This is a genomic window from Glycocaulis albus (assembly GCF_014639075.1).
GTDB classification, from domain to species: domain Bacteria; phylum Pseudomonadota; class Alphaproteobacteria; order Caulobacterales; family Maricaulaceae; genus Glycocaulis; species Glycocaulis albus.
Genome location: NZ_BMFS01000004.1, coordinates 1 through 55,151 on the forward strand (window position 1 = coordinate 1; position 55,151 = coordinate 55,151).

The following is a 55,151-nucleotide window of genomic DNA, read 5'->3' on the forward strand; positions in this document are numbered from 1 at the left end:
GGCCGGCGGCGCCTGTTCAGCCGCGCCCGCGTCCGGCTGCGCCCGCGCCCCAGCCACGGGCAAGCGCGGCGCCCAAGCCCGCAGCAAAGCCCGCGCCGCGTCCGTCAGTACAGGTCGGGCAGGAGCGCTCGGCCGAGTACTATGCGATCAAGACAACAATCTTCAACGCGCTGATCGACACCATCGATCTGAGCCAGCTGGCCCGGCTCGATAACGCCACGGCAGCGGAGGAAATCCGCGACATCGTGACCGAGATCATCTCGATCAAGAACGTCGCGATGTCGATCGCCGAGCAGGAAAGCCTCCTGCAGGATATCTGCAACGACGTGCTCGGCTATGGCCCGCTGGAGCCGCTTCTGGCGCGAGACGATATCGCCGACATCATGGTCAATGGTGCGGGCGATGTGTTCATTGAGGTCAATGGCCGCGTCCAGAAGACCAATATCCGCTTTCGCGATAACGGCCAGCTGATGAATATCTGCCAGCGCATCGTGTCCCAGGTGGGCCGCCGCGTGGATGAAAGCTCGCCGATCTGCGATGCGCGCCTTGCCGATGGTTCGCGCGTCAACGTCATCGCGCCGCCTCTGGCGCTCGACGGCCCGACGCTGACGATCCGGAAGTTCAAGAAAGACAAGCTGACCATGCAGCACCTGGTCGATTTCGGATCGATCACGCCGGAAGGCGCCAAGGTGTTGCAGATTATCGGCGCGTCCCGCTGCAACGTGCTCATTTCCGGGGGTACGGGCTCGGGCAAGACAACGCTGCTGAACTGCCTGACCGGTTTTATCGGCGAAGATGAGCGCGTCATCACCTGCGAGGACGCCGCCGAGCTGCAGCTCCAGCAGCCGCACGTAGTGCGTCTGGAAACCCGCCCGCCCAATCTGGAAGGCACAGGCCAGGTCACCATGCGTGATCTGGTCAAGAACTGCCTTCGCATGCGCCCTGAACGCATCATCGTGGGCGAGGTGCGCGGCCCTGAAGCCTTCGACTTGCTGCAGGCGATGAACACCGGCCATGACGGCTCCATGGGCACGCTGCACGCGAACTCCCCGCGCGAGGGGCTGTCGCGGATCGAGTCCATGATCACGATGGGGGGGTACAACCTGCCCACAAAGACCATCCGCGAAATGATTTCCGGCTCGATTGACGTTGTGGTGCAGGCTGCCCGTCTGCGCGACGGCACCCGCAAGATCACTCACATCACCGAAGTGCTGGGCATGGAAGGCGATGTCATCGTCACGCAGGATCTCTTTGTCTACGAGATCACTGGAGAGGACGAGCACGGCAATATCACCGGCCGGCACGTATCGACCGGCATTGCCCGGCCGAAATTCTGGGACCGTGCCCGCTACTTTGGTCTCGAACGCGAACTGGCCGCCGCTCTCGACGCTTCGGAGGCCTGATGCGCCATGGGTGACCTGTCCTTCATCATTGCTGCAATTGCCGCCTTCGTGGCCGTGGCGGGTGTAGGCCTTGCGTTCACCGGTGGTGGCAACAAGCGCCAGGCCCAGCGTGTGCAGGTCGCCGTTGGCGCACCTCTGCACGCCGGCAAGCGTCAGACCAGCGCTCTGGACCAGACCGCACAGAAAAAACGTCAGGTCCAGGAAACACTCAAGGAGCTGGAAGAGCGCCAGAAGGCGGCCCGCAAGCGCGCCTTCACATTGCGCGCGAAGCTGGAGCAGGCAGGCGTAAGCTGGACCCCGCAGCATTTCTGGATCGCGTCGGCCGTTATTGGCGTTGTGGCGGCCTTCGCCGTGTTTGCGGCCGGCATGAATGTGCTTATCACCCTGTCGGCGGGGTTTGTTGCCGGGCTGGGGTTGCCGCGCTGGGTCGTCGGCTTTCTGGTGGCTCGCCGTCAGAAGCAGTTCGTGAACAATTTTGCCGACGCTATCGACATTGTCGTACGCGGCGTGAAGTCGGGCCTGCCGCTGAACGAGTGCCTGAAGATCATCGCGCGTGAAAGCCCGGAGCCGGTCCGCACCGAGTTTGCCAAGCTCAATGAAAACATCGCCGTAGGCGTTGATCTCGATGAAGGCATGCGGCGCATGACCCAGCGCATGCCGGTTTCTGAACTGAACTTCTTCGCCATTGTGCTGGTCATTCAGGCAAAAACCGGCGGCAACCTGGCCGAGGCGCTCGGCAATCTTTCAGCCGTGCTGCGCGCCCGCAAGCTGATGGGCGAGAAGATCCAGGCCCTGTCCTCCGAAGCCAAGGCCTCGGCCATGATCATCGGCGCGTTGCCCCCGCTTGTGCTGTGCATCGTGATGGTTGTTGCCCCGGACTATATGGGCCTCATGTTCACCCATCCGCTGGGGCAGCTCATGCTGCTCGGCGGGTTGATGTGGATGGGCATCGGCATCCTTGTCATGCGCGGCATGATCAACTTCAAGCACTAGGGCCTCTACGCGATGGTCACCCAGTTCGCCCAGTGGATCACGACCCCGGCCAATCTGTTCGGCCTGCTCGCCTTCTTTCTGGTGTTTGCCACGGTCATTACCGTGTCCGGTCCGGCCATGGGCGGCAACAAGCTGGACAAGCGGATAAAGTCGGTGGCCAACCGGCGCGAGGAGCTGCGCCGCAAATCACGCGAAGCGCTGGAGCTTGAGGCGCGTGGCGGAACCTTGCGCGGCAAGGACACGCGCTCCTTGTTCCGCAAAGTCGTGGAGAGCCTCAACCTTCAGACCCTGCTGGAAGACCCCAATCTGAAGAGCAAGCTGATACAGGCGGGCATGCGCGGGCAGGGGCCGGTCTTTGTCTTCTACTTTGCCCGCCTGATCGCGCCGATTGCGCTCTTTGGCCTGTCGCTGGCCTATCTGTTCCTGCTCAACGATTTCGGCCTGCCGACCATCCAGCGCCTCGCCATCGTCATGGGTATGACCCTGCTGGGCTATTATGCGCCGGGCATCTACCTCTCCAATGCTGCCCAGAAGCGGCGTGACTCCATCATGCGGGCGTTCCCGGATGCCCTCGACCTTCTGCTCATCTGTGTGGAAGCGGGCATGTCCATCGAGGCTGCGTTCCAGAAGGTGGCCGCAGAAGTGGGCACCAGCTCCATCGAACTGGCCGAGGAATTGTCGCTGACAACAGCCGAGCTTGCTTACCTGCAGGACCGGCGTCAGGCGTACGAAAACCTCGCAATGCGCACCAACCATCCTGGTGTGAAGGGCGTGGCAACGGCGCTGGTGCAGGCCGAACGCTACGGCACGCCGCTGGGTCAGGCGCTACGTGTGATGGCCAAGGAAAACCGCGATATGCGCATGGCGTCAGCCGAGAAAAAGGCCGCCGCCCTGCCTGCCAAGCTGACCGTACCGATGATCGTGTTCTTCCTTCCGGTCCTGTTCGTCGTCATTCTCGGCCCGGCCATCATCTCCTTCCAGGAGATGTGAGTGCGCTTGACGCATCAGCAACATTGCGGCTAACCCTGTTGCCGGTGGTGCTCCCGCGAGGGAGCTAAGAGGGAACACCGGTCAGGGGTTTTTCCCCAAGTCCGGGACTGTGCCCGCAACTGTAGGCGGCGAGCCTTGATGCCAGAAGCCACTGGGAGCGATCCCGGGAAGGCGGCATCGAACAAGGCGTTGACCCGCAAGTCAGGAGACCTGCCACCGCAGTCGCTTGTGCAGGACCGGGTCCAGTCCTTCGGCACACGGATTTACTCCGTCATGGCGGCAAACATCCGGGCCATACGGCCTGCGCTTTGCGTTTCGCGTGTCTTCGCGAGGCGTGTGGCGCAGCAACCGTAAGCCCGAAACGTTTGTAGCGGGCCGGCTTGCCGTCCCGCAGGCGAGGCGGGGCGTTGGCCATGCGCGTGCGTATATTGCTGATTGCGATCGTCGGTCTGCTGCTCACAAGTGCGGCTCAGGCCCAGCCGCAGCGCATCGTGTCGCTGGACTATTGCGCCGACCAGTATGTCCTGGGGCTGGCTGACCGCAGCCAGATCGCTGCGCTTTCACCGGATGCAGACGCAGATTACTCGTCCCATGCCGCACTGGCAGAAGACCTCCCGCAGGCGCGTCCGCTTGCCGGGGAGATACTCGCGCACCGGCCCGATCTCGTTGTGCGCAGCTGGGGTGGGGACACGCGTATTCTGGCCCTGTTCGAGCGGCTCGGTATCCCGGTCCACCAGATCGGGTACATCTCCGACTTTGACGACATACGCCGCGAGACCCGCGCCGCCGCTGCCGCCTTCGCCCGCGAGGACCGGGCAGAAACGCTGCTGGCAGAGATGGACCGGGCATTGGACCGCGTAACGCCTCTGGCGGGCGTGGATGCGCTCTACGTGACGCCCGGCGGCGTAACGGCCGGGCAGGGCACCTTTGTCGATGCGCTCTTGCGGGCAGCAGGCCTGCGTAACACCGCCGGCGGGCTTTCCGGCTGGTCCAGCCTGCCACTGGAAGCCGTTGCCCTCCGCAGGCCCGATATCTTCGTCACCGGCTTTTCAAACAGTGCGACGGACCGGGTGGACCGCTGGAGCGCCAGCCGTCACCCGGTCATGCGCCGCGCCCTGAGCAGCCGTCCGGCCTTCACTCTCGATACCGGCGTGATCGCCTGCACCACATGGCTTGCCGGCCAGGAAGCCGCACGTCTCGGCGGCTTCGTGCACCAGCAGTCCTTCAACATTACGGGAAACCAGCCATGACGGCCCTCAAGCCCAATCTTGCGATGGCGGCGTGCGCCGCCCTTTCGCTGCTGGCTGCACTGGCTCCGGCCAATGGCTGGGCCGATCTGGTGTCGCTCTGGCAGCCTGGCGCAGACGGCGAACTGGCCCGGATACTGGTTCTGGAAATCCGCCTCCCGCGCATTCTCGCAGCCTTTGGTGTCGGCGCGGCGCTCGGCCTTGCCGGGGCGGCCCTTCAAGGGCTCTTGCGCAACCCGCTGGCCGATCCCGGCGTGCTGGGCGTCTCCGGGGCCTCCGCGCTGGGCGCCGTGATCGCGGTCTATTTCAATCTGGCGGCATTCAGCATCTGGGCCATGCCGGGTCTTGCGATCGCGATGGCGCTGGGCACAACCGTTTTGCTCTACACGCTGGGTGCCAGCTCGGTTTCCACCACGCGGCTGATCCTTGTCGGTGTAGGCCTGTCCAGCCTCGCAGGCGCGCTGATGGCGCTCCTGATGAACCTTGCGCCCAACCCGTTCTCGCTCTCCGACCTCGTCAACTGGCTTCTGGGTTCGGTTTCCAACCGGTCCTGGGCCGATATCGGCTTTGCCGCGCCATTCTGGCTGGCCGGTCTGGTGCTGGTGCTCCTGGCAGCGCCGGGATTGCGGGCGCTCAGCCTCGGTGAGGAGGCCGCGCTAGGGCTCGGGGCAGATGTTTCGCGTACCCGGTTGCTGGTCATCATCGGCAGCGCGCTTCTGACCGGAGCCAGCGTGGCAGTTGCCGGCATTATCGGATTTGTCGGCATTGTCGCGCCGCACGTGGTGCGGCCCTTCGTGCGCCATGACCCCGGCGATCTCCTGCTGCCTTCGGCCCTTCTGGCCGGAACGGTCCTGGTTCTGGCTGATACGGCGGTGCGTGTGCTGCCCTTCGCAATGGAGATGAAACTCGGTGTGACAGCGGCACTGATAGGTGCGCCCGCCTTCGTCTGGATTGCGGCGCGGGCGCGGGGGATGGGCCAATGAGCGCGCGCCTCGACATCATCGCCGCCAGCGCGGGCCATGCGGACCATACCGTCCTGCATGATATCAATATTGCGGTTCAGCCCGGCGAGTTCGTCTGCCTTGTGGGACCCAATGGCGCGGGGAAGTCGACCCTCCTCAAACTTGCCGCCGGTATCCTGCCCGCCCGTGAGGGTGACGTGCATCTTGGCGGGCAGGATGTGTCTGCGATGTCCGCGCGCGAGCGTGCCCGGCATATGGCCTGGCTCGCGCAGGAGCGCAGCGCTGCCTGGGCAATGCGCGGCGTGGATATCGTCGCGTTGGGGCGGTTCGCCCATGAGGGGCGGCCCTATGAACGCCTGCCGCAAGCCGCGCGCGAACGCGTCAATGAAGCGATCACCCGATGCGGAGCTTCCACCTTCGCTCACCGGCCTGTCGACACGCTGTCGGGCGGCGAGAAGGCACGCATTCACCTCGCCCGAACGCTGGCGTCCGGCGCGCCGCTCCTCCTGCTGGACGAGCCGCTCAATGCCCTCGATCCGCGCCACCAGCTCGACGTGATGGCATTGCTGCAGGCCGAGGCCGGCAGAGGAACGGCTATCGTCCTTGCCCTGCACGATCTGGCCATGGCGCGCCGTCATGCAGCGCGTGTCATCGTTCTCGATCAGGGCCGGGTCGTGGCCGATGGCCCGCCGGCAACCGCCCTCAATCCGATCATTCTTGCCGATGTGTTTGCCGTGCAGGCCGCCGCTGACGGCGGCTATGCACCGGCCTGATTCCAATAAGGAGAAACGCTCATGTTTTCAGTCAGTATTATTGCGCTTGGTGCTGCGCTTGCCGGCGAGACAGCCGAGATTTCAGACCTCGTGACTGTTACCGGCACGCGCGCGCCCGTCGCGGCGGAGCGCCTGCCGGTTCGCATCGACACGCTTTCCCGCGAGACCATCGAGGTCGAAGGATTGACCGACCTTGTCAGCGCGTTGTCGCGCTATCCCGGCATTTCGGCCGTGCAGTCCGGCGGCATCGGCGCGACCACCTCGGTCTTCACGCGGGGCACGAATGCCAAACACACGCTAGTGCTTTTTGATGGTATCCGGGTGAACGACGCCTCCACCCCCGCAGGCCAGTTCGATGCCGGGCAGGACGCGCTGGGCGATCTGGACCGCGTGGAGATCGCGCGCGGGCCGCTCTCCTCGCTCTACGGGTCGGATGCCATTGGCGGGGTCATCAACCTCATCCCGCGCAGGGGGGGAGACAGCGAGTTTGCACCGTATGTCGACCTGTCTGCGGGCTCTTTCAACTCTATCCGTCTGCTGGCGGGGGCATCAGGCACAACAGGAGCACTCGAATACGGGTTCAGCGCGGAGCGCTATCAGAGCGATGGCTTTAACGCGACGCCCGCCCGCATGGCGCTGTCCGGAAATGAGCGTGATGGCGGGGAAATCACCACGGTAACTGCCACGGTGAGCTACGCCCTCGGCAACGGTTTCACCCTGTCGGGCCTGGCGCGTCATCGGGAGTCGGCTAGCGATTTTGATACCTTTTCCGGCGGGCCGGGCTTCTCACAGCGCGCTGATGATCGCGGTCTTGAAATTTCCCGCAACGACCAGACGCTGTGGCGTGCCGGTCTTGGCTGGGAAAGCGCGGACGAACGCCTGAAAAGCACGCTGCGCCTGGGCGACGTGCGCAATGACCGCGAAAGCCGCGATGGCGGGGCGGTTACCGATGTCAATGCGGCGCGACGCAGCTTTGCCGAATGGCTCAATACCTGGCAGCCGCAAGGGTTTGACACATTACAGCCGGTTATAGCCTTCGGCCTCCATGCCGAACGCGACTCCATTGTCACCGACACGGCGTTCAATAACCCACTCTCGCGCGCAGAGAATAACACAGGAGCGTATCTGAACCTTCAGCTCCTCGCCGCGGATGCGCTCGACCTCTCCGCGTCCTTGCGCGTCGACGATTTTGATGGCTTCGGGACGCAGACGAACTGGGCGCTTGGGGCGGTGTGGAGCATACCGCAGACGCCGTTTCAGCTCGTCGCGCGCTACGCGACCGCCTTCAAGGCGCCAACCCTGTCAGAGCGCTTCGCCAGCTCTGCCTTCACCACGCCAAACCCTGGCCTCGAGCCCGAGGAAGCCAAAACCTGGGAGGTTGGCGCCCGTGCCAGCTTTGAACTGGAGGATGGACGCAGTGCCAGCGTTTCGCTGAGCTATTTCGATACCGATATCGAGAACCTGATCGAGAACGTATTCGATTTCACCACCTTCACGGGCACTAACGAGAATGTTGGCCGGGCCCGGATTTCCGGCGTCGAGCTGGCCGGACGTCTGGATATCTCGTCAACACTTCAGCTGGATGCCGGCTATGCCTATGTCGAGGCCACCAACGCCGTGACGGATGCGCCGCTCCTGCGCCGTCCGCGGCATGCCTGGTCGGCAGGCCTGGTCTGGCAGCCGGTGGAGGCGCTATCGCTCAGCGCGCGCTATCACAACACGGGTGCGCGCCGCGATGTCACCTATGACGATGATGGCTTCTTTGTCAGCGGAAATGCGCCGGTGGCTGGCTATGAGCTGGTCAATATCTCAGGCCAGTGGCGGTTCAGTGAACAGCTCAGCGCCTACGTCACCGTGACGAACGCATTTGATACGGTCTACGAACAGCCAGCCGCTTTCGCGGGTGCGCCGCGCATGGTCATGGCCGGGCTGAGAGTCAGTTACTAGGACAGCCCCTAGCCGTCATAGGGACGCACGGAGCGTACCGCCATCGCATAGGCCGCGTCGGCCAGATCCGTTTCAACGCGCTGGATCTCCATGCGTCCCTCCACCCATACCGGCTCCCAGAGCTGGCTGAAGCTGACCGGCTCTGCCGAGCGCAGATAAACGATCTGGTTTGGCGGCGGCGGCGGGTAGTGAATGCAGGCGCCGTGATACGGCAGGAACAGAAATTCGCGTGCCTGTCCGCGTTCGGCATAGTCCAGCGGCAGGATGTAGCCAGGCATGCGCACGACCAGCCCGTCGAGCTCCTCAACGACATTGAACGTGCCCATTTGTTCGTCGCGGCGGGTCTGGAACTGGCTCATGAGCGTGGGCGGCGCGGTGCCTTCTTCCAGCGCGAGCAGCATTTCCAGCTCGCCCTCGGGCAACAGGTCGCGCCAGTTGAGAAGCTCCGCTTCGGCAGCGGGATCGACAAGCAGATCGCCTTCAACATCTGCGACCGGTTGCTCGCTTGCGCTGTCTCCGGCAGGCGAGCAGGCGGTGAGGGCCAGTAAGGCCATCAGGGTCAGCGGTATGATCTTGCGCATAGGGTAATGCTCCGGAAGGAAGTCTCGCTGCGAGGTTAACAGGCCGCACACCCCGTTTTAACGGCCTTTGGCGCATAGTCGCTCCAGAACCGCAGAAAAAAGCGGCTGGAGGGTGTGATATGGGGTTTGCCGAGACGCGCGCAATTGCGCGCGAGCAAGAGACTGCGCAGCGCGTTCGCGAGGCAGCGCGTCTACTGATTACCAGCAGTGCCAAGCAGGCTGTGCCGATGAACGTCATCGGCGCTGTCGGCGTTGGCGCGATGCTTTACACATCGGTGCCTTTGCCTGTGCTTGGCGCGTGGATCGGCGCGATGGTTGTCGCCTCGGTGCTCCGCCTGCTCTCGATAAACCGGGCGCGCAAGTCCGGCGCTGTGCCGACGCCTGGTCAGATGACCAGCTACATGATCTGCACCGGCTTTGTAGGCGCACTGTGGGGTGCTTCGGGCTTCCTTTTGCCCGCTGGTGCGTCCATGGGCGCTGTTCTGGCAGTCGCGGTGATGATTTCGGGCATGTCGGCGGGGGCCGCCATGACATCGGCGGCAGAGCCGCGTGTTGTGCTGGCCTATAATGTGCCCTGCCTGTCGCTGGCTGCGCTCTGGTACAGCTCTTTCGGCACCGTTACCGGTTTTGTACTCGCCGGCATGGCCTTGCTGTTCTTTGCGGTTACCACGCGGCTGGCGGCAACCTACCGCAAGAGCCTCGTGGAGACCGTGGAGGCTAACGCTGCCCTCGAGGAGGCGCGCAACGAAGCCGAGGCACAGCGTGAAGCGCTCGCGCGCCTGGCTGAACGTCATGAAGCTGCTGCTGGCGCGGCCGAGTGCGCGGCGCGCCACAAGGCCGCCATGCTGGCCAATATGAGCCATGAGCTCGGCGCGCCGCTCAACTCCATTCTGGCCCAGACACAGATGCTGCAGGACGTGGCCCTGACCGGTGATGCACGCCGCATGGTGGCGCGCATCGCAGAGTCCGGCGACACCCTTGCCGAGCTGGTATCAGAAATCCTGGACGTATCGCGCATCGAGGCTGGCAGTTTCGAGCTGCGGCTTGATGACTTCCCCGCCGAGCGCCTGCGCGAGCGCCTCGAGCGCTTTGGCACGCAGCGCGCAGCGGCCAAGGGGCTGGATTTCACCGTCGAGATGAATATCGACGAGAAGCTGCATCTGCGCGGTGACCAGGACCGTCTGGTCCAGATGGCCGAGATATTTGTGGTCAACGCTGTACGCTTTACCGAGGCAGGCGAGGTGCGCGTCACCTGCAGCGCCTCTGAACCGGGCAATGACGGCACAAGCTGCTTGCGCATTGCCGTCAGCGATACAGGGCGCGGCGTGCCCGAGGCGCATCGCGCCGGTCTGTTCGATGTGTTCGCTCAGGAGGCGGCAAAGCCGGGCGCTGGCGGTGGAACGGGGTTGTCCCTGCACCTTGCCAAACGCATCGCCGCGATGATGGGCGGCGAGGTGGGCTACAGGCCGGGTGATCCCGGTTCGGTATTCTGGTTTGAGGTGCCCGTGCGCACCGCCAGCCGTCCGGGCCGCAAGGGCGATGAGCGCCTGGCCTTCGCTAATCGCCGCCTGCGCATGCTGGTGTGCGAGGCTGATCCGGCCCGGCGCGCCGTCCTGTTGGGTTACCTCAAGTCGTTCAACTGCGTGGTCAGCTGTGCCACCAGCGTCAGTGACATGACCGAAGGCCTGGGCGCATCGGCCTATGATGCGATTATCCTCGGGCTGAACCTTGGCAATATCGAGCCGGAAGATGCGGTGCAGGATATCCGCATGCTGGCCTCGACGGCCTCGCTCACGCCGATTGTCCGGCTGGCGCCGGGCCTGCAGTCGCCGGTCCAGCGTGCAGGCGGCGAGGTGCTGGTGCGTGCGCCGGTTACTTCCGAGCCGCTTTTGCAGGCGCTGGAAGAGGCACTGGTCGAAGACCCGTCTGCCATCGCCTATCTGCGCCGGACCGCCTAGGCCGTCTCGCGGGCCACCCAGGCCAGAAAGCCTGCCGCGCTGGCCGCGGTATCAACGGGCAGGGCGAGCACGCAGGGCTCGTCATAAGGGTGAAGATCAACCAGGCGCGTGCGGGCATCACCTGCGCGCGCCCTTGTCGTCTTGAAGAGGGCAACAGTTTCCGCCTCGGCCGTCACCTTGCCTTCCCAGCGGAACACCGAGCGTCCGGCCGGCATGATGTTGGCGCAGGCAATCAGCCTCTCCTCCAGCAGCGCCCGCGCGGCGGCTTCGGCTGCCGCTCCGTCCGGCCAGGTCGAATATAGAAGAATGAGCCCTTCGGGCGCCTCGTCCATCTGCATGTTCATGGCAGCCTCTCTTGCGGTTCGTGCGCTCTGCCCGGATATAGCGGGTAGCATAGAGGTTAGATCATGGCTGTTCAGGCAAGCAAACCGGCTGCACAAAACGCGAAAGGCGCCCTCGTCCTGTTTTCGGGCGGGCAGGATTCGGCTGTCTGTCTCGCCCATGCGCTGACGCATTACACCCGTGTGGAAACCATCGGCTTCGATTACGGCCAGCGCCACCGGGTGGAACTCGAAGCGCGTGTGCGCGTGCGCGAAGCGATGGCAGCGTTGAGCCCTGCCTGGGCCGAAAAGCTGGGCGGGGACGTGCTGGTGGACATTTCCGGCTATGGCCAGCTTGCTGAAAGCGCACTCACTTATGAACGCGTGATCGAGATGGGTGAAAGCGGCTTGCCGACCAGCTTTGTGCCGGGGCGCAATCTGGTGTTCCTCGTCATGGCTGCTGCCCATGCCTGGCGGCGCGGCCTCGACGTGCTCGTCGGCGGCATGTGCCAGACCGACTATTCCGGATACCCAGACTGCCGGGAGGACACGCTTCAGGCACAGGAGCGCGCCCTCTCGCTGGGGCTCGACATGCCGGTCACCATCGACACCCCTCTCATGTTCCTCACCAAGGCGCAGACTTGGGAACTGGCTGACGGTCTCGGAGGAAAACCGCTTGTCGACCTGATCGTGGAGCATTCTCACACCTGCTATATGGGCGACCGCGAGCACCGCCACGATTGGGGCTATGGCTGCGGCGCATGCCCGGCGTGCGAGCTGCGCGAGGCAGGCTGGAAGGCATGGGCAGGCGCATGACGTACTCGGTGAAGGAAACTTTCCTGACAGTGCAGGGCGAGGGCGGCCAGGCCGGCCGTGTCGCCGTATTCCTGCGCTTTGCCGGCTGCAATCTGTGGAGCGGGCTGGAGCGTGATCGCGCGAAGGCCGTCTGCCAGTTCTGTGATACCGATTTTGTCGGAACCGACGGGCAGGGCGGCGGCAAGTTCGCCAGCGCCGCAGCGCTTGCGGCACACGTCAGAAGCTTCTGGCCCGGCGGCGGCAGGCCGCTGGTGGTCTGCACGGGCGGTGAACCGCTATTGCAGCTTGATGAGGCGGCGATCGCGGCCCTCAAAGCTGAAGGCTTCGAGATCGCGGTTGAAACCAATGGCACGATCGAAGCGCCAGGCGGGCTGGACTGGATCTGCGTCAGCCCCAAATCCACCGCGCCCTTGAAGCAGCGCTCCGGCGATGAGCTGAAACTGGTCTACCCGCAGGCTGATGCCATGCCGGAATTATTCGAGGGGCTGGAGTTCAAGGCTTTCCGGCTGCAGCCCATGGACGGGCCGCAGCAGATGGAAAACGCCAGGGCCGCGTTTGAATACTGCCTGACCCACCCGCAATGGAGCCTGTCGCTCCAGACGCATAAATGGATCGGGGTGGATTAGGAGCAGCATTGAAACCCCGGACGCGAAGCGATCCGGGGCCTCTCTCCGCTTTTCCTACATGAAGTTCCGGCTCTGCGCTGCGCTTGGCCGGGAGTTCAGGCTGAATCGGTCTAGTCGCGCCCGCGCCGCCGCCGGTTGCGCTCTTCTTCCTCATCGCTGGTCGTTACGGCGTCCACTGCGCCGCCTGCTACGCTACCTGCAGCGCCTATGGTGGCGCCTGCGGCGCCGGCCACCGCGCCAGTTGCCGCCGCCGCGAGGCACCCCGGCAGCATGAGACAGCTGGAGGCTGCAATGAGAGCCATCAGACGGTGCGTGCAATTTGTGGCGCGGGGCATGGAGCATCCTTTGAGCTGGCCAACCCTGACCCTGCCCGGAAATAGTTAGCGAAGTATGGTGTATTACACAGTCGCTTGTTCCGCAGCCCATCCGGGCTGCGGTGTTCCGCGAAAAGTCGCGGGCGGCCATTCGGCCTTGCGGCGCTACGCGCCGGGGAGCTAGTCCGGTCCCGACAGGGCGAAGAATAACTCTCTTCAGATCATCCCCTTTCGTCATCCCCGCGCAGGCGGGGATCCAGAGATTGTAGAGCGAAAGCCTCGCCAATGGCTCTGGGTTCCCGCCTGCGCGGGGATGACGTTTGGGTATGCGAACTACAAACTATCCACCATCACGATTTCGGATTCCTCCAACGCGGTGATGGTTATGACCGGCTCGTCCTTGATGGCGGCGCCATCGCGGGCATCGAGCGCCACGCCATTGACCTCCACCTTGCCTTTGGCAGGCACCATATAGGCGTGCCGGCCTTCGCCAAGCCTGTACTCGACACTCTCGCCTGCCTTCACCGTGGCACCCAGAACGCGGGCCTGTGCGCGGATGGGCAGGGCATCGTCATCGCCTTCCACGCCGGAGGCCAGCACAATCAGCTCACCTGCGCGGTCGCCTTTGGGAAATTCGCGCGCATTCCAGTAGGGTTCCCCGCCGCGCTCATCGGGCAGGATCCATATCTGGAAGATACGGGTAGTGTCGATTTCGCGATTGTATTCGGCGTGGCGGATGCCAGAGCCTGCACTCATCACCTGTACATCACCGGCCACGGTGCGGCCCTGATTGCCAAGACTGTCCATGTGGGTGATGGCGCCGTCGCGCACATAAGTAATGATTTCCATCTCCGAATGGGGATGGGGATCGAAGCCGGAGTCCGCCTTGATGGCATCATCATTCCATACCCGCAGATTGCCCCACCCCATGCGGGACGGGTCGTGGTAGTGGCCAAAGCTGAAATGATGGCGGGCAACGAGCCAGTCATTGGAAAAGCCGCCAAGGCTTGAAAATTCCCGTTTCACGATCATGGCAAGACCTCCTTGTTGAGCCCTTGAACGTTGACCGCAAATGTAGGGGCGCGGCGCTTGTGCGTAATCGTGCCGGATGGCTGCTCAGTGTTGCCGGAATGGAAATAGCGGGCGCTAGATACGCTCGGTTACCCTGATGGCGATGCGGCATCCGGTCTTGATGAGCGCGGACAGCAGGGGATAGCCGGGCGCGTCGTGTGCGCCCTCGTCCACGGCCAGGTCCTTGTGGGCCACTTCCTCTGCCTGATAGCGGGCAAAGTCGGCGGCCAGCTCTGTTTCGCCCATGGCTTCGAGCTCTTTGACCTGCTCGCCGTAATGGCCCTCGATCACGCTTTCCACCGCCTCGGTACAGGCATGGGCGGCCTTTTCGCCCATCAGCGCGGTGGCCACGCCCAGGCCGAAACCCGCCATGCGCCAGACCGGGCTGAGCGCGGTGGGCCGTACGCCCCGCTCGGCGATATAGCGGTCGAAGGCATCCAGATGGGATTGCTCGTCGGCTTCCATGTGTTCCAGCTGGCGGGCAATACGCGTCTTGGAGGGCAGGCGGCCAAACACCGCGCGCTGGCCGCGATAAATCTGCACCGCCCCATATTCCCCGGCATGATCGATACGGATCATCCGGGCGATGGCGTCGGTATTGCGGGCGGGACCAGGACGGCGGATGGCCATTAGCCGGGCCTCCTCATGGCATTGATCAGAACAAGCAATGAAATTGCGGCGAGGGCGAGCGATATCAAGGCATTCCAGCCCGCCATCGATACACCGAACAGCGACCATGCCACCTCATTGCATTGCGGAATGGTCCGCGCGCTGTCGAACAGGGCCTCCATCTGCGCAAGGCTGACGGGGCCGCTGGAGACACCGGCACACGAGGGCGGCAGGTCAAGGATTTCATATTCCACCAGAACATGGTGGCCTGCCTGCCAGAAGCTGACGAGGCTGAGTACGCCGACAAGGCCAACGCCGAGACGTGCCGACAGGTCCGGCAGGGGCAAGGCTCGCAAGGCCAGAAACACGGTGATGCCCGCCCCGGCAATGGCCGCATGCGCCCAGCGCTGGGTCACGCACATCGGGCAGGGCAGCAGCCCGCCAATATGCTCGAAGGCGAACGCGCCCGCGAGCAGGGCAAGCGAAACACCTGCCGCGATGAGCGGCCAGTTTCGCGGCTCAAGCGCGATACGAAGCGGAGCGGGCAAGGGCGCAAACAGGCTCATGGCGTTACCTTATGCGCTTTGGCGGGGCTGGGCGAGAGGCAGAACTGCCGCAGGGCCGGTCAGGGCCTGGTGCGCCGCTGCCTGCGTCGCCAGATGACAATTCCGGCCAGGGCGGCAAGGCCCGCAACGGCCAGCAGGACGAGGGCCCACATGCCTTCATCCAGCGCCCGGCGCAGAACATTGATCATCAGCTCGATAAAGGCCGGCCCCAGAATGATCAGCCCGCCATAGAGGATGATGATCCAGCCCGTGCCCAGAATGACCCCGGCCAGTACCAGCAGCCCATCGCGGTTGATAAGGCCCAGCGCGGCGAGCGCCAGCGCGATGCCGGGCGTGGTGTTGGTAAGCGGCAGGGGCACCAGGATGGACAGGCAGAACAGGCAGAACAGCGCGCCGGCTATGCGGTGTGCGGCCGGTCCCGACAGGAAGGCCAGGCGGGGCGCGGCGAAGCTCTCGATCCAGCCGAACCATGTCTTTGCGCCCTGTGCGGTCTTCACCAGATCCGCCTTCGACAGACGCCGCACGGCAAACCGCGCCGGCAGCCACAGCGCCTCGCGTCCAAACGCCAGCTGCGCACAGATGGCCAGCATGGGCAGGGCAACGATCTGGGGAATGCCGTAGAGAAACGGCATGCATACCGGCACGGCGAGCACGAACAGCACGACGCCAAAAGCCTGCTCGCCGAGGCGTTCGGTCAGTTCACCCAGGGTCAGCCCGTCCGCAGGGGCGTCGGCTGCGATGGCTTCCAGACGGGAAACCATCCCGGTGGCGCTGGCGGCGTTGTCCATCAGTAAGGGCCTTCGAAAAGGTGGATGCGCAAATGATCGAAGCGTTGTGTGGCACGGTGCGCGCGGTGCGTCCAGCACAGGGCGGGCCTGCCCATTCCCTCTCGACGCATGGGGCTGCCTCGCCTATTAGAAGCCCCACTACCAGTCAGGCTGCGGGCGTGGCGGAATTGGTAGACGCAGCGGACTCAAAATCCGCCGGCCGCAAGGCCTTGCCGGTTCGATTCCGGCCGCCCGTACCAGTTTGCCTGTCCTCCCTCACATCCGTTCGGTCGGTTCGGGCAATAGTGCCCGGCGCGCGTTGGCGCTTTTCAGGCCGCTTTGCGGCCTGCAAGGCCAAAGGCCGCCCGCGACTGCCTGTGCCCGCGCAGGCGGGTATTCGCGGAACACCACAACGCGGATGCGTTACGAAACTAAAAAACCCCGTGCGGTCGCCCTTTTCGGACGGCGGAACGCCGTTCGCAAGCCCAAACGGGCGTCCGGGCTCATGCGAGGCGCGACGCACGGATGTGCGGAGCATCAGGAAGGAGCGGGGCCCCATCAAGCCGGATGCCCCGGATGCCAGCCCGCTTCCACCATTTCGCCCGTTTCAGCGCTTACCTCTCCACCGGGGTCCCGGCCCCGGATCCATTTTGTGATCCTCCAGCTATCCGATGGATCCCGGGTCAAGCCCGGGAACCCGGATGAGAAGTCATCGCCAAATTTTCCGCGATCCGGTTTTCGAGTGTCCGTGCCGCCGGTCTGCCTTGCCCATGGCGGGCGCAGCCCTGTATGGGTGAGCATCACCGCCGCCGGAGCAGCATTTCCTCATGGTCGAACTGGTTGCAGAAGCCCTTGGCGGCGTGAAGCTGGTGCGCCCACGCCGGTTTGAAGATGAGCGGGGCTTTTTCACCGAGACGTGGAATGCGCGTGCCTTCGCCGCTATCGGCATCAATACAGCTTTTGTGCAGGACAATCATTCGCGCTCGGTGAGAGCCGGGACGGTGAGGGGGCTGCACTATCAGGCCCCGCCCTTTGCGCAGGCCAAGCTGGTGCGAGTCAGCCAGGGCCGGGTGATGGATGTGGCGGTGGACGCCCGCGTCGGCTCGCCCAGCTACGGCCAGCACTTCAAGGCGGAGCTCAGCGCGGACAATGGTTTGCAGCTCTTTGTGCCCGCAGGCTTCCTGCACGGCTTTATGACGCTGGAAGATGACTGCCACGTCCAGTACAAGGTCGATGCGCATTACGACAGAGCGAGCGACGGCGCGGTGCGCTTTGATGACCCTGATCTCGCCATAGACTGGGGCCTGCCGACGGGCCGTGCCATCCTGTCGCAGAAGGACGCCGCCGCCCCGCTCTGGCGTGACTTCACCTCGCCCTTCGTCTGGCAGGGTGATTAGCCGCCATGCCCCGCCTGATTATCCTCGGCCGCACCGGTCAGCTTGCTACCGAACTCATCCGGCAAGCCCCGCAGGCAGGCTGGGATGTGCTGGCACTGGGCCGCGAGGCGGCAGACTTTTCTGATCCTCTGGCCTGTGCGGCAGCGCTGGGCGAGCATCTGCCCGCAGATGCCGTCATCAATGCGGCGGCCTACACGGCCGTGGACCGGGCTGAGAGCGAGGAGGCGCTGGCCCATACCATCAACGCCGAAACACCGGGCCGGCTGGCGGCTTTGTGCGCCGGGCGGGGCGTGCCGTTCGTGCATGTGTCCACCGACTATGTGTTCGATGGCACGAAGTCCGGCGCCTATGTCGAAGCCGATCACCCTAACCCCCAAAGTGCCTATGGCCGCTCCAAGCTGGCAGGCGAAAACGCCGTTCTGGCCGCCGGTGGACGCAGCCTGATTGCGCGCACCGCATGGGTTTATTCGGCGCACGGCCAGAACTTCGTCAAAACCATGCTGCGCCTGGGCGCGGAGCGCGATGAGTTGCGCGTGGTGGATGACCAGCACGGATGCCCGACCGCCGCATCTGAGCTGGCGCGCTGCCTCCTGGTGGCGGCCAGAGCGATGGCCGAGGGGCGCAGCGCTGGCGGGTTATATCATCTGGCCGGAGCGGGAGAGACGAGCTGGGCCGGCTTTGCCGGTGCGATCTTTGAGCATGCCGCGCCGCACTGGGCGCGCAGGCCTTCAGTGACCCCTATCACGACCGCCGACTATCCAACGCCTGCCCGCCGCCCGGCGAATTCGAGGCTGGATTCCAGCCGGTTCGCAGCGGATTTCGGGACGCGTCCTGATGTCTGGCAGGTATCACTGGCCGAACTAGTGCAAAAAATTCTCATATCAGAGAATTAGCGTTCAACGCGGGAATTGCTTGGCGGCAGCTCTATATTTCGCGCTTGCAGCATGCCCTTCGCACCTGCGCTGCATGTAGACAAACCGCCCGCGTGCCGCTAACCCGCCCACCGGCGCATGCAAATGCGCGAAAACCCTTATGGTACAAGGCGAAAAGGTACGGACAAAGTTCATGTCAAACGGCCAGTCACGCTTCCATGTGCCCGCCCCGCCCTTCCGGCCTGGCGACGCGCCCGACTTCTCCCATCTCGACCTGCAAAAGGCGGGCGAGGCCAAACGCCCTGATCCGCTGACCGCTCCGGCCAAGATGACCGATCTGGCTATGGGCCTCATCGGCGTGCTGGATCATAACCACCAGGCGGTGGGCGAGTGGGATCCGCGCCTCTCGCCGGAAGTGCTGCGTGAAGGCCTGTCGCACATGGTGCTGACACGCATTTATGACGCGCGCATGCTCAAGCTGCAGCGCCAGGGCAAGATGAGCTTCTACATGAAGTCGCTCGGCGAGGAGGCTGTGGCAGTCGCGGCCGCCATGGCACTGGAGAAGTCCGACATGGTCTTCCCGTCCTATCGCCAGCAGGGGATATTGTTCGCGCGCGGCCGTAATATCGTGGACATGATGTGCCACTGCATCTCGAACAGCCGCGACAATCTCAAAGGCCGCCAGCTGCCCGTTCACTACACCTGGGCGGAGGGCAATTTCTTCTCCATCTCGGGCAATCTCGGCACGCAATTCCCGCAAGCCGTCGGCTATGCGATGGCGTGCGCCTACAAGGGCGAGGATACGATTGCGGCCAGCTGGATCGGGGACGGCACAACGGCAGCACCCGACTTCCATGCGGCGATGACGCTGGCCTCCACCTACCGGGCGCCGGTCATCCTGAACGTGGTCAACAATCAGTGGGCCATCTCCACCTATGAGGGGATCGCCAAGGGCGACTCGCCCACCTTCGCCTCCAAGGGGCTGGGCTATGGCCTCGCCTCGCTCCGCGTCGATGGCAACGACTTCCTGGCCGTCTATGCCGCCACGAAATGGGCCGCAGACCGGGCGCGCAAGGGCGGCGGGGCGACCTTTATCGAGCTTTTCACCTACCGCGCCGATGCGCACTCCACCTCGGACGATCCCTCGCGCTACCGGCCGAAGAACGAGTTCGAAGTCTGGCCGCTGGGCGATCCGATCGAGCGGCTGAAGAACCATCTCATCGGGTTTGGTGAGTGGGACGAGGAACGCCACGAAAAGCTGGAAGAGCAGATGACCGCCCTTGTGGTGAAATCCTACAAGGAGGCTGAAAGCCACGGCACGCTTCATGACGGCCCGCTCTCTCCGACCCACACCATCTTTGAAGATGTCTACGCGACCGAAGACTGGCGCCTGCGCCGTCAACGTCAGGATTTGGGGGTGTAACCGATGCCAGCAATGAACATGCTGCAGGCCCTCAATTCGGCCATGGACGTGCTGCTCGACAAGCACCCGGAAACGGTGATTTTCGGCGAGGATTCCGGCTATTTCGGCGGGGTTTTCGGCGCCACGCAGGGGCTGCAGAAGAAGTATGGCCTCGACCGCGTTTTTGACGCGCCGATCAATGAAGCCGCCATTGCCGCCATGGCCATCGGCATGGCAGCCAAGGGTCTCAAACCCATCGCGGAAATCCAGTTTGCCGACTACATCTTCCCGGCCTTCGACCAGATCATCTCGGAGATGAGCCGTCTGCGCTATCGCTCTGCCGGTCAGTTCGTCTCGCCGGTCGTGGTGCGTTCGCCCTGGGGCGGGGGTATCCGGGGCGGTCAGACGCACTCGATGAGCCCTGAAGCCTTCTTCACCCACATACCGGGCGTCAAGGTGGCGGTGCCGTCCAACCCGTATGACGCCAAGGGCATGCTGATCGCGGCGAGCGAGGGCGATGACCCGGTCATCTTCTTCGAGCCCAAGCGGATCTATAACGGCCCGTTTGATGGCGTGCCGGATGCGCCGCTGTCCAGCTGGGCCAAGCACCCCAAGGGCGAGGTGCCCGAAGGCCATTACCGCGTGGAACTCGGCAAGGCCGAAATCGTACGCGAGGGCGAGGCCTGCACGGTCGTCACCTATGGCACGCTGGTCCATGTCGCGGTGAATGCGGCTGAAAAGGCAGGCATTGACGCGGAGATCATCGATCTGAAGACGCTGGCCCCCTATGATATCGAGACCATCGTGGCCTCGGTGAACAAGACGGGCCGCGTCGTGGTGGCGCATGAGGCGCCGCGCACATCGGGCTTCGGGGCAGAGCTGGCAGCCCAGATCCAGGAAGAGTGCTTCTATGCGCTCGAAGCGCCGGTCTTCCGGCTGACGGGCTGGGATACCCCTTACCCGCACGCCCATGAATGGGCCTATTTCCCCGGTCAGGCGCGCTTCATCCGCGCGCTGCAGACGGTCACGGAGGCTCGGTAGCCATGAGCGAATACAAGTACAAGCTCCCCGATGTCGGCGAAGGCGTGGTCGAGGCCGAGATCGTCGAATGGCACATCAAGGAAGGCGACAAGGTCAGTGAGGACCAGCACATCCTTGACGTGATGACCGACAAGGCGACGGTGGAAATCCCCTGCGCCGTCAATGGCGTGGTGAAGAAGATTGTCGGCAGTCCCGGCGATGTGATCCCGGTGGGCACCGAAATTCTTGTTATCGAGATCGATGGTTCGCCTCCCACCGAGGAAGAGGCTCCCGCCCCGGAAGTGAAAGAAGACAAGCCCGCCGCCGGTCCCGGAAAGGACAAGGCGCTGGCCGAAGGACCGGACCGCACCGCGGAAAAGAGCGAAGACCCCGCCGGCGGCAAGCAAGCGGTTCCGCCGGCCAAGCCCGCTGCGCCCAAAACGGCTGCATCCTCTGCCCCCGCCCGCGCGTCCGGTGAGCGTCCGCTGGCGAGCCCCGCCGTGCGCAAGCGTGCGCTGGATGCCGATATTGATCTTTCCGCCGTGCCGGGTACGGGCCCTGCCGGGCGCATCACCCATGCCGACATGGATGATTTTATCGCCGCTGGCGGGCGCCTTGCCTCGAAGGCGGGCGGTTCTGCCTCCGGTCCTTCACGCAGCCCCCGCACGGGCGTAAAGGAAGAGAAAGTCATCGGCCTGCGCCGGAAAATCGCGCAGAACATGGCCGCCTCCAAGCGCACCATTCCGCACATCACCTATGTCGACGAGATCGATCTGACGGCGCTGGAAGATTTGCGTGCGCATCTCAATGCCAACCGCACGGACGGCCAGCCCAAGCTGACCCTCATCCCCTTCCTCGTCGCCGCGATGACGCGCGCTCTGCCGCAATTTCCGCAGGCTAACGCCCATTTCGACACCGAGGAATCGGTGCTGAAGAAGTTCGATGGCGTCCATTGCGGCATCGCCACCGCCACCCCCAACGGGCTGATGGTTCCGGTCATCCGCCACGCCGAGGCGCTGGATATCTGGCAGATCGCCGACGAGGTGAAGCGCCTCGCCGATGCCTGCCGCGATGGCAAGGCCACCAAGGAGGAGCTTTCCGGCTCCACCATCACCATCACGTCTCTGGGCGCGATTGGCGGCATTGTGACGACGCCGGTCATCAATCTGCCGGAGACGGCGATCATCGGCGTCAACAAGATGCAGGTCCTGCCGCGCTATGACGAGGCAGGCCGCGTGGTGCCGCGCAAGATCATGAATCTCTCCTCCAGCTTCGATCACCGCATCGTCGATGGCTATGAGGCGGCGCTTCTGGTCCAGGCGCTGAAAGGCTATCTGGAAAACCCCGCGACACTGTTCATGTGAGGTAGCGCCTCTCCAACATCGTCATTCCGGGGGAGCGTTAGCGACACCCGGAACCCAGAGCCGGATGCACCGCCTTCGCCCTATGATCTCTGGACCCCCGCCTCACGCGGGGGTGACGAGGGTTGGGACAGTCCAAACAGATGCGGAACCACCCCGCGCGCCTGCCCGTTACCTTTCCTGACTTAACAAGGGAGCTGGCATCATGCGGGCATTCTGGATTTTCGTTGTTGGTACGGTCTTCGCGCTCGGCGCGCTGGGATACGCTGCGCACCTTCTTGGCGTGCAGACCCAGTGGATCATCATCGGCATCGTACTGGTCGGCGGTATCGCCATTGCCAGCGGGGCGGGCCTTGCCCGCCGCCGCAACCAGACCAATGTGGCGGTCAGCTCTGATGGCGACAAGGGCGGAGAGTGAACCCTAAAGCCCCAGCTCCCCCCACATCGCGTCTACCTTGTCGATGATCTCCTGCTCCATGAAGAGCTTCTCGCCCCATTCGCGGGTCGTTTCGCCTTCCCATTTATTGGTGGCATCCAGCCCGATCTTGGAGCCGAGCCCGGAGACGGGCGAGGCGAAGTCCAGATAATCGATAGGCGTATGTTCGATGATGGTGCAGTCGCGCGCCGGGTCCATGCGCGTGGACATGGCCCACATCACGTCCTTCCAGTCGCGCGCATTGATGTCGTCATCCACCACGATCACCCATTTGGTGTACATGAACTGGCGAAGATATGACCACGCGCCCAGCATTACGCGCTTGGCATGGCCGGGATAGGCCTTCTTCATCGAGATGACGGCGATGCGATAGCTGCATCCTTCGGGCGGCAGCCAGAAATCGATGATCTCGGGAAATTGCTGGCGGATGAGGGGGATGAACACCTCGTTGAGCGCTTCGCCGAGCACGCTCGGCTCGTCGGGCGGACGGCCCGTGAAAGTGGTGAGGTAAATCGGATCAGAGCGCATGGTGATGGCGCTGATCTCGAACACGGGGAAGCGCTCCACCGAATTGTAATAGCCGGTGTGGTCGCCATAGGGCCCTTCCGGCCCGTCCTCATCCAAGAGGACATGGCCCTCAATGACGATCTCGGCTTCGGCGGGCACTTTCAAGGGCACGGTCTTGCACTCAACCAGCTCGGCCTTGCGGCCCCTCAGGAGGCCGGCAAACTGGTATTCCGAGAGCGTGTCCGGCACCGGCGTGACGGCGGCCAGAATGGTCCCCGGATCAGCCCCGATCACGGCAGCCGCGGGCAGGGGATCGGGCCGCGATCCCTTCCAGCGCTGATAGTGCTGCGCGCCGCCGCGATGTTTGAGCCAGCGCATAAGCGTGCGGTTTTTCGACAGCTTCTGCATCCGGTAGATGCCGAGGTTGAAGTCGTCCTGCTTGTCGGCGGAGGGGCCCTTGGTGACGACCAGCGGCCAGGTGATCAGCGGGGCCGGTTCGCCCGGCCAGCAGCCCTGAATGGGAAGGCGGTCCAGATCAATATCATCGCCGGTCAGCACGATCTCCTGGCAGGGCGCTTTCTTCACCGTGCCGGGGCGCATCGCCATCACGGTCTTGGCGAGCGGCAAGAGCTCCAGCGCGTCTTTCAGGCCGCGCGGCGGTTCGGGCTGGCGCAGGAAGGCCAATAGCTCGCCCACCTCGCGCAGATCGGCGGCCGTCTTGCGCGGTTCACCGCCCATGGTCACCGCGCGCGCGACGCGCTCCACCGTGCCGAAGAGATTGACCAGCGCGGGCATCTCAGCCGCCCGCCCGTCTTCGTGAACCGGGTTTTCAAAAAGGACCGCGGGACCGCCTTTTGCCAGCAGGCGTGTCTGGATTTCCGTCATCTCCAGATGGGTGGATACCGGCCTGGCGACGCGCTTCAGCTCGCCTTCGGCCTCCAGCAATGCCATGAATTCGCGAAGGGATTTGTACGCCATGCCTGCCGTCCTGCCTTATAGCCGATAACGGGTTATAGCGCCGGCAGCCGCGCCTGCCAGTGCGGCCATGTGCGCAAGATGTGTAACGGAGCGTAAACGGGCGGCGCGTTTCACTATGTCCCGTACCGATACCCCCTTTCGGTGCGACTCCTTGACGGAACGGGCCGGCACCCCCCACCGCCGGCCCGTTTTCGTTTGGGACCGGCGCGCGCGTTACTTTGCCTTGCCGCCCAGCACGTCCTGCCATTCAGGGTGGCGCTCTATCTGCGCTTTCGCAAACGGGCAGAGCGGCACAATGCGCACACCGCGCGCGCGGGCATCCAGCACGCCGCGCTCCACCAGTGCCTTGCCTACCCCCTTGCCGCGCCATTCATCGGGCACGCCGGTATGATCGATAATGATCATTTGCGGGTTCAGGATGGAATAGGTCATCTCCGCGTCGGGAAGGCCGGGCGCGCGTGCCACATAGCGGCCCTTGGCGCCGCTGACCTCCTCGGTGATGGTGAAGTCCGGTGTGTCGGTCATGGGCGGCTCCGTTGCTGGAAAACAGGCTCTGTCACGCGGCGGAAAGCTTGCGCTCCCTTAGGGCCTCGTAGGCGGGCAGGCAGGCCTCTATCACGCTTTGAAGCGTATCCGGGCGTGCGTGCCGCGACGGCGCGGGCGCTTCAAACCCGGTGGATTCCTCCACCCGGCCATACCAGTGCGGCGCCCAAGGGCCATCGCTTTCCCTGCGGCCCGCAGGCCAGTTCAGCATGGCCTCGTCGAAGGGAATGTCCAGCGCCGCGCATAACGCGGTAAGCATGCCACGCGGATCGGCCAGCACGTCCGCACCCTCGATGACCGGCCATTGCCGGCCGGTATTGACGGTTATCACCTCATAGAGCGCGTGCTGGCGCACCGCGCCCAGGTCTTCGGGACGAACATTGCCCATGGTCGCATTGAAGCTGGCGGCTACCGCGGCGGGATCGCGTATCAGGAAGACATGCCGGCAACGCGCCGTCCAGGTGAGGTCCACCCCGTCGAGAATGTGCTGGCACATATGCTTCTGGAAAAAGAGTGGCGAGCCTTCAGGCGCCGAGCCGCCACAGCGCGCCGCGATTTTTTTCGGATCGGTCGGCCACAGCTCCAGCACCGCCTCGCGGCCGGGATGGTTCAGCCCGGTGCGGTCCAGATAGAATCCGTAAAAGGGCTCGTCCCACACCTCGCAATCGGCCCGGTTCTCAAAGCTGCGCATCATCGCCGTGGAGATGTTGCGCGGCCCTGACCACAGGCAGATTCGTACGGTTTTCATCTAGGTGCTCTCACGCTCGATCCGCGCAAGATACAGGTTTTGCAGGCGTTCCACCACAGGTCCGCGACCTTTGGTTAAAATTCTGCCGTCTACACTTGAAACGGGTGCAATGCCGGCAAAGGTGCCGGTCACGAAGGCTTCCTGCGCGCCATAGACATCCGTCAGGGAGAAGCGCTTTTCAAAGACCGGAATGCCCGCCTCCCGGCACAGCTCGATCACCACGCCGCGCGTGATGCCGGGGATGCAGTACTCGCCCGTGGAGGTCCACACCTCACCCTTGCGCACGATGAAGAAATGGGTGGAGTTGCAGGTGGCCACAAATCCGTGCGGGTCCAGCATCAGCGCCTCGTCTGCGCCCGCCTTGGCGGCCTGTATGCAGGCGGTGATGCAGTTCAGCTTGGAGTGAGAATTGAGCTTCTGGTCCTGCACGTCCGGATAGCCCCGGCGCACATGCACGGTGAACAGGCTCATGCCGCGCGTGGCCGCTTCCGGCTTGGGATTCTTGAACTCGGGAATGATGACGATGGTGGCCGGGCCGATATTCACCCGCGGATCCTGATAGGGCGTGCGCTTCAGCCCGCGCGTCACCATCAGGCGGATATGCACCCCGTCATGCATCTGATTGGCCTGAAGCGTCGCATAGAGCCGCTTTTCCAGCGCCTCCGGCGTCAGGCCGATATCCATGTCGATGGCCTTGGCGCCCTCGTAGAGCCGCTCCAGATGCCGGTCCAGAAACACGATGCGGCCATGATGGACACGAAGGCCTTCCCATACGCCGTCGCCTAGTATGAAACCGGAATCAAAGACCGACACGACGGCCTTTTCGCGCGGGAAAAGCTCGCCATTGACCGAGATGAGGATGTCCGCATTGCGCGGATCATCCACATATTCATGCGTGCCCTTGCTGGTGCCGGTCATCGTCTGGCCGCAACGACGTCGTTTGCAAAACTGATCGCCCCGTCATTCTGGAAATTGGTTGCGCCCAGCCGGACCACGACCAGGTCTTCGGCGGGAATGATGAAAGTGACCTGCCCCTGAAAGCCGTTCATGATGAAGGTCCCTTCGGGCAGGCCGGCTGGATACATCCAGAAGCCCGAGCCATAAATGTTATCCGAGCCCGGCGTAGGCTGGCGGACATAATCGACCCAGTCTTCAGGAATGATCTGCGTGCCATCCGGCGCCCGCCCGCCATTGAGATATAGCTGGCCCAGACGCCCCCAGTCGCGGGCGCTGGCATACATGTAGCTGGACCATTGCAACGTGCCGTTCTCGTCCGCTTCGAGGATGGCTGTATTCATGCCCAGCGGATCAAACAGCCAGTCACGTATCGTTTGAACCTCATCTGCGGGCGTATCGCCCAGCAGCGTCTCAAGCGCAGACCCGGCCAGCACCGTATTGCCTGATTGATAGTCCCAGCGCTCGCCCGGCGCGGCGATCTGCTCGCGGGTCGCTGCAAAGCGGGCCATGTCAGACTGGGTGAACAGCATTTGCGAGTTGGGATCGGTGCCGTCATTGATCTCGTAGCCGGCCAGTCCCCCGGTCATGCGCAGCAGCTGATCGACGGTGACTTCCGGGCGGCCAGCCTCTGCCAGCGCCGGCACCAGACCTTGCGCATGGATGTCTAGCAGGCCGCGCTGAACCAGCACGCCAGCCATTGTAGCCGCCAGCGATTTGGTCATGGACCATCCATGCAGGGGCGTTTCGGCATTGACGCCGTCTGCATAGCGCTCCGCCACCAGCCGTCCCTGGTGGAACACCGCCACACCCAGCGTATTGCGCCCGTCATCGCTAAAGGCCGCGTCAATCGCGGCTTCCAGCGCAGAGGTGTCGAAATGCGTGCCGCGGTGGGCCGTATCCAGCAGCATCGTATCGGCAGGCCGTGCAGGCAGGCCAAGGGCCGGGTCGAACATGCCATTGCCGTGAACCAGAGTGCAGCCGAGGCCCTCGCGATAAGCCGCCGTCTGCCGGCCGAGTATGCCGAGCACCGACGCGGTAACGGTCCGGCTGTCCGCATCTATCTCGACCTGTACCATTGGCCCGAAATCGCCCAGAAGCGGATCGGTATACATTGCACGTGCGCGCCCGGGTTCGAGGCCGGAAAGAAAGACCATGGAACAAGTCTGTTTCGCTGTCAGGCCGGTGCCAGTTGGCAAGTATATTTGCCACAGCGGCGAGTTAAGCAGGAATGCCCCGCCGCCAATAGCGGCCGCCAGCACCACAATGGCAGCTCCGGTCAGAATACGTTTCATTGCCCTGCCTCCAGCGCTAATGGCTCGTCATGCTCAGCAACTCCGGATGCCGCCGATTGCGTTGATGGTTTAGCCGAACTTCGAAAAGTCCGGTGCACGGCGTTCGAGGAAGGCCGTGACCGCTTCCTTGAACTCCTCTGAAGCCAGCTGCGCGGCGAACTCTGCGCCTTCCTCGGCCATGAGCGTGTAGACGCCCTCGACGCCCTTGGTCATCAGCGCCTTGGACGTCTTCACTGCGTTGGGCGCCTTGGCTGCCAGCGCTTCGGCGCGTTTCATCACTTGGTCTTCGAGATCATCTGCCGGGAAGACGGCGTTGACGAGGTTTTTTGCCTCGGCGCGGTGTGCATCCCAGGTTTCGCCCAGCAGCAATAGCTCGGAGGCCACCACCCGGCCCACAATGCCCGGCAGAACCGCGCTCGAGCCAAATTCCGGCACCAAAGCGAGGTCCACGAATGGCGTCTTGAAGGTCGAACGGTCAGAGGCATAGGCAAGGTCACAATGCAGGAGCAGGGTCACCCCGATGCCGATGGCGAGGCCATCGACACAGCCGATGACGGGCTTGGATGCGCCCAGCAGCGCGCGCATGAAGCGCTCCACAGGCGGCATATCCCCGCCGCCAATGGTGGGCGGTGCCTCCATGAAGTCCATCAGATCATTGCCGGCGGTGAAGATGCCATCGGTGCCGGCAATCACCACCACGCGGATGGCCTTGTCGGTCTCTGCCGTCTCCAGCCCTTGCGCCATGGCGGTGTACATGGCGCGCGTGATGGCGTTCTTCTTCGCGGCGCGATTGAAACGGATCACGCGGACTGCGCCGTGATCTTCAACCAGCACATCGGAAAACCCTGCAGGAGCGTTCATCGCCTGTTTCCTTACGCTTCGTTGAGCCAGCGCTTCATTTCAAGCCGGGCGATGGTGCGCTCATGCACCTCATCCGGCCCGTCGGCGATGCGCAGCGTGCGGATACCGGCATAGGAGGAGGCGAGCGGGAAATCGTCGCTGACCCCGCCGCCGCCATGGGCCTGAATGGCATCGTCGATGACTTTCAGCGCCATGACAGGGGCGGCCACCTTGATCATGGCGATCTCGCCGCGCGCGGCCTTGTTGCCGACCGTGTCCATCATCCAGGCCGCTTTCAGGGTCAGAAGGCGCGAGGTCTCGATATCGATACGGGCGCGCGCAATGCGGTGCTCCCAGATCGAGTGCTTGATGACCGGCTTGCCGAACGCCTCCCGGCTCATGGCCCGCTTCACCATCAGTTCCAGCGCGCGTTCTGCCGCGCCGATCGTGCGCATGCAGTGGTGGATACGGCCCGGGCCGAGCCGGCCTTGTGCGATTTCAAACCCGCGTCCCTCGCCCAGCAGGATATTGCTGGCGGGAACGCGAACATCTTTCAGCTCGACTTCCATGTGTCCGTGCGGCGCGTCGTCATAGCCGAACACCGGCAGATGGCGCAGCACTTTGACGCCCTTGGCATCGGCCGGCACCAGGATCATGGATTGCTGCTTGTGCAGCTCGGCGTCCGGGTCGGTCTTGCCCATGACGATATAGACCGCGCAGCGCGGATCACCGGCGCCGGAGCTCCACCATTTGCGGCCATTGATGACGTATTCATCACCATCGCGCCGAATCGAGCACTCGATATTGGTGGCGTCGGAGGAGGCGACGGCAGGTTCCGTCATCAGGAAGGCCGAGCGGATTTCACCGGCCAGCAGGGGTTTGAGCCATTTGTCCTGATGCTCCTTCGTGCCGTAGCGCGAGAGCACTTCCATATTGCCGGTATCGGGCGCGGAGCAATTGAATACTTCGCTGGCCCAGACCACCCGGCCCATTTCCTCGGCCAGAGGGGCGTAGTCGGCGTTGGAAAGTCCCGCGCCATGCTTGTCGTCCGGGTGGAAGAGATTCCACAGGCCTTGCGCCTTCGCCTTGGCTTTCAGCTCTTCAATGATGGGCAATACCTGCCAGCGATTGGTGCCGAACCCGGCCAGCTGCTCATGATAGGTCTTCTCGTTCGGATAGACGTACTCGTCCATGAAGGCGCGTACGCGTTGCAGGTAATCCTTGCAGCGGGCCGAGTATTCAAAGTCCATGTCTGGTGTCCTCCCTCGCGGTTTTCGCGTGTGCCCGGTCCGGGCCAATTTCGTTTGTCCAGACTATCATGGCACTTCCTGCCTCTGATTCCATCTGTGACATGACATCCATCATCATTCTTTTTGCGGTTCTCGCGACCGCCTTCCTGTCAGCCGTGTTCGGCATGGCCGGCGGGCTTATCCTGATGGGTGTGCTGGCCGCGTTGTTGCCCGTGCCGGCTGCGATGGTGATGCATGGCGCGGTGCAAAGCGTCTCCAATGGCTGGCGGGCGGTTCTGCTGCGCCGCTACATTCTCTGGAAGTCCATCGGCTGGTATCTGCTGGGTTCGGCTGCCGTAGCGCTGGTCCTTCTGGCCGTCACCTTCATCCTGCCGCGCCCCTGGCTCTTCATCGTGCTGGGGCTGGTGCCGCTCATCGTCTGGGTGCCAAAATCGGTGTTTGCGCTGGATGCCACGAAGCCCGTTCAGGGCGTCGCCTGCGGTATCAGCGTGACCGGCCTCAACGTCATCGCGGGCGTGTCAGGGCCGCTCCTCGACACCTTCTTCCAAAATGTCGAGGCAGACCGGCGTTCAATCGTCGCCACCAAGGCGACGACACAGGTCGCCGCCCATGGCGTGAAGATCGCCTATTACATCGCCCCGGCGCTGGCCGCAGGCGAGGGCGGTTCCTTCTGGCTGATCGCGCTGGCGATACCCCTGTCAGTGCTGGGGACCACGCTGGGTGCCAAAGTGCTCGACCGGATGAGCGATGAGGTTTTCCGCCGCTGGACCAAGCGGCTGGTGACCGGGATCGGCGCATATTATTTCGCGAGCGGTGCTTGGATGCTGGTGACCTAGCCAGCACCGGGGTCCCGGCCTCCGAGCCGGGACCTATGTACTGGAACACATATCGCGCGTTTCACCGGCGCAAGCCGGTGCCCAGTCAATTTCTGGGTCCCGACTTTCGTCGGGAAAACGAACAGGATCGCAAGCAGATTTGTTTCCCGTGGCTCCCGGCTCGGTGGCCGGGATCCCGGCGGGTAACGGGTTGGGAAACCTGCCCCCCTCCCTTGACCGCCTCTTCCGCAAACCCGACTTTCCCGCCCATGGCCATTATCCGCCGACTCACCCCTGAAACCGTCAATCGCATCGCCGCGGGCGAGGTGGTCGAGCGCCCCGCCTCGGCCCTCAAAGAGCTGGTCGAGAACGCTTTGGACGCTGGTGCCACGCGCATTGATGTGCGCGCCGAAAGCGGCGGGCTTACGCGGCTGATCGTGGAAGATGATGGCCATGGCATGGACAGAGGCAGCCTGGCCCTCGCGGTGGAGCGCCACGCCACCTCCAAACTGCCGGTGGGTGCCGATGGCGCGGATGATCTCCTCAACATCGCCTCAATGGGCTTCCGGGGTGAGGCTTTGCCCTCTATCGGCTCTGTCGCGCGCCTGTCCATCACCACGCAGGACGCCTCTGGCGATTGCTGGACGCTGGAGGTGGAGGGCGGAAAGACCGGCGAGCCCCGCCCCGCCCCGCCGCTCGGACGCACCGGCACGCGCATCGAGGTGCGCGATCTTTTTTACGCCACGCCCGCCCGCCTGAAATTTCTCAAGAGCGAGCGCGCCGAGAGCATGGCGATCAGCGACGTGATGAAGCGCCTCGCGCTCGCCAGATCCGATGTCGGCTTCTTCCTCACGCTCGATGGGCGCTCGCGCCTCGCCTTGCAGGCGCCGGGCATGGTGGACCAGGCGGAAGCCCGCCGCGTGCGCCTCGCCGCCCTGCTGGACCGCGATTTTGCCGAGAATGCGCTTGCCATCGATACGGTACGCGAAGGCGTGAGCGTGACCGGCTGGGCGAGCCTTCCCACCTATAATCGCGGCACCAACCAGCACCAGTTCCTGTTCGTGAACGGGCGGCCCGTGCGCGACAAGCTGCTCGTCGGGGCGGTGCGCGGGGCGTATCAGGATTTCCTCGCCCGCGACCGGCACCCGGTAGTGGCGCTCTATGTCGATCTGCCGACCGATGAGGTGGATGTGAACGTGCACCCGGCCAAGGCCGAGGTGCGCTTTCGCGATTCAGGGCTGGTGCGCGGGCTGATCGTCGGCGCGCTGCGCCATGCGCTTGCGGGGGCGGGACACCGCGCGTCCACGACAGTTGCCGCGCAGACGCTTGGCCGCCTGCAGCCGCAAAGCGCGCCCACAGGATCGCTCTGGGCGCCTTCGCGCAGTGAGTATGGCGCGCGGGTCTCTCCAGCCTATGAAGCCTCGCTGGCCGAGCGCCCGGCATACGATTTCGATGCAGGATCAGTGCGCGCCGAACCCTCCGGCCTTGCCTACGCCGCGAGGGTGGAGGCCGAACCGGCGCGCGAGCTGGAAGATTTTCCGCTAGGGGCTGCTCGCGCCCAGCTGCACGGCACCTATGTGATCGCGCAGACGGCGGATGGCCTCGTCATCGTCGATCAGCACGCCGCTCATGAGCGTCTGGTCTATGAGCGGATGAAGGCAGCTCTCAGCACTACCGGCGTCGCCCGGCAGGCGCTGCTGGTGCCGGAGATTGTCGAGATGGACGAGAGCGAGGCGCGGCGCGTGCTCGACCGGACCGAAGAACTCGCAGAGCTGGGGCTTGTGATCGAGCCGTTCGGCCCCGGCGCAATTGCAGTGCGCGAAACGCCCGCGCTTCTCAAACGCCTCGACGTTCAGGGCCTGATCCGCGATCTCGCTGACGAGATCGCGGAATATGACGAGGCGTTGTCGCTCAAAGAAAAGCTGGAGGAAGTGGTCGGCACCATGGCCTGCCATGGTTCGGTGCGCGCCGGGCGCCGCCTCAATGGCGAGGAGATGAACGCGCTCCTGCGCGAGATGGAAGCCACCCCCCATTCCGGCCAGTGCAATCATGGCCGGCCGACTTACGTGGAGCTGAAACTCTCTGATATCGAGCGGCTCTTCGGGAGGAAGTGAGGGGTTTGGATCCCGGGTCAAGCCCGGGAACCCGGTTGAGAGGTAAGCGCCAGATACACCGGGGTCCCGGCCCCCGAGCCGGGACCTAGGGATCGTAGAGCGATGACAGTGTCAAGCAGCTCTGGGTTCCCGCTTGCGCAGGAACGACGCCGGAGGGGCGATCACCCCCGCCTCAAATACACCACCCTTGCCGCGCCGTATTCGCCTTCATCAAGGCGTTCCCAGCCGGGTGTCTGCGGGATTTCTTCAATACCGACTTCCAACACGGCGATGGCATCGGCGGTCAGCCAGCCGCCATCCAGAAGCCGGGAGAGGGCCAGCTCGCCCAGCCCCTTGCCATAGGGCGGGTCGAGGAAGACCAGATCAAACGGCGCGCCCAGATTGGCCGGTTTTGGCCCCATGGCAGTGGCGTCGCGCCGGTGCAGACGGGTGGTCGCCCAGAGCTGGAGCGCCTCCACATTGTCGCGGATTGCGCCTCTGGCGCCCGCGTCCGTCTCGACGAACAGGCAAAAGGCTGCGCCCCGGCTCATCGCTTCAAAGCCTAGTGCGCCCGAACCGGCAAATAGGTCGATCACGCGCTTGCCCGCGAGCCCGTCCGACCAGCTGGCATGGGCCAGCTTGTTGAAAATGCTTTCGCGGGTGCGGTCGGCGGTGGGGCGCGTCTTGCGGCCCTTGGGCGCGGCAAGCGCGCGGCCCTTATGGCTTCCGGCGATGATGCGCATCGGGCTTTCTGGCCTTGTTGTCGGGACGCTTGCCGGGGGCGGATTTACCGCGCGGCGCACCGGGCGAGGGGCGTTTGGGGCCCTTGCCTGCAGGCGCAGGCGGGCGGGGACGGTCCGGCTTTGCAACGGCCTTGCCGGTCATGTCGGCTTCGCGCGCGCCCTCTTTCATCGGATAGCCATCGCCATCCAGCGGATAGAGCTTGCCGAGCTGTTCGCGCAGGACCGAGCGGCGGATTTCTTCGGTCTTGCCCTTTTCCAGCGCGCCCAGCTGGAACGGGCCATAGGCGGTGCGCAGGAGGCGGTTCACGGTCAGGCCTACCGCAGAGAGCACCTTCCTCACCTCGCGGTTCTTGCCCTCTTTCAGGCCCACGGTCAGCCAGGTGTTCGAGCCGGTGCGCCGGTCCACCACCACATCGATGGGGCCGTACTTCACGCCCTCGACACTGATGCCCTTTTTGAGCTTCTCGATCGCCTCCTCGGTGATCTCGCCATAGGCGCGCACCCGGTAGCGCCGCGTCCAGCCCGTGGAGGGCAGTTCCAGCACGCGCGCCAGCTCGCCATCATTGGTCAGCAGCAAAAGGCCTTCTGAGGTGAGGTCCAGCCGCCCTATGGAGATCACCCGGCCCATATCCTTTGGCAGGGATTGAAACACCGTCTCGCGCCCTTGCGGGTCGGCGTGGGTCGTCACCAGCCCGTCGGGCTTGTGGTGACGCCACAGGCGCGTGGGCGGGCGCTCTGCAATCGGTTTGCCGTCCACGCGTACATCATCGCCGGGCGTGACCTTGACCGCCGGCGTGGTCAGCACCTTGCCGTTCAGGCTCACCCGGCCTTCCTCGATCATGCGCTCGGCCTCGCGGCGCGAGGCAACGCCCGCATGGGCGAGCACCTTGGCGATGCGCTCGCCATCATCGGCATTTCTGGGGGCAGGGGGTCTGGCCAAGGCTTGCGGGCGCTCCGGTGAAGGCTTAAGCGGCTGATCCATGAGTGACAGCCGCGACATACGCTTTATGGCGCTAGCCTTGGGTCAGGCGCAAGCCGCTGCCGCCGCGGGCGAGGCACCCATTGGTGCGATTATCGTTGATCCGGCGACGGATAAGGTGATCGGAGCCGCGCACAACATGCCGATCGCACGCCATGATCCGAGCGCCCATGCGGAGATACTGGCGCTTCGTCTCGCGGGTGAAAAGCTTGGCAATTATCGGCTGACCGGCCTTGAGATGTTTGTCACGCTGGAGCCGTGCGCCATGTGTGCCGGCGCGATCAGTCATGCGCGCATCGGCCGGCTGGTCTACGGCGCGTCAGACCCCAAGGGCGGGGCGATTGCGCACGGTCCCCGCTTTTTCGACCAATCCACCTGCCATTGGCGGCCTGGCGTGACCGGCGGCGTGTTGGCCGATGAGAGCGCGGCGCTCCTGAAAAGATTTTTCAGGGCGAGGCGGGGGTAGGGCTTTTCCCCCGGCGCGTTTCAGCGCGCATGGGCGGGTAGAGTATATCCGGCACAGTGCAGCCGGGTTCCCGGCCCCCGAGCCGGGAACCCTGTTTCCAATGTACCGTTGGTTTCCATGCCATCTCGCGTTTCACCGGCGTACGCCGGTGTCCAGCTTTTACGGTTTCTGGACCCCGACTTGTGTCGGGGAAACGCATGGATCCCGGGTCAAGCCCGGGAACCCGGCTTTTGGTTGCGCAGCGCATCCGCGCTGCGCAACCAAAAGCCGCCTCTAGTACGGCTCCGGATAGTCCCCGTCCGGGTCTTCGCCGCGCACCAGCCGCTCGAAGGATTCGATCAGCGAGGTGTAGGGCGGCACCGGGGTCAGGCGTATCTGCTCGCCGATCAGTACGCTCTGGCGGATCTCGAAATGCAAATGGAAGGTCGTCGGCGTGGCGCCGTAATGGTTCCAGATCACGCCGATCCGCTCCCCGCGCGCGACCGTGTCGCCGGTTTCCACATCCAGGCGCGCCGGGTCGAGATGCAGGTAGAGATAGCTCGTGCCATCCTCGGCCAAGAGGGTGGCGGTGTGGCTGGAAATACCGCTGATCACGCCATGATCAGCCGCCACCGCCCAGAAACGGTCCTCATCGCCGTAAGGGCTGCGCGGGCAACGCGGCGGGCGGATATCCTGTCCCTGATGGCCTGTGCCGCCGGGACACATCGGCGTCGACCAGCCGCGCGTCTCGCAGAAATTGTCAAACCACGGATAGTCGTAATTTTCCTCGGCGCATTGGTTCCAGGGCGGGCTGGCATGGATGCCGCCCGGCCGCCAGAGCTGTGTGTTGGCAAAGGCGCGGGGCACCTCGACCGGAAAACGCATATTGGTGGCGTAGACAGTGGCCGTCTCCACGCCGCTGCCCGAGCCCTCGGGTAGTTCACCTGCCGGCGTATAGAAGGGCTCATCACCCAGCCAGTCTTCCAGCACCACAGGCTCAGGGTCCGGCTCGGGCTCTGGTTCAGGGTCGGGCTCCGGTTCCGGGATTTCAGCTTCGTCCGGCTCCAGCGTTCCGGTCTCTTCGGGCGGATCGGCCGGTTCCGGCGCATCCTCCGGCGCGGATGGCCAGAAAATGGCGGCAATCAACGCGCCTCCGCCGATAATCGCGGCCAGCGTGTAGTCCCGGGTGACACTCATCTTGGCCTCCGCGGATTGTTGCGCGGCGGCAGGCCTTCAGGCGATCCTCCCGCGACCACCAGCCGGCCGGCAAAGGCGCGGATCGTGTTCTCGTCCCGGCACTCGGCGTTTTCATCCGGGTTCGAGCAGGCGATCAGCAGGGTATAGGCCGCGCCATAGCGGTTGAAGCTCAGCTCCTGGCCATATTCGGTGCGCGTGACGAGCTGGCCCTGTGCATCGGTCATGGCCATGTACTGGCCCGCGATGGCGGCGCTGTTTTCCACCGCATGGATCACCCGGCTGCCGGTGATCTGGTACATGATCCCGCGCCGGTGAAAGCTGGCGCTGTAAAAATAGTCCGAGGCGAAGAACATCATGCCGTCCACGCCGCCGCCTTCTTCCTCGCCGCGCGTCGCTGTGGGCTCGGTCTCCAGCGGTAACAGGACCGGCAGGCGCGGCCGGGCGAGTTCCGATGGCGGCGCATTGCGGAACGGCGGCACACGCGGCGGCGGCTGGGTGGGAACGAAGGTGGCGGGTGTGTCCTGGTTCATTTGCGCCATGTCCCGGCGCATATCCACCGCGGCTGTATTCCAGTCTATGGGAGCAACCGGGCGCCCCTGCGCATCATATTCGGGCTCTTGGGCCTGGACACTATTGTCCTGCGGCTGCTGCCCGCCTTGCGCACGCTGGGCAAGAGCCTCGCGCAGGGCGCCGGGGTCTATCCGCCGGACGGAACTGCTCTGCGGCTGGGCTTCCATGGCCTGAAGGACACGCTCGCGTGTCAGGGCCTGCTCACGCAGTGCTGTCTGGGAGGCGGTGTCTTGCGGCTGCGGGGCCTGTTGTTGCCCTGTGAGGGCGGTTGCGGGCATGGCCAGCAGTATGCTGACGCTCAACGACGTCGCGACAAGCAAGGTCGGTCTTTGTCCCGGCATCTCGCCCTCCCGCTGCAGGGATCAGGTCTTCAGAATACCACATGCGGCCGCTTGACGGCAGGAAAAACGAAACTCCGGTGCGGGCAGGTCTGTTCCTGCGCCTGCCGATGCATTATATGCAGCGCAACATCAGCCAGCAGGGAACACCCCATGCAGCTCACCATGATGAAGGCAAAGCTTCACCGCGCCAGCGTGACGCGCGCCGATCTTCACTATGAAGGTTCGATCTCGATCGATTCCGATCTGCTGGACGCATCCGGCATCCTGCCCAACGAGCAGGTGGATGTGCTCAACATCAATACGGGTGCCCGTTTCACCACGTACGCCATCCCCGCGCCGCGCGGCTCGAAGACATTCGGGATCAATGGCGCAGCGGCCCGCCTCGCGCAGGTGGGTGATCGCATCATAGTCGTGGCCTATGCCCAGATGGACGCGGAAACTGCGCGCCAGTTCGTGCCGAACGTGGTGCTGCTGGACGAGGATAACCAGGTGGTGAACGCGCCGAAGGCGGCGTGACCTCGAAAACGCCGGTGAAAGAAAAAAACCCGCCAGATCGCTCTGGCGGGTTTTTTGTTGCGGCCGGTCTGTGAGCCTAGTCGAACAGCGAGTCGATAGCGTCCTGATCGAGATCGGAGGCAATCATCTCGTCGATGGCCTCCTGTTTCACCTCGGGCCCGCCAAGGGCCGGACCGTTCAGGTGCAGCTTTTTCTTGCGCTCGGCCTCGGCGATTTCATCCTCGTCAGCCTCGGCATCGTGGACGCCCATGGTGGCGGCGAAGCGGCTGACGCGCTTTTCCACATGGCGCAGCGATTCAACCACTTTGGAGACGCGCTGACCGGAGAGATCCTGGAAAGAGCAAGCCTCGATAATGCGCATCATGGCGTCATCCACCTGCGCCTTGTAGGCGGCCAGGTCATCCGGCTTGGTGTCCAGCAGCCCCTCGGCCTCGGCCATGATGGTCTCGGTCGCCCGCTCGGTATCAGTGACAACCGCTTCCAGTTCCGCGCCTGCGGTGGGAATGCGCTGTTCCTTGATATCATTGGGGCGCAGCTTGGAAATCTCGGTGCGCGTCCGGGCGATATAGTCGGCGATATAGACAAACTCGCTATGGATCGACTTGTCGAGCGATCCGAAGAAGAGCTGCATGGTGTCGGTGAGCTGCTGCGCGAGCGACAACACCTCCATCACCTGACCGTCTTTCAGGTCCTTGGTCTTCAGATTGGCGAGTGACTCGCGCACACGCGCGGCAACTTCAGCGGCGGGCATCTGATCCCTCCTTCATCAAAAGCAAAAATTCAGGTGCGGCTGGCGCGGATCAGAAATCGCCCAGCACGGCAGCCATCTTCGCTTTCAGCGTGCCGGCATTGAACGGTTTCACGATGTAGTTGTTCACGCCGGCCTTCTTCGCCGCGATTACGTTTTCGGTCTTGGATTCCGCCGTAACCATGATGAACGGGACCGTCTTGGTCGTGTCATCGGCGCGCACGCGCTGCAACAGCTCGTATCCGGTCATGGGCTCCATGTTCCAGTCGGAGATCACCAGCCCGTATTTCTGCTTTTTCATTTTTTCGAAGGCTTCTGTGCCGTCCGAGGCTTCATCGACATTTTCAAAGCCGATTTGCGTCAGAAGATTCCGGATAATCCGGATCATCGTCTTGTAGTCATCTACCACCAGAATCGGCATCGACATTTCGACCGCCATACCCACACCTCCATCCAGACCTTGTTTGTCATCCCGGTTTCCGGCAGGAGAGGGCGGCTTTTCCCCGCTCTTTTCTCCTCCCGCTGCGGCAAAGCTAGACAAGTGCAGTCAAAATTCGGTTAAACACCCGGCAGAAACGCGCACCAATGCGGATGAAAGAGATGCAAGGCTTTGGAATCAATGAGTTGGAAGTCGGCCAGACCGCCGCAATAACGCGGCTGGTGGACGACGAGGCTGTGCGCCGTTTCGCCGAGGTATCCGGCGATTTCAACCCGCTTCACCTCGATGAGGAATATGCGGCGCGTACGCCATTTCGTGGCCGCATTGCCCATGGCGCGCTGATCGCGTCCTATATTTCGTGTGTGCTGGGCAATCATCTGCCGGGCCCAGGCGCGGTGTTTGCCGGCATGACGATGCGTTTTGAGCGCCCGGTGCGCATCGGCGACACGGTGATTGCCCGCGCCACGGTCACCGCCATCGATATCAAGCAGCGCCGGGTCATGCTCGACTGCACCTGCGAGGTGGATGGCGAGCTGTGCATGAAGGCTGAGGCCGAAGTGATGGTCCGCAAGCGCCGGGCGTCATCCGAATGAGCGGCGTTGCCGCACTGGGGAATTTTGATGGTGTGCACGCCGGTCACCGTGTGGTGCTGGGCCATGCGCGTGATCTCGCCGCCAGCATCGGATCGGTGCCTGTGGCGGCGGTTTTCAGCCCGCATCCGCGCCGCCTGTTCCGGCCCGATGAACCGCCCTTCCGCCTGATGAACGACGCCCAGCGCGAGCGCGCGCTGTTGGCCGCCGGTGCGCAGCGCGTGGACACGATCCGCTTCGACGCCGCGCTGGCGGCGATGACGCCTGAAGAGTTCGTGCGGGAGGTGCTGGTCGGTCAGCTGGCGCTGGACGGAGTGGTAACGGGCGCCGATTTCTGCTTTGGCAAGGGCAGGGCGGGCAATGCCGAAACCCTCAAGGCCCTCGGCGCGCAGTACCGGCTTGCCGTCACTATCGCACCGACCCTTGTGGCAGAGCGCCTGAGTGACCGGGCGAAATTTTCCTCCAGCGCTGTACGTCATGCCTTGCGTGAAGGCGATGTGAAGACAGCGGCAGAGCTCTTGGGCCGCCCTTGGGCGATTGAAGGCGAGGTGGCCCATGGCGACAAGCGCGGGCGCACGCTCGGTTTTCCGACCGCCAACATATCGCTTGGAGAATATCTGCGCCCGAAGGCGGGCGTATACGCGGTGAAGGCTGTGCTGCCGGGCCGTGCAGAGCCGGTGGGCGGCGTCGCCAATATCGGCAAGCGCCCTACCGTGGACGGGACGGAAGAGCGTCTCGAGGTCTTCTTCTTCGACTATTCCGGTGATCTCTACAGCCAGACGCTGGAGGTAGAGCTGATCGGCTTTATCCGCGAGGAGCGCCGGTTTGACGGGCTAGATGCGCTAAAACGCCAGATCGCCGCCGACAGCGCCGAGGCGCGTGCGCTTCTGGACCAGAATGGCGCGTCCTGATAGACCGGCTCTCATGACCATCTGTGTTCACCAGATCAGTGCGCCAGCGGCGCGAATTACCGGCCCGGCCCGCACGGTACGCTCCTGACAGGAGCCGCGCGGCAGCCGGGACAGTGTTTCGCCCCTTGTTGATCTGAACTACCCAGCCAGAGAACCGGATACGCCGCCATGAACGATGCGAGCGATGCGCCTGAAGCCCAGACGGCGCGCGATTACAAAGACACGCTTTTCCTGCCCTCCACCGATTTCCCGATGCGCGCAGGCTTGCCGCAAAGCGAGCCGAAATGGCTGGAGCGCTGGGAGGGATCAAACCTCTATCAGGACATGCGCGAGACCGCCAAAGGCCGCGAACGCTTCGTGCTGCATGACGGGCCGCCCTATGCCAACGGGCATATCCATCTGGGCACAGGCATGAACAAGATCCTGAAGGATTTTGTCGTGCGCACCCGGCGCATGGCCGGTTTTGATGCGCCCTACCGTCCGGGCTGGGACTGCCATGGCCTGCCCATCGAGTGGAAGGTGGAGCAGAATTACCGCGCCAAGGGCAAGAAGAAGGACGATGTGCCGGTTGCCGAATTCCGCAAGGCCTGCCGCGACTATGCGGCCGAGTGGATTGACGTGCAGCGCGCCGAGTTCAAGCGGCTGGGCGTGGCCGGTGAGTGGGACGATCCCTACACGACCATGGCGTTTGACGCCGAAGCGGCGATCGTTTCGGAGTTCCTGAAATTCGTCGGCAAGGGCCTGGTCTATCGCGGCTCCTCGCCGGTGATGTGGTCGCCGGTGGAGAAGACGGCGCTGGCAGAGGCCGAAGTCGAATATCACGACAAGGTATCGACCACGATCTGGGTGAAATTCCCGGTGCGTGGCGTGAAGATGGACGGGTCGGGCATCTCGCCCGCCATGGCCGGCGCGAGCGTGGTCATCTGGACGACGACGCCGTGGACGATCCCGGCCAACCGGGCGATCTGCTACTCGAAGAAAATCTCTTACGGCCTTTATGAGGTCGAAGGCGCCGATACCGGGGCGGACTTCCTGCCCTGGGCGCGCCCGGGCGACAAGCTGATCGTGGCTGACGCGCTGTGGGAAGACGTGGCAAAAGCCGGCTTCATCGTGAAGGCCAAACGTCTGGGTGATGCCGATGTAGAAGGGCTGATCTGCTCCCACCCGTTTGCCAAGACCGACAAGTACTGGGATTACCGTGTCCCGCTGCTTGATGGCGACCATGTCACCGACGAGCAGGGTACCGGCTTTGTCCACACAGCGCCCGGTCACGGCGCGGAGGACTATGTGGCCTGGATGGCCAACAAGGCCTGGCACGATCCCAAGGAGCCAATCCCGCACACGGTGGGGCCGGACGGGGCGTACCTGCCCCACATCCCGCTCTTTGCCGGGCTCGAGATCGTGCGCACGGACGGCAAGAAGGCAGGCCAGGACGGGCCGGCCAACAAAGCGGTCGTGGACGCGCTAATCGAGGCAGGCAATCTTCTGGCCCGCGGGCGGCTGGAGCACTCCTACCCGCACTCTTGGCGGTCCAAGGCTCCGGTCATCTTCCGCAATACCAATCAGTGGTTTATCGCCATCGACAAGGATATGGGCGATGGCGCCACGCTGCGCCAGCGTGCGCTGGAGGCCATCGATGCCACCGAATGGACGCCGAAAACCGCGCGCAACCGCATCCACGCCATGGTCTCGGACCGGCCGGACTGGCTGATCTCGCGCCAGCGTGCCTGGGGTGTCCCGCTGACCATCTTCGTCAACAAGGCGACAGGCGAGATTCTCAACGACGCGGACGTCAATGCGCGCATCGTGAAGGCGGTTGAGGCCGCTGGCGCGGATGCCTGGTTCGAGACCGACCCGCAGGACTTCCTCGGCGACAAGTACGTGGCGGCCGAGTACGAACAGGTCACCGACATTCTCGATGTGTGGTTTGATTCCGGCTCCACCCATGCTTTTGCCCTGCGCGAAGGCGAGTGGCCGGCCGACGTTTATCTGGAAGGTTCCGACCAGCATCGCGGCTGGTTCCAGTCCAGCCTGCTTGAAAGCTGCGGCACGCGCGGCCGCGCGCCCTACAAGGCGGTCGTAACCCACGGCTTCATCGTCGACGAGAAGGGCATGAAGATGTCCAAGTCGCTCGGCAATGTGCTCGCGCCCAACGCCGTCGCCGAAAAGTACGGCGCAGACATTCTGCGCCTGTGGGCGGCCAGCGCCGACTATTCAGGCGATTTGCGCATCGGCGAGGCTATCCTGCAATCGGCGGTGGATTCCTACCGCAAGCTGCGCAACACGCTGAAATACCTGCTGGGCGCGCTGGACGGCTTCTCGGAGGCCGAGCGCGTCGAGCCGGCTGACATGCCCGCGCTGGAACGCTTCATGCTCCACCGCATGGCAGAGCTCGATGAGACCGTGAAAGCGGCGTATGCGGCCTATGACTTCAAGCGGGCATGGTCGGCGCTGTTCAATTTCTGCGTCAATGATCTTTCCGCCTTCTATCTCGATATCCGCAAGGACAGTCTCTATTGCGACCGGCCGGACGCGGTCCGCCGTCGGGCTGCGCGCACGGTGATGGCTGAACTTCTGGATCGGATCGCATTGTGGATGGCGCCGCTCCTGCCCTTCACGATGGAGGAGGTGTGGGCCTCGCGCTATGGCGCGGATGCGGCCTCCGTTCACCTGCACACGTTCAAGGACACGCCGGAAAGCTGGCATGACGAGACCCGCGCGGAGCGCTGGCGGACGATCCGCCGCCTGCGCCGGGGCGTGACGGCGGCGCTTGAGGTGATGCGGCGTGACAAGGTGATCGGCTCCAGCCTCGAGGCTGCGCCGGACGTGTTCGTGACCGACCCCGCCTACCGCGCGGCGCTGGAGACCGAAGCGCCGGGCGCCGTGGACGATTTCCTCGCCGAGCTGTGCATTACCTCGCAGGCGCAACTGAAGGATGGTGAGGGGCCGGCAGATGCGTTCCGCACCGAGGATGCGCCCGGCGTCGCCGTGGTGTTCAAGCCAGCCGAGGGCCGCAAATGCGCCCGCTCCTGGCGGATCACGACCGATGTCGGGTCTGATAAGCGCTACCCGGAGCTGTCGGCGCGCGATGCCGATGCGGTTGCCTGGTATGACGCGCGAAAGGGTAATGCCGCATGAGCGTGCTGGCCCGCTATATCCCTTCTACCCGGCTTGCCGCGATCGGCGCAGGACTTGCCGCGCTGGTGATCGTGCTCGATCAGGCGTCAAAGCTGTGGGTGCTGCACGGGCTCGGCTTCATGGACGGCGGTCCGGGCACGCGCATCGAGGTGCTTGATCCCTGGTTCAACCTGACCATGGTCTGGAACCGGGGCGTCAGCTTCGGGCTTTTCGCCGCTGAAAGCCTGTGGACACGCCTTCTGCTCATCGGCTTCTCGCTCGTAATAGCCGGGGTCATCGCGGTCTGGCTGACCCGCGCCGAGCGCAAGCTGCAGGCGCTGGCCTTCGGCCTGATCATTGGCGGAGCCATCGGTAACGTCATCGACCGCGTGGCCTACGGCGCCGTGGCAGACTTTCTGGACTTTTCCGGCCTGTGGTTTCCGTACGTGTTCAATGTCGCAGACGCTGCTATTTCGGTAGGCGTTGCCGGGCTGGTGCTTGATGTCATCGTGAATGGCAGCGAACGCAAGCCTGCAGCGCCCGCAGACGGAACGTCAGATTAAACTATCCTCATCCCTGCCGCTAAGGGTGGCGTTCCCCGCCAAGCCTCTGTTAGAAGTAAACAAGTGTTATCAGTTTCAGGAGCGTCTTCACCCATGCGCATCCAAAATATCCTCGCCGTGGCCGCGATGGCCCTTGTCGGCGCGAGCGCGTGCACGTCGGGCGTCCGCCAGGCACTGGGCACAGAGCGTACGGCGCCGGACGAGTTCCGCGTGGTGACCATCGCACCGCTGACGGTGCCGCCGGAATACTCGCTGCGTCCGCCTGCGCCTGGTCAGCTGCGCCCCGAAGACATCTTCCCGGATCAGCAGGCCCGCCGCGCCCTGTTTGGCGATTTCTCCTCGGAAAACGCCAGCCGCGGCGAGATACTGCTCGCCGCCCGCGCCGGTGGTGCAGATGCCAATCCCAACGTCCGTGCCCTCATCGATGGCGAGACGGCAGCGGTTGTACGCAAGAATGAAAGCTTCGCTGACCGCCTGATTTTCTGGCGTTCGCAAACGGTGACGCCCGCTGCCGACAGTGCAGCGCCGATTGATGTCGACGATGAACGCCGCCGGATTGAGGAGATCACGGGTGGCGGCGATGTGACCATTGTCCGCCCGCGCCGGACTGGCCGGAAGCTGCCGGGGCTTTAGGGCTCACCTCTACCAGCCAATGAATTGAAAACCCCGGATGGCAACATCCGGGGTTTTTGTTTGTCCTTCCGTTGCGCACCGGGAGATCGGCCTGAACAGATATCTGCTTCCGCCTCAACCGGGCTCCCGGGCTTGACCCGGGATCCATTTTTTCTTGGCGTGCAGGATTTGGCGTGGGTCCCGGCTCGGGGGCCGGGACCCCGGTTGCGAGGTTCGGCGAAACCTTCACCAAGCCGCTTACCCCGGCTCGTCCGTGTTCAGCCGGCCGAGCAGATCGTGCAGCCGGTCTGCATCCTCTTCGCCGAGGCGTTCGGCCAGTTCGCCATTGATCTCGCGCAAGGTCTGGTCTGCCTTGATGGCAAGCTCGCGGCCCGCCTCGGTCAGGGTGACGATGGCGCCGCGCTTGTCGGCGGCATCCTGGCTGCGCGTGACAAGGCCGATCGCCTCCATGCGCGCGACAAGCCCGCTGACCGCGGGCGCGCCCAGCGCCAGTGTCTCGGAGATCGCGCCCATACGCCGCTCCCCGCGCCGCATCAGCAGGAACAGCACGGCAGACTGCGCCGCCGTCACACCCGCCTCGCTGCGCAGGCGCGCATCAGCGTGCCGGTGCAGCCGCCGGGCCGTGATTTCCAGCAATAGGTAGAGCCGCCGGTCGACGGCGCGCGCGCGAGCCATACTGTCTGATGGCTTGATTCAACGCCTTTTGAAAAGAACTACCCGGTAAACCGCCAGACACGCGCCACCCGCACGTCACGGTCTTCCAGATCCCGGCTGACCGGCGTGTCATAGCGCGCCAGCGGCTCCAGCTTCTCCTTTGGCAGGAAATGACGGCCGGGATCGCCAATCAGCACCAGGCATCCGCGCTGGTGCAGCCCCTCCAGCCAGCTGGCAATACGCTCAGCGCCCGGCCCTTCATAGAACACATCGCCCGCCAGCACGGCATCCCAGCCCCTGTCGGCGCCCACAAGATCAGCCTTCTCGGCATGGACGCTCACACCGTTCAGCGCGGCGTTGGCAAGAATCGCTTCCACGGCGAACGGGTCGATCTCGCTGGCATCGATACGGGCTGCTCCGGCTTTGGCGGCACCGATACCGGCTATGCCGCAACCGCTGGCAAAATCGAGTACATACCGCCCTGCTACAAGGGCCGGATTGTCCATCAGATAGCGCGCCAGCGCCTGCCCGCCCGCCCATGCAAACGCCCAGAAGGGCGGCGGCAGGCCTGCTTCGCCGAGCGCTTCCTCGGTCTGCTGCCAGATGGGAAGCGTCTCCTCGGCCAGGTGAAAGCGCAGCTCCGGCGTCAGCGGCGCGGAGGCGATACGCGTATGCGCTTGGATGAACTGGAGCGGATCGGCAATCATGCCAGCGGTCTAGCCTTGCGCGAGGCGCCGCACCAGCGGGCTATGCCTCGCTTGCGGGAATGAAGCGCAGCGCGATGCCATTATTGCACCAGCGCTGGCCGGTTGGCGGCGGACCGTCCTCGAAGACATGGCCCTGATGTCCGCCGCAGCGCGCGCAATGATACTCGGTACGCGGCGTCCAGATGCGGTAATCCGGCTTTGTGTCCACCGCCCCGTCCAGCGGTTGCCAGAAGCTGGGCCAGCCCGTGCCGGACTCGTATTTGGTTTCCGACGAGAAGAGTGGCAGCCCGCACCCGGCGCAGGCATAGATGCCCTCGCGTGTTTCCTGGTTGAGCGGTGAGGAGCCGGGCCGCTCAGTACCTTCACGGCGTAGCACGTTGAACTCAGGCGGCGTCAGCCGCTCGCGCCACTGCGCTTCGGTCAGATTGGCCCAGTCAATGCCGTCATCGCTGGCGGGCGGCGTGCTGGCAGATCCGGTGTTGGCCGAACACGAATTGGCCGGGCCGCAGGCGGCCAGCGAGATGCCGGAAAGAAGAGCAAGGCGGCGCGTCAGCATGGTGGAGCTCCATTGATCGCTTATTCTACCATGTAGTCCGCACCGGAAGCGCTGCCAGTTACGCGCCGCCGGTCACATCGGCGCGAGCGCGCCCAGCACAAGTGCCGCCAGCAGGATCAGGCCTGCCTCCCTGTTGGACTTGAAATGGGCAAGGCAGGCGGCCCCGTCATCGGGGCGGAAGCGTGAGGCCTGCCAGACAAGATGGACCGCATAGGCGGCAAAGACGGGCGCGAAGATGAGCCCGGCTCCGGCCTTCACCGCAGCCGCCGCCGTCAGGGCAAGCGATGATGCATATATTGCGCCGACGGCGGGGCCGATCGCATTGCCAAGTGCCCGTGCGGAGGATTTGACGCCGACCAGCGCATCATCCTCCATGTCCTGACAGGCATAGATCGTGTCATAACCGATGGTCCATAACACTGCGGCGCCGTAGAGCAGGCCGGCGGCCATCCAGTCGGTGCCGCCCAGTGCCGCATACCCCACCAGCACGCCCCAGTTGAAGGTGAGGCCCAGCCAGGCCTGCGGCCACCAGGTGATCCGCTTCATGAACGGGTAGGCGGCCACCAGCAGCAGTGCTGCGAGCGCGATACCGATCGCCAGCGGCGGCAGGAACACCAGCACCAGCGCGCCCACAGCGCATTGCGCGGCGAGGAAAGTGAGTGCCTGTCTGACCGTGATCGTACCGGCGGCCAGCGGCCGGTCCGCCGTGCGGGCCACCTTGGCGTCCAGATCGCGGTCGGCAATGTCGTTCCAGGTACAGCCCGCGCCGCGCATGGCAATCGCACCGATGGCGAAGAGTGCCGCATAAGCCGCCATCGACCAGCCAGCGCCGGTCTGGATCGCCGCCAGCGCCAGTCCCTGGAAACAGGGAATCGCCAGCAGCCAGAAGCCGATGGGCCTGTCATACCGGGCAAGACGCAAATATGGCCGCCACGCTTCCGGCGCGTGGTCCACGAATGTGCGCGGGATGGAGTCTGCAACGCGCCGGTCGCGCGAGCGGGGAGCTTGGTCAGGCCGGTTCATGCCTGACTAGTTATCGCGCGCGGAGCCCGCCGCATAGCCCTTGACGCTTGGCGTATGGCCGCACCGGCGCTAGAGGGGAGGGCATGGTCACCACGCCCCGCCTTTATGTCGATGCGCCGCTAGACGATGGTGCTGAGCTGATCCTGCCGCGCGAGCAGGCGCATTATCTCGTCAATGTGATGCGCCGCGAGGCCGGTTCGCCGGTGCGTGTCTTCAATGGCAGGGATGGCGAGTGGCAGGCGGTTGTTGCCGACGCCTCGCGCAAGGGCGCGTCCCTGCAGGTCGAGACCCGCCTGCGCGAGCAGGTGGGTGTACCGCCGCTGCGCCTGTGCTTTGCGCCGGTGAAGAAGGCGCGCACCGACTTCATCGTGGAGAAGGCGACCGAGCTGGGCGCAGCCGTCATCCAGCCTGTCATTACCCGCCGCACCCAGTCCGAGCGCGTGCGCACCGACCGGCTGATGGCGCTGGCTACCGAAGCGGCCGAACAGACCGAGCGGCTCTGCCTGCCGGTCGTGTCAGAGCCGGTTACGCTTGAGCGCCTGCTGGCGGACTGGCCGGAGGATCACCGGCTGATCTTCTGCGACGAGGCCGGCGATGGGGAGGGCGCTTGGGGCGGGCCGCAGGGCCGCGCACGGCCCATGCTGGACGTGTTGCGGGCAGAACCGGACCCATCCGGCCCCTGGACTGTCCTGATCGGTCCTGAGGGCGGGTTTGACGATGCCGAACGTGCCCGGCTTCGTTCTCTGCCCTTCGTGCGGGCCGTTACGCTGGGGCCGCGCATCTTGCGGGCCGACACGGCTGCTGTGGCCGCGCTCACGCTCTGGCAGGCGCTGGCGGGGGATTGGCCCTAGTCCATGTGAGCGTTGGTCCACAGTGCTTCGAGATGGGCGGTGAAGAGGGCATCCTTCTGGGCGAACTCCACGCCATCCACACCCTCGTCAGCCGCGGTGCCTGCCCGCATTTCGATGCCTTCGATCAACCCGTTCGATGCCTCCCGGAACAGGTTCAGCCCCTGTTGCGGCTCGCCCAGATGGTCGATGAGGACGCGGGCGAGAAAGGCGCGGCTGCTGGCCAGTGCCGGGCTGTCATTGGACAAGCCGGTATCTCGCAATTCCAGCCCTTCGCGATAGGCCGCCGCTGCCTGCCGGTACTCGCCTTGCTGGTCCAGCACATAGCCGAGCGCTGTAACCATCGTGCCGAGAAATACGTCTGAACGCCCTTCGGCATTTCGAAAATCGTTAATTGCGGGACGCATGGCGCGTTCCGCCTCGGCATACCCCACATTGCGCATGATCAAGATGGCATGATTGAACTCCTGCAGGGCGCGGCGCTGCGTCCCGCGCGGCCACTCTTCGGCGATCAGGGCGCTGGACATATGCGATGCCTCGAGCGCTTCCTCGCCGCGCCCCTGCATCGAGAGTATGGTGGCCAGCTCACCCCAGGCGACGCCGACATCGCTGCCCGTCGTAATGCCATAGGCCTCATGTATCGCCAGCGCCCGGCGGGTCATGGCTTCGGCTGCGTCGAGATCGCCTTGCCCGCGCAGTGTGGTGGCGATCTGCAGGATCGGAAACACGTTCGCGCGTGCCTCTTCTCCATCCTGCGCGATGCGTAATGCCAGCACCTCCCGGAAGTGCGAGAGCGCCTCGGTCAGCCTGCCTTGCGTCCGGCGCAGGCGGCCCATCATATCGTGCCAGTCCCGGCGCTGGTCCGCGCGGGCAGGCGATATCAGCATGTCGGCTTCAACCAGGGTGGCGTCTGTTTCAGCCAGCCGGCCCTGCTCGTAGGCTATCTGCGCGCGCTGAATCATAACGTCCACGCGCGCCGGGATGGCAGACTCACCCAGCCCGTCATATATGGCGTCGGCCTGATCAAGGGTTTCCAGCGCCTCTTCGCCGAGATCGCTGCGGCGCTGCACGGTCGCCAGCGTGTACAGGCCGCGCGCATAACTTCTGCTCCCGCTGCCATAGAGCTCTGCCCGCAACGCAGCATTACGCCGTGCAATCTGGAGCGCTTCAGCCCTGTCCTCATGGAAGACGAGGTGAATGGCATAGGCATCCAGCAGGCTCGCCAGAATGCCGCGTGCCTCGTGATTGCCTTCCAGCACTTCCAGCGCGCGGGCGAACACCGGCCCGGCCTCGTTTGGCCGGTATAGTTCGTGAAGGGAGAGAGCCAGATTCTCATACGCCCGCCCGATCTCGGTGGCGGGATAGTCAGCGCGGGCATTGAGATTTTCCAGCCGTTCACGCGCATTGGCCTCGGCCTCGGCAAAGCGGGCGAGGCGGAAGTGCGCGGTCCAAACACGCTCGGACGCAGCAGCCGTTCGCAGTCCGGTGTCGCTATCGATACGCCGGACAAAGGCGAGATGCTCTTCCAGAAGCGGCAACGCCGCAGCATATCCCGACACCTGCTGCACGCCGATCGCGTGATTTGAGAGGTAGGTTGCCAGATAATCCGGCGGCGTCTGGGTGTCGGCCGCTGCTGCCCGGTAGGCCCGTTCATGCAGTTCGGCGGCGATGTCTGTCTCGCCGCCGGACCGTGCCCGGCTGGCAATCTCCGACAATATGCGGGCGCGATGGCGGTCATTGCCGCTATGCGCCTCGACCAGATCAGCAACATCGCCAATGCCGCCAGTATCATCGCGTTCAGCCAGCTGGCCGGCCAGCGTGCCCGCCAGTGTCACGACCGTCAGATCATCCGGCTCGCGGGTGATGAGCGCGATACGCAAGGCCTCGCGGCGCGCATCAATCGCCTCGGCTTCATGCCCGTCCGCCAGCACGTCCTCGGCAAGTCCTTCCAGAACAATGCCGACAAAAGCATGGTCGGGTCCGTAAACTTGCGTGTATGCGGCAAGCGCATTGCGCCGCCGCTCGCTGGCCTCATAGTACTGTCCCTGAGCGTGCAGCGCGTTGGCGAGCTGGTTGAACGTGTTGGCGCGCAGCTCGCGTGTCTCGTCCGTATCGGCAATCGCCTCCAGCGCCTGCCGGAACCAGTCAACCGCCGCGCTGTGTTCGCCGTCCTCGGCGCTGACCGTCCCCGCATAGGCGACATATTGCGCATAGTCCGAGGGGGGCGTTCGGGCCGTTTCGTGCAGGGCGAAACCTTGCTCCAGCCATTCCAGGGCCAGCGGCCGATCATCGGACTGATGGGCGAGAATGCCGAGGGAAAAGGCCGTCGCCGCGCGCTCTGCGGGATCGGTTTCGGGAATCTGCGCGAACACCTCTTCAAACAACGCGTAGGCGCGGGCCGTTTCACCGGCTTCGTACGCGGCCATGGCCGGCGCACGCAGCTGCTCATAGGGGTCTGTACCGCCCTGCTGTGCGAAGGCACTGGCAGCGCCCGCTGCCATCAGAGCCACACTCGAAAGCCAGTTGCGCATGCCCGTCTCCCGTCTTTTGCGCCAGTCTAGCGCACCGGGCTGCCCCGCAATCTGACAAATATCGACAGGCCTTGCCCTTGCCGGTTGGCATTTGCCCGCATAAGTGACGGGAACCTCGAACGGCTGGGAGACCGGGACACGATGAGCGGCACCTACACGCCCGGCGGCGAAGGCCCCCCCATTGAATCGAAAGATCAGCTGATCGCCCATCTCGCTTCCGGCGAGAAGCCGCGCGAAAGCTGGCGCATCGGAACCGAGCACGAGAAATTCGGCTTCAGCCTAGATGGTCACCGTCCGCTTCCCTATGAGGGCGACGGCCCGACCGTGCGCAAGATGCTTGAAGGCCTGACCCGCTTTGACTGGTCGGTGATCGAGGAGAACGGCAAGCCGGTGGCGCTCAAACGCAAGGGCGCCTCTGTGACGCTGGAGCCCGGCGGGCAGTTCGAGCTCTCCGGCGCGCCGCTGGAAAACCTGCACCAGACCTGCGCGGAAGTGAACTCCCATCTGCGCGAGGTGCGCGAGGTGGCCGACGAGATCGGGGCGGGGTTCTTAGGGTTGGGCTTCTCGCCGAAATGGTCTCTTCAGGAGACCCCGATGATGCCGAAGGACCGCTACAACATCATGAAGGCCTACATGCCCAAGGTCGGCGGGCTGGGCCATCAGATGATGTTCCGCTCCTGCACGGTGCAGACCAATCTCGATTTCGCCTCAGAGGCCGACATGCGCGCGAAGTTTCGCGCCTCCATGGCTCTGCAGCCCATCGCCACCGCGCTCTTTGCCAACTCGCCCTTTGCCGATGGCCGCCCGAACGGCTTTGTCTCCTACCGCGCCCATGTCTGGACCGATGTGGACCCGGACCGCACCGGCATCCTCCAGTTCGTGTTCGATGAGGGTTTCTCCTACGAGCATTATGTCGACTGGGCACTGGATGCGCCGATGTATTTCGTCAAGCGCGAGGGGCGCTTCCTGGATGCATCGGGGCAGAGCTTCCGCGATTTCCTGAAAGGCAAGCTGCCGGCCCTGCCGGGTGAGCTGCCCGTGCTCGGCGACTGGGAAGATCACCTCTCCACGCTTTTTCCCGAGGTGCGCCTGAAAACCTTCCTTGAACAGCGCGGGGCCGATGGCGGCCCGTGGAATAATCTGTGTGCGCTGCCAGCGCTGTGGGTGGGCCTGCTTTATGACGATACGGCGCTCAACGCCGCTCTGGACCTTGTGAAGGACTGGACGGCGGAAGAACGCGTGGCGCTGCGCCTCGGCGCGGCCCATTGCGGGCTGAAAACCCCGTTCCGCAACGCCACCATGCAGGACCTCGCCAAGGAGGTGCTGGCCATTGCGCGCTCAGGTCTCAAAGCCCGCGCCCGCCTGAACCATCATGGCGAGCACGAGGCGGTCTTCCTCGATGATCTCGATGAAATCGCCGCGAGCGGCATCACGCCTGCCGAACGCCTGCTGGCGCTTTATAACGGCCCGTGGGGCGGGTCTGTAGAGCCGATCTTCAAGGAGGCGGCGTATTAGGGATTTCAATTACGCGTTTCACCGGCGTAAGCCGGTGCCCAGTACTTCTAGACCCCGACTTGCGTCGGGGAAACGCAAAATTGGAAAACAAAAACCCCGGACGTTCCCGCCCGGGGTTTTCGCGTTCTTGAAGGGGCGCGAAGCCTAATCCTCAAACATGTCCGCAAAGCGCCGGCGCGGACGGTTTTTCCACGCGCCGCGATGGAACACGTCAGAGACGATGACCGGGGCCACGGTGGTGGCTTCGGCAAACACCATCTGCTCCAGCGTGACATCGACCTTGCCCCAGGAGCAGGCCTCTTTCAGCGTGGAGGAGGAGCAGGCGCCGTCACGCACATCGGCGACCGTGATCTGCACCGCGTATTCGTGCATCGGCACCTCATGGCCGAGGATCTCGGCGCAAACAACAGTATCCTGCGCGAAGTTCTTCGGCACGCCGCCGCCGACCATGAACAGGCCCGTCTTGCCGGCCTTGATCTTGATGTCGGTCAGCTCGCGGAAATCGGCCACTGCGTCGATGGAGAGATAGGGCTTGCCCGCCTTCATGCGCTCGACCTGGTGCTTGACCAGGCCAAAGCCTGCCGAGCAGTCGGCAAAGGCCGGCACGAAGATCGGCACGCCATGGCGATAGCATTCCTCGATGAGGGAGCCTTCCTTCTTGGCGTTGCCGTCGGCCAGCCACTTGCCCATCGCCTTGATGAAGGCGCGGGACGAAATCGGCTTGGCGTCGAGGCTGTCGGCAATATCACCGATGGTATGGTCGGTGGTCTGCAGCTCTTCCTCGTCGATATAGGTATCGTAGATCCGGTCGATATAGAGATCGCGCAGGATGCGGTCGTCCGGAATTTCGCGTGCCTGATAGTGTTTGAAGCCCAGAGCCTCGAAGAAATCCATGTCGACGATGGACGCGCCGGTGGCCACGATGGCATCGACCATGTTGTTGCGGATCATGTCGCGCCAGACATGCATGCAGCCGCCCGCGCTGGTCGAGCCGGCGAGGGTGAGGATGACCGAGCAGTCCGGATCGGCAACTGCTGCCTGCAGGATACGCGCAGCGCGCGCGGCATCACGGCTGGAGAAGCTCATCTTCTCCCACGCATCGATGATCACGCGGCCATCAAAGCTGGCAATATCGATGTGCTCGACCGGGCTGGCCAGCAGCTCGGCCTTACGATTCGTATTATCTGTCATTTACTAGCGTCTCTTGATCAGGCGTTGCCGGCGGCGTCGCAGCCGGGTGAAGGGGACGACCGAGCCTTCCGCAGCGGGCTCGCTTTGGGGCGAGGCCAGCACGGGCTGATCGTACAGCGAAAGCCAAGGGTAGTCGGAAACCGTGACAGTCTCCACATCCCCGAAGCCATTGAAGCGGGTGGCCATCGCGGTGCCGTAGGCGCCCAGCATGCCGAACTCGATAACATCGCCTTCCTTCAGGTCGGCGGGCAGCTCGTACGGGCCTGGCATGGAATCGATGGAATCGCAGGTCGGGCCGTAGAGCTTGAACGGCGCGGTCTGCGGGCTCAGCTCGCCATTGGCACGATGAACGCGCATCGGATAGCTCCAGCGCGCATGCACGATGTCAAACAGGCAGCCATAGGAGCCGTCATTCATGTAGACGGCATCGCCCTTGATCAGCTCCACACGTGTCAGCACGGATACAGCCTCGGCAACCAGCGCGCGGCCCGGCTCGCACCACAGATCGGCATTTTCAAGGACCATCATGTCCTCGAAGGCGTGCTCGATTGCTTTGACGTAGTCTTCCAGCGGGGGCGGGGTGAGGCCGGGATAGATGGACGGGAACCCCCCGCCCACATCCACGATATCCACTGTCACACCGGCGCGCGCGATCAGGCGCGAAGCCTCCATCATGGCCGCGCGGTAGGCGCTAGGCGCCATGCACTGGCTGCCGACATGGAAGCTCACGCCCAGCTCGAAGGCATGTGCGCGGGCCAGCCGGATGAGGTCCGGGGCCTCGGCCTCGGTTGCGCCGAACTTGCCGGCCAGCGGCAGGGTCGCCCCGTCATTGGAAACGGCCAGGCGCACGACCAGCGTCAGGTCGCGGGCATAGCCGGTTTCCTGCAGGATTTTCTGCAGTTCGGCTTCGCAATCGAGGACGAAGATCTTCACGCCATGGTCGTGATAGGCAGACGCGATGGCGCGTCGGCTCTTCACCGGATGCATGAAAGCCATCGTGGCTTCGGGGCACCGGCTGGAAATCAGCTCGACCTCCGGCAGGGAGGCGACGTCGAACCAGCGATGACCGGCCGCGTACAGCGTGTCAATCACCCACGGCGAAGGATTGGCCTTCACGGCGTAAAGGACTTCACCCGGAAAATGTTCCTGGAACCAGCGGGACGCTACGGCCAGACGGTCAGGCCGCGCGCACGCGACCGGGCCATCGACGGGCCGAAGGCGGACCAGGTCCAGGGGCGTTTGGTGCTCGGACAAATCACGAGACCCCCTGTAAGCAGTTAACCCAATCCGGCATCGTTACCTCCGCCGGGACTGCGCATTTAGGGCCTCGTTACGGTGCTGTCAAAGGGAAATTTCGCAGCGACGCAACGACATGCGGCAACCGGTGCCGGAGAGGGTGGCACACACAGTTTGGTATGGCATAACACGAACGCGCCAGCGCACAAAAAGTGCCGGGTGGAGGGGTGTGAAAATGGCATCGGTGGACCCGGCCCTGTCGGTCGACAGGGTCACCAAGACTTACGGCACGGCCGTCGCGCTGTCGGATGCAAGTTTGAGTGTCCAGCCCGGCGAGATGGTCGCTCTTATCGGCGCGTCGGGCTCGGGCAAGTCGACGCTTTTGCGTCTGGCATCCGGTCTGGTGCTGGCTGATTCCGGTTCCGGCGCTATCCGTCTTTTCGGCGAAAAGGTTCAGGAAAACGGGAAGCTGTCGGCGCGTGTGCGCCGGGCGCGGGCAAAGGTCGGCTTCATCTTCCAGCAGTTCAATCTGGTTACCCGCGCCAGCCTCTACGCCAACGCCATGCTCGGCTCTCTCGGGCAGATTGCGCCGTGGCGCGGCATTACCGGCTCGTTTCCCGATGATGTGCGCAAGCGGGCCATGG

55 protein-coding genes, 1 tRNA gene and 1 riboswitch (1 of these 57 running past the window's edge) are annotated in these 55,151 nt (G+C 64.1%); of the genes, 29 read left to right on the forward strand and 27 right to left on the reverse strand.

The annotated features are described in order from the left end of the window. From IEV75_RS05395 to IEV75_RS05425, 7 genes are all read left to right on the forward strand, one after another. On the forward strand, positions 1-1,403 hold a 1,403-nt coding region (locus tag IEV75_RS05395), incomplete at its 5' end, for a TadA family conjugal transfer-associated ATPase (RefSeq protein ID WP_233351764.1). 6 nt (positions 1,404-1,409) lie between these two features. Beyond that, complete coding sequence (locus IEV75_RS05400) at positions 1,410-2,396, forward strand: type II secretion system F family protein (protein WP_217979603.1); 987 nt, start codon at positions 1,410-1,412, stop codon at positions 2,394-2,396. 12 nt (positions 2,397-2,408) lie between these two features. After that, the gene (locus IEV75_RS05405; protein WP_188451538.1) at positions 2,409-3,386 is read left to right on the forward strand and encodes a type II secretion system F family protein; all 978 of its coding nucleotides are present in this window, start codon (positions 2,409-2,411) and stop codon (positions 3,384-3,386) included. A gap of 28 nt (positions 3,387-3,414) precedes the next feature. Further along, positions 3,415-3,618: riboswitch (cobalamin riboswitch) on the forward strand. A 181-nt stretch (positions 3,619-3,799) separates the two neighbouring features. Beyond that, a complete protein-coding gene (locus IEV75_RS05410) occupies positions 3,800-4,636 on the forward strand; it encodes an ABC transporter substrate-binding protein (RefSeq protein WP_188451539.1) in 837 nt (278 codons plus the stop codon). Further along, entirely contained in the window at positions 4,633-5,616 is a 984-nt protein-coding gene (locus tag IEV75_RS05415; RefSeq protein ID WP_188451540.1) for a FecCD family ABC transporter permease, read from the forward strand. Before IEV75_RS05410 ends, IEV75_RS05415 begins: the two co-directional genes overlap by 4 nt. Beyond that, positions 5,613-6,368, forward strand: coding sequence for an ABC transporter ATP-binding protein (locus tag IEV75_RS05420; protein WP_188451541.1), 756 nt, complete (start codon positions 5,613-5,615; stop codon positions 6,366-6,368). Before IEV75_RS05415 ends, IEV75_RS05420 begins: the two co-directional genes overlap by 4 nt. A 21-nt stretch (positions 6,369-6,389) precedes the next feature. Beyond that, entirely contained in the window at positions 6,390-8,315 is a 1,926-nt protein-coding gene (locus IEV75_RS05425; protein WP_188451542.1) for a TonB-dependent receptor plug domain-containing protein, read from the forward strand. Between the two features lie 8 nt (positions 8,316-8,323). On the opposite strand, the gene IEV75_RS05430 is transcribed toward IEV75_RS05425, so the two are convergent. Continuing rightward, positions 8,324-8,896, reverse strand: coding sequence for a DUF3299 domain-containing protein (locus tag IEV75_RS05430; protein ID WP_188451543.1), 573 nt, complete (start codon positions 8,894-8,896; stop codon positions 8,324-8,326). A 119-nt stretch (positions 8,897-9,015) separates the two neighbouring features. Here IEV75_RS05430 and IEV75_RS05435 point away from each other — a divergent pair, with 119 nt between their 5' ends. Then, positions 9,016-10,854, forward strand: coding sequence for an ATP-binding response regulator (locus tag IEV75_RS05435; RefSeq protein ID WP_188451544.1), 1,839 nt, complete (start codon positions 9,016-9,018; stop codon positions 10,852-10,854). On the opposite strand, the gene cutA is transcribed toward IEV75_RS05435, so the two are convergent. Beyond that, positions 10,851-11,198, reverse strand: a complete 348-nt coding sequence (cutA, locus tag IEV75_RS05440; RefSeq protein ID WP_233351765.1) for a divalent-cation tolerance protein CutA — start codon at positions 11,196-11,198, stop codon at positions 10,851-10,853. The genes IEV75_RS05435 and cutA overlap by 4 nt on opposite strands. Positions 11,199-11,261: 63 nt before the next feature. On the opposite strand from cutA, the gene queC reads away from it, so the two are divergent. Further along, entirely contained in the window at positions 11,262-11,990 is a 729-nt protein-coding gene (queC, locus tag IEV75_RS05445) for a 7-cyano-7-deazaguanine synthase QueC (RefSeq protein ID WP_188451545.1), read from the forward strand. Beyond that, positions 11,987-12,616, forward strand: a complete 630-nt coding sequence (gene queE, locus IEV75_RS05450; RefSeq protein WP_188451742.1) for a 7-carboxy-7-deazaguanine synthase — start codon at positions 11,987-11,989, stop codon at positions 12,614-12,616. Before queC ends, queE begins: the two co-directional genes overlap by 4 nt. Positions 12,617-12,726: 110 nt before the next feature. Here queE and IEV75_RS05455 read toward each other — a convergent pair whose 3' ends face one another. The 5 genes from IEV75_RS05455 to IEV75_RS05475 form a co-directional block, all read right to left on the reverse strand. After that, positions 12,727-12,951 carry a hypothetical protein gene (locus IEV75_RS05455; protein ID WP_188451546.1) on the reverse strand — a complete coding sequence of 75 codons (225 nt, stop codon included), beginning with the start codon at positions 12,949-12,951 and terminating at the stop codon, positions 12,727-12,729. 312 nt (positions 12,952-13,263) lie between these two features. After that, on the reverse strand, positions 13,264-13,962 hold the full coding sequence (locus tag IEV75_RS05460) for a pirin family protein (RefSeq protein ID WP_188451547.1): 699 nt from the start codon (positions 13,960-13,962) through the stop codon (positions 13,264-13,266). 114 nt (positions 13,963-14,076) lie between these two features. Further along, complete coding sequence (locus IEV75_RS05465) at positions 14,077-14,631, reverse strand: demethoxyubiquinone hydroxylase family protein (protein WP_188451548.1); 555 nt, start codon at positions 14,629-14,631, stop codon at positions 14,077-14,079. After that, a complete protein-coding gene (locus IEV75_RS05470) occupies positions 14,631-15,176 on the reverse strand; it encodes a disulfide bond formation protein B (protein ID WP_188451549.1) in 546 nt (181 codons plus the stop codon). The genes IEV75_RS05465 and IEV75_RS05470 overlap by 1 nt, the downstream gene beginning before the upstream one ends. 59 nt (positions 15,177-15,235) lie before the next feature. Beyond that, positions 15,236-15,964 (reverse strand): exopolysaccharide biosynthesis protein, encoded by a 729-nt coding sequence (locus IEV75_RS05475; protein WP_188451550.1) that lies wholly within the window; start codon positions 15,962-15,964, stop codon positions 15,236-15,238. Between the two features lie 152 nt (positions 15,965-16,116). On the opposite strand from IEV75_RS05475, the gene IEV75_RS05480 reads away from it, so the two are divergent. The 7 genes from IEV75_RS05480 to IEV75_RS05510 all read left to right on the forward strand — a co-directional run bounded on the left by IEV75_RS05480 (position 16,117) and on the right by IEV75_RS05510 (position 22,413). Continuing rightward, positions 16,117-16,203: transfer RNA gene (locus IEV75_RS05480), tRNA-Leu, on the forward strand. Between the two features lie 567 nt (positions 16,204-16,770). Next, positions 16,771-17,340, forward strand: a complete 570-nt coding sequence (gene rfbC / locus IEV75_RS05485) for a dTDP-4-dehydrorhamnose 3,5-epimerase (protein ID WP_188451551.1) — start codon at positions 16,771-16,773, stop codon at positions 17,338-17,340. A 5-nt stretch (positions 17,341-17,345) separates the two neighbouring features. Next, positions 17,346-18,233: a dTDP-4-dehydrorhamnose reductase gene (gene rfbD, locus IEV75_RS05490; protein ID WP_188451552.1), complete on the forward strand. Its 888-nt coding sequence runs from the start codon at positions 17,346-17,348 to the stop codon at positions 18,231-18,233. Positions 18,234-18,405: 172 nt separating this feature from the next. Next, complete coding sequence (locus IEV75_RS05495) at positions 18,406-19,635, forward strand: thiamine pyrophosphate-dependent enzyme (protein ID WP_188451553.1); 1,230 nt, start codon at positions 18,406-18,408, stop codon at positions 19,633-19,635. 3 nt (positions 19,636-19,638) lie between these two features. Next, the gene (locus IEV75_RS05500; RefSeq protein WP_188451554.1) at positions 19,639-20,655 is read left to right on the forward strand and encodes an alpha-ketoacid dehydrogenase subunit beta; all 1,017 of its coding nucleotides are present in this window, start codon (positions 19,639-19,641) and stop codon (positions 20,653-20,655) included. Positions 20,656-20,657: 2 nt separating this feature from the next. Continuing rightward, complete coding sequence (locus IEV75_RS05505) at positions 20,658-21,998, forward strand: dihydrolipoamide acetyltransferase family protein (protein ID WP_188451555.1); 1,341 nt, start codon at positions 20,658-20,660, stop codon at positions 21,996-21,998. A 202-nt stretch (positions 21,999-22,200) separates the two neighbouring features. Beyond that, on the forward strand, positions 22,201-22,413 hold the full coding sequence (locus IEV75_RS05510; RefSeq protein ID WP_188451556.1) for a hypothetical protein: 213 nt from the start codon (positions 22,201-22,203) through the stop codon (positions 22,411-22,413). 3 nt (positions 22,414-22,416) lie between these two features. Here the strand turns inward: IEV75_RS05510 and IEV75_RS05515 are convergent, their stop codons facing one another. The 7 genes from IEV75_RS05515 to IEV75_RS05545 form a co-directional block, all read right to left on the reverse strand. Beyond that, complete coding sequence (locus tag IEV75_RS05515) at positions 22,417-23,916, reverse strand: UbiD family decarboxylase (protein WP_188451557.1); 1,500 nt, start codon at positions 23,914-23,916, stop codon at positions 22,417-22,419. Between the two features lie 213 nt (positions 23,917-24,129). After that, positions 24,130-24,441, reverse strand: a complete 312-nt coding sequence (locus tag IEV75_RS05520) for a GNAT family N-acetyltransferase (RefSeq protein WP_188451558.1) — start codon at positions 24,439-24,441, stop codon at positions 24,130-24,132. Between the two features lie 31 nt (positions 24,442-24,472). Next, positions 24,473-25,207 (reverse strand): sulfotransferase-like domain-containing protein, encoded by a 735-nt coding sequence (locus tag IEV75_RS05525; protein ID WP_188451559.1) that lies wholly within the window; start codon positions 25,205-25,207, stop codon positions 24,473-24,475. Further along, complete coding sequence (locus IEV75_RS05530; RefSeq protein WP_188451560.1) at positions 25,208-26,125, reverse strand: aminotransferase class IV; 918 nt, start codon at positions 26,123-26,125, stop codon at positions 25,208-25,210. Further along, the gene (locus tag IEV75_RS05535) at positions 26,122-27,456 is read right to left on the reverse strand and encodes a serine hydrolase domain-containing protein (RefSeq protein WP_188451561.1); all 1,335 of its coding nucleotides are present in this window, start codon (positions 27,454-27,456) and stop codon (positions 26,122-26,124) included. Before IEV75_RS05535 ends, IEV75_RS05530 begins: the two co-directional genes overlap by 4 nt. Positions 27,457-27,525: 69 nt before the next feature. Next, positions 27,526-28,317 (reverse strand): enoyl-CoA hydratase, encoded by a 792-nt coding sequence (locus tag IEV75_RS05540; RefSeq protein WP_188451562.1) that lies wholly within the window; start codon positions 28,315-28,317, stop codon positions 27,526-27,528. 11 nt (positions 28,318-28,328) lie between these two features. Beyond that, positions 28,329-29,546: an acyl-CoA dehydrogenase family protein gene (locus IEV75_RS05545; RefSeq protein WP_188451563.1), complete on the reverse strand. Its 1,218-nt coding sequence runs from the start codon at positions 29,544-29,546 to the stop codon at positions 28,329-28,331. A gap of 68 nt (positions 29,547-29,614) precedes the next feature. On the opposite strand from IEV75_RS05545, the gene IEV75_RS05550 reads away from it, so the two are divergent. Next, entirely contained in the window at positions 29,615-30,382 is a 768-nt protein-coding gene (locus IEV75_RS05550) for a sulfite exporter TauE/SafE family protein (protein ID WP_233351767.1), read from the forward strand. A gap of 248 nt (positions 30,383-30,630) precedes the next feature. Continuing rightward, positions 30,631-32,475 carry a DNA mismatch repair endonuclease MutL gene (gene mutL / locus IEV75_RS05555; protein ID WP_188451564.1) on the forward strand — a complete coding sequence of 615 codons (1,845 nt, stop codon included), beginning with the start codon at positions 30,631-30,633 and terminating at the stop codon, positions 32,473-32,475. Positions 32,476-32,636: 161 nt separating this feature from the next. On the opposite strand, the gene rsmD is transcribed toward mutL, so the two are convergent. Both rsmD and IEV75_RS05565 read right to left on the reverse strand, forming a co-directional pair. Next, a complete protein-coding gene (gene rsmD, locus IEV75_RS05560; RefSeq protein WP_188451565.1) occupies positions 32,637-33,197 on the reverse strand; it encodes a 16S rRNA (guanine(966)-N(2))-methyltransferase RsmD in 561 nt (186 codons plus the stop codon). Further along, the gene (locus IEV75_RS05565) at positions 33,172-34,137 is read right to left on the reverse strand and encodes a pseudouridine synthase (RefSeq protein WP_233351768.1); all 966 of its coding nucleotides are present in this window, start codon (positions 34,135-34,137) and stop codon (positions 33,172-33,174) included. Before IEV75_RS05565 ends, rsmD begins: the two co-directional genes overlap by 26 nt. Before the next feature lie 40 nt (positions 34,138-34,177). On the opposite strand from IEV75_RS05565, the gene IEV75_RS05570 reads away from it, so the two are divergent. Further along, the gene (locus IEV75_RS05570; protein ID WP_233351769.1) at positions 34,178-34,642 is read left to right on the forward strand and encodes a nucleoside deaminase; all 465 of its coding nucleotides are present in this window, start codon (positions 34,178-34,180) and stop codon (positions 34,640-34,642) included. Between the two features lie 273 nt (positions 34,643-34,915). Here the strand turns inward: IEV75_RS05570 and IEV75_RS05575 are convergent, their stop codons facing one another. Together IEV75_RS05575 and IEV75_RS05580 are read right to left on the reverse strand one after the other, a co-directional pair. Next, on the reverse strand, positions 34,916-35,818 hold the full coding sequence (locus tag IEV75_RS05575; protein WP_188451567.1) for a M23 family metallopeptidase: 903 nt from the start codon (positions 35,816-35,818) through the stop codon (positions 34,916-34,918). Next, positions 35,815-36,729 carry a hypothetical protein gene (locus tag IEV75_RS05580; RefSeq protein WP_188451568.1) on the reverse strand — a complete coding sequence of 305 codons (915 nt, stop codon included), beginning with the start codon at positions 36,727-36,729 and terminating at the stop codon, positions 35,815-35,817. Before IEV75_RS05580 ends, IEV75_RS05575 begins: the two co-directional genes overlap by 4 nt. A 150-nt stretch (positions 36,730-36,879) precedes the next feature. Between IEV75_RS05580 and panD the strand changes: the two genes are divergently transcribed. Next, a complete protein-coding gene (gene panD, locus IEV75_RS05585; protein ID WP_188451569.1) occupies positions 36,880-37,245 on the forward strand; it encodes an aspartate 1-decarboxylase in 366 nt (121 codons plus the stop codon). Between the two features lie 76 nt (positions 37,246-37,321). On the opposite strand, the gene IEV75_RS05590 is transcribed toward panD, so the two are convergent. Together IEV75_RS05590 and IEV75_RS05595 are read right to left on the reverse strand one after the other, a co-directional pair. Continuing rightward, positions 37,322-37,996 carry a protein phosphatase CheZ gene (locus IEV75_RS05590; protein WP_188451570.1) on the reverse strand — a complete coding sequence of 225 codons (675 nt, stop codon included), beginning with the start codon at positions 37,994-37,996 and terminating at the stop codon, positions 37,322-37,324. Positions 37,997-38,045: 49 nt separating this feature from the next. Continuing rightward, the gene (locus IEV75_RS05595) at positions 38,046-38,432 is read right to left on the reverse strand and encodes a response regulator (protein WP_188451571.1); all 387 of its coding nucleotides are present in this window, start codon (positions 38,430-38,432) and stop codon (positions 38,046-38,048) included. 161 nt (positions 38,433-38,593) lie between these two features. On the opposite strand from IEV75_RS05595, the gene IEV75_RS05600 reads away from it, so the two are divergent. The 5 genes from IEV75_RS05600 to IEV75_RS05620 all read left to right on the forward strand — a co-directional run bounded on the left by IEV75_RS05600 (position 38,594) and on the right by IEV75_RS05620 (position 44,246). After that, positions 38,594-39,025 carry a MaoC family dehydratase gene (locus tag IEV75_RS05600; RefSeq protein WP_233351770.1) on the forward strand — a complete coding sequence of 144 codons (432 nt, stop codon included), beginning with the start codon at positions 38,594-38,596 and terminating at the stop codon, positions 39,023-39,025. Beyond that, positions 39,022-39,933 carry a bifunctional riboflavin kinase/FAD synthetase gene (locus IEV75_RS05605; protein WP_188451573.1) on the forward strand — a complete coding sequence of 304 codons (912 nt, stop codon included), beginning with the start codon at positions 39,022-39,024 and terminating at the stop codon, positions 39,931-39,933. Before IEV75_RS05600 ends, IEV75_RS05605 begins: the two co-directional genes overlap by 4 nt. A gap of 168 nt (positions 39,934-40,101) precedes the next feature. Then, positions 40,102-43,071 carry an isoleucine--tRNA ligase gene (gene ileS / locus IEV75_RS05610; RefSeq protein WP_188451574.1) on the forward strand — a complete coding sequence of 990 codons (2,970 nt, stop codon included), beginning with the start codon at positions 40,102-40,104 and terminating at the stop codon, positions 43,069-43,071. Then, positions 43,068-43,613, forward strand: coding sequence for a signal peptidase II (lspA, locus tag IEV75_RS05615; protein ID WP_188451575.1), 546 nt, complete (start codon positions 43,068-43,070; stop codon positions 43,611-43,613). Before ileS ends, lspA begins: the two co-directional genes overlap by 4 nt. A 93-nt stretch (positions 43,614-43,706) precedes the next feature. Then, positions 43,707-44,246, forward strand: coding sequence for a DUF3035 domain-containing protein (locus IEV75_RS05620; RefSeq protein ID WP_188451576.1), 540 nt, complete (start codon positions 43,707-43,709; stop codon positions 44,244-44,246). Between the two features lie 237 nt (positions 44,247-44,483). Here IEV75_RS05620 and IEV75_RS05625 read toward each other — a convergent pair whose 3' ends face one another. The 4 genes from IEV75_RS05625 to ubiA form a co-directional block, all read right to left on the reverse strand. Beyond that, entirely contained in the window at positions 44,484-44,921 is a 438-nt protein-coding gene (locus tag IEV75_RS05625; protein ID WP_188451577.1) for a MarR family winged helix-turn-helix transcriptional regulator, read from the reverse strand. A 38-nt stretch (positions 44,922-44,959) separates the two neighbouring features. Beyond that, the gene (locus tag IEV75_RS05630; protein WP_188451578.1) at positions 44,960-45,607 is read right to left on the reverse strand and encodes a class I SAM-dependent methyltransferase; all 648 of its coding nucleotides are present in this window, start codon (positions 45,605-45,607) and stop codon (positions 44,960-44,962) included. Positions 45,608-45,647: 40 nt separating this feature from the next. Further along, positions 45,648-46,163 (reverse strand): peptide-methionine (R)-S-oxide reductase MsrB, encoded by a 516-nt coding sequence (gene msrB / locus IEV75_RS05635; RefSeq protein WP_188451579.1) that lies wholly within the window; start codon positions 46,161-46,163, stop codon positions 45,648-45,650. Between the two features lie 72 nt (positions 46,164-46,235). Next, complete coding sequence (ubiA, locus tag IEV75_RS05640; protein WP_188451580.1) at positions 46,236-47,186, reverse strand: 4-hydroxybenzoate octaprenyltransferase; 951 nt, start codon at positions 47,184-47,186, stop codon at positions 46,236-46,238. 83 nt (positions 47,187-47,269) lie between these two features. Between ubiA and IEV75_RS05645 the strand changes: the two genes are divergently transcribed. Continuing rightward, the gene (locus IEV75_RS05645; RefSeq protein WP_188451581.1) at positions 47,270-48,037 is read left to right on the forward strand and encodes a 16S rRNA (uracil(1498)-N(3))-methyltransferase; all 768 of its coding nucleotides are present in this window, start codon (positions 47,270-47,272) and stop codon (positions 48,035-48,037) included. Here IEV75_RS05645 and IEV75_RS05650 read toward each other — a convergent pair. Beyond that, entirely contained in the window at positions 48,034-50,565 is a 2,532-nt protein-coding gene (locus IEV75_RS05650; protein ID WP_188451582.1) for a tetratricopeptide repeat protein, read from the reverse strand. The two genes, IEV75_RS05645 and IEV75_RS05650, sit on opposite strands and share 4 nt — an antisense overlap. A 141-nt stretch (positions 50,566-50,706) precedes the next feature. Here IEV75_RS05650 and IEV75_RS05655 point away from each other — a divergent pair, with 141 nt between their 5' ends. Next, a complete protein-coding gene (locus tag IEV75_RS05655) occupies positions 50,707-52,080 on the forward strand; it encodes a glutamate--cysteine ligase (RefSeq protein WP_188451583.1) in 1,374 nt (457 codons plus the stop codon). 144 nt (positions 52,081-52,224) lie between these two features. On the opposite strand, the gene IEV75_RS05660 is transcribed toward IEV75_RS05655, so the two are convergent. Together IEV75_RS05660 and IEV75_RS05665 are read right to left on the reverse strand one after the other, a co-directional pair. Next, a complete protein-coding gene (locus tag IEV75_RS05660; RefSeq protein WP_188451584.1) occupies positions 52,225-53,271 on the reverse strand; it encodes a 1,9-bis(guanidino)-5-aza-nonane synthase in 1,047 nt (348 codons plus the stop codon). A gap of 3 nt (positions 53,272-53,274) precedes the next feature. Beyond that, positions 53,275-54,525, reverse strand: coding sequence for a type III PLP-dependent enzyme (locus tag IEV75_RS05665; protein WP_188451585.1), 1,251 nt, complete (start codon positions 54,523-54,525; stop codon positions 53,275-53,277). Between the two features lie 217 nt (positions 54,526-54,742). Between IEV75_RS05665 and IEV75_RS05670 the strand changes: the two genes are divergently transcribed. Next, positions 54,743-55,151 carry the 5' portion of a phosphonate ABC transporter ATP-binding protein gene (locus tag IEV75_RS05670; protein ID WP_188451586.1) on the forward strand. 392 nt of this gene lie beyond the right edge of the window, so the window shows 409 of its 801 coding nt (coding positions 1-409); the start codon lies at positions 54,743-54,745; the stop codon falls past the right edge of the window.

What these genes read in the sequence shown, in the direction of transcription:
- IEV75_RS05550 (WP_233351767.1), top strand. Translation starts at nt 29,615, where the DNA reads ATGGCACTTCCTGCCTCTGATTCCATCTGTGACATGACATCCATCATC.
- IEV75_RS05435 (WP_188451544.1), top strand. Translation starts at nt 9,016, where the DNA reads ATGGGGTTTGCCGAGACGCGCGCAATTGCGCGCGAGCAAGAGACTGCG.
- IEV75_RS05420 (WP_188451541.1), top strand. Translation starts at nt 5,613, where the DNA reads ATGAGCGCGCGCCTCGACATCATCGCCGCCAGCGCGGGCCATGCGGAC.
- IEV75_RS05660 (WP_188451584.1), bottom strand. Translation starts at nt 53,271, where the DNA reads ATGACAGATAATACGAATCGTAAGGCCGAGCTGCTGGCCAGCCCGGTC.
- IEV75_RS05515 (WP_188451557.1), bottom strand. Translation starts at nt 23,916, where the DNA reads ATGGCGTACAAATCCCTTCGCGAATTCATGGCATTGCTGGAGGCCGAA.
- IEV75_RS05405 (WP_188451538.1), top strand. Translation starts at nt 2,409, where the DNA reads ATGGTCACCCAGTTCGCCCAGTGGATCACGACCCCGGCCAATCTGTTC.
- IEV75_RS05630 (WP_188451578.1), bottom strand. Translation starts at nt 45,607, where the DNA reads ATGATTGCCGATCCGCTCCAGTTCATCCAAGCGCATACGCGTATCGCC.
- IEV75_RS05510 (WP_188451556.1), top strand. Translation starts at nt 22,201, where the DNA reads ATGCGGGCATTCTGGATTTTCGTTGTTGGTACGGTCTTCGCGCTCGGC.
- mutL (WP_188451564.1), top strand. Translation starts at nt 30,631, where the DNA reads ATGGCCATTATCCGCCGACTCACCCCTGAAACCGTCAATCGCATCGCC.
- IEV75_RS05595 (WP_188451571.1), bottom strand. Translation starts at nt 38,432, where the DNA reads ATGGCGGTCGAAATGTCGATGCCGATTCTGGTGGTAGATGACTACAAG.
- IEV75_RS05620 (WP_188451576.1), top strand. Translation starts at nt 43,707, where the DNA reads ATGCGCATCCAAAATATCCTCGCCGTGGCCGCGATGGCCCTTGTCGGC.
- IEV75_RS05430 (WP_188451543.1), bottom strand. Translation starts at nt 8,896, where the DNA reads ATGCGCAAGATCATACCGCTGACCCTGATGGCCTTACTGGCCCTCACC.
- IEV75_RS05470 (WP_188451549.1), bottom strand. Translation starts at nt 15,176, where the DNA reads ATGAGCCTGTTTGCGCCCTTGCCCGCTCCGCTTCGTATCGCGCTTGAG.
- IEV75_RS05580 (WP_188451568.1), bottom strand. Translation starts at nt 36,729, where the DNA reads ATGCCGGGACAAAGACCGACCTTGCTTGTCGCGACGTCGTTGAGCGTC.
- IEV75_RS05625 (WP_188451577.1), bottom strand. Translation starts at nt 44,921, where the DNA reads ATGGCTCGCGCGCGCGCCGTCGACCGGCGGCTCTACCTATTGCTGGAA.
- IEV75_RS05535 (WP_188451561.1), bottom strand. Translation starts at nt 27,456, where the DNA reads ATGAAACGTATTCTGACCGGAGCTGCCATTGTGGTGCTGGCGGCCGCT.
- msrB (WP_188451579.1), bottom strand. Translation starts at nt 46,163, where the DNA reads ATGCTGACGCGCCGCCTTGCTCTTCTTTCCGGCATCTCGCTGGCCGCC.
- IEV75_RS05575 (WP_188451567.1), bottom strand. Translation starts at nt 35,818, where the DNA reads ATGAGTGTCACCCGGGACTACACGCTGGCCGCGATTATCGGCGGAGGC.
- IEV75_RS05495 (WP_188451553.1), top strand. Translation starts at nt 18,406, where the DNA reads ATGTCAAACGGCCAGTCACGCTTCCATGTGCCCGCCCCGCCCTTCCGG.
- IEV75_RS05465 (WP_188451548.1), bottom strand. Translation starts at nt 14,631, where the DNA reads ATGGCCATCCGCCGTCCTGGTCCCGCCCGCAATACCGACGCCATCGCC.
- queC (WP_188451545.1), top strand. Translation starts at nt 11,262, where the DNA reads ATGGCTGTTCAGGCAAGCAAACCGGCTGCACAAAACGCGAAAGGCGCC.
- IEV75_RS05645 (WP_188451581.1), top strand. Translation starts at nt 47,270, where the DNA reads ATGGTCACCACGCCCCGCCTTTATGTCGATGCGCCGCTAGACGATGGT.
- IEV75_RS05525 (WP_188451559.1), bottom strand. Translation starts at nt 25,207, where the DNA reads ATGAAAACCGTACGAATCTGCCTGTGGTCAGGGCCGCGCAACATCTCC.
- IEV75_RS05425 (WP_188451542.1), top strand. Translation starts at nt 6,390, where the DNA reads ATGTTTTCAGTCAGTATTATTGCGCTTGGTGCTGCGCTTGCCGGCGAG.
- IEV75_RS05570 (WP_233351769.1), top strand. Translation starts at nt 34,178, where the DNA reads ATGAGTGACAGCCGCGACATACGCTTTATGGCGCTAGCCTTGGGTCAG.
- rsmD (WP_188451565.1), bottom strand. Translation starts at nt 33,197, where the DNA reads ATGCGCATCATCGCCGGAAGCCATAAGGGCCGCGCGCTTGCCGCGCCC.
- IEV75_RS05655 (WP_188451583.1), top strand. Translation starts at nt 50,707, where the DNA reads ATGAGCGGCACCTACACGCCCGGCGGCGAAGGCCCCCCCATTGAATCG.
- panD (WP_188451569.1), top strand. Translation starts at nt 36,880, where the DNA reads ATGCAGCTCACCATGATGAAGGCAAAGCTTCACCGCGCCAGCGTGACG.
- cutA (WP_233351765.1), bottom strand. Translation starts at nt 11,198, where the DNA reads ATGAACATGCAGATGGACGAGGCGCCCGAAGGGCTCATTCTTCTATAT.
- IEV75_RS05600 (WP_233351770.1), top strand. Translation starts at nt 38,594, where the DNA reads ATGCAAGGCTTTGGAATCAATGAGTTGGAAGTCGGCCAGACCGCCGCA.
- IEV75_RS05520 (WP_188451558.1), bottom strand. Translation starts at nt 24,441, where the DNA reads ATGACCGACACACCGGACTTCACCATCACCGAGGAGGTCAGCGGCGCC.
- IEV75_RS05460 (WP_188451547.1), bottom strand. Translation starts at nt 13,962, where the DNA reads ATGATCGTGAAACGGGAATTTTCAAGCCTTGGCGGCTTTTCCAATGAC.
- IEV75_RS05415 (WP_188451540.1), top strand. Translation starts at nt 4,633, where the DNA reads ATGACGGCCCTCAAGCCCAATCTTGCGATGGCGGCGTGCGCCGCCCTT.
- rfbD (WP_188451552.1), top strand. Translation starts at nt 17,346, where the DNA reads ATGCCCCGCCTGATTATCCTCGGCCGCACCGGTCAGCTTGCTACCGAA.
- IEV75_RS05605 (WP_188451573.1), top strand. Translation starts at nt 39,022, where the DNA reads ATGAGCGGCGTTGCCGCACTGGGGAATTTTGATGGTGTGCACGCCGGT.
- IEV75_RS05475 (WP_188451550.1), bottom strand. Translation starts at nt 15,964, where the DNA reads ATGGACAACGCCGCCAGCGCCACCGGGATGGTTTCCCGTCTGGAAGCC.
- lspA (WP_188451575.1), top strand. Translation starts at nt 43,068, where the DNA reads ATGAGCGTGCTGGCCCGCTATATCCCTTCTACCCGGCTTGCCGCGATC.
- IEV75_RS05540 (WP_188451562.1), bottom strand. Translation starts at nt 28,317, where the DNA reads ATGAACGCTCCTGCAGGGTTTTCCGATGTGCTGGTTGAAGATCACGGC.
- IEV75_RS05545 (WP_188451563.1), bottom strand. Translation starts at nt 29,546, where the DNA reads ATGGACTTTGAATACTCGGCCCGCTGCAAGGATTACCTGCAACGCGTA.
- IEV75_RS05500 (WP_188451554.1), top strand. Translation starts at nt 19,639, where the DNA reads ATGCCAGCAATGAACATGCTGCAGGCCCTCAATTCGGCCATGGACGTG.
- IEV75_RS05505 (WP_188451555.1), top strand. Translation starts at nt 20,658, where the DNA reads ATGAGCGAATACAAGTACAAGCTCCCCGATGTCGGCGAAGGCGTGGTC.
- IEV75_RS05400 (WP_217979603.1), top strand. Translation starts at nt 1,410, where the DNA reads ATGGGTGACCTGTCCTTCATCATTGCTGCAATTGCCGCCTTCGTGGCC.
- IEV75_RS05650 (WP_188451582.1), bottom strand. Translation starts at nt 50,565, where the DNA reads ATGCGCAACTGGCTTTCGAGTGTGGCTCTGATGGCAGCGGGCGCTGCC.
- ileS (WP_188451574.1), top strand. Translation starts at nt 40,102, where the DNA reads ATGAACGATGCGAGCGATGCGCCTGAAGCCCAGACGGCGCGCGATTAC.
- queE (WP_188451742.1), top strand. Translation starts at nt 11,987, where the DNA reads ATGACGTACTCGGTGAAGGAAACTTTCCTGACAGTGCAGGGCGAGGGC.
- IEV75_RS05530 (WP_188451560.1), bottom strand. Translation starts at nt 26,125, where the DNA reads ATGACCGGCACCAGCAAGGGCACGCATGAATATGTGGATGATCCGCGC.
- IEV75_RS05410 (WP_188451539.1), top strand. Translation starts at nt 3,800, where the DNA reads ATGCGCGTGCGTATATTGCTGATTGCGATCGTCGGTCTGCTGCTCACA.
- IEV75_RS05455 (WP_188451546.1), bottom strand. Translation starts at nt 12,951, where the DNA reads ATGCCCCGCGCCACAAATTGCACGCACCGTCTGATGGCTCTCATTGCA.
- ubiA (WP_188451580.1), bottom strand. Translation starts at nt 47,186, where the DNA reads ATGAACCGGCCTGACCAAGCTCCCCGCTCGCGCGACCGGCGCGTTGCA.
- IEV75_RS05590 (WP_188451570.1), bottom strand. Translation starts at nt 37,996, where the DNA reads ATGCCCGCCGCTGAAGTTGCCGCGCGTGTGCGCGAGTCACTCGCCAAT.
- rfbC (WP_188451551.1), top strand. Translation starts at nt 16,771, where the DNA reads ATGGTCGAACTGGTTGCAGAAGCCCTTGGCGGCGTGAAGCTGGTGCGC.